The organism is Cellulophaga sp. BC115SP (genome assembly GCF_009905545.1).
Taxonomy (GTDB): domain Bacteria; phylum Bacteroidota; class Bacteroidia; order Cytophagales; family Spirosomataceae; genus Flectobacillus; species Flectobacillus rivi.
In genome coordinates, this window is the sequence record NZ_JAAALB010000031.1 from 1 (window position 1) to 57,671 (window position 57,671).

The 57,671-nt window shown below is 37.6% G+C and carries 43 protein-coding genes and 1 tRNA gene (1 of these 44 running past the window's edge); 23 read left to right on the forward strand and 21 right to left on the reverse strand.

Annotated elements, in window-relative coordinates; all coding sequences use genetic code 11:
• Positions 1 to 412 precede the first annotated feature (412 nt).
• Together GVN22_RS18940 and GVN22_RS18945 are read right to left on the reverse strand one after the other, a co-directional pair.
• Entirely contained in the window at positions 413 to 949 is a 537-nt protein-coding gene (locus GVN22_RS18940) for a DUF255 domain-containing protein (RefSeq protein WP_166552582.1), read from the reverse strand.
• Positions 950 to 1,021: 72 nt separating this feature from the next.
• Positions 1,022 to 1,978 (reverse strand): TIM barrel protein, encoded by a 957-nt coding sequence (locus tag GVN22_RS18945; protein WP_166552583.1) that lies wholly within the window; start codon positions 1,976 to 1,978, stop codon positions 1,022 to 1,024.
• A gap of 203 nt (positions 1,979 to 2,181) precedes the next feature.
• Between GVN22_RS18945 and GVN22_RS18950 the strand changes: the two genes are divergently transcribed.
• The 3 genes from GVN22_RS18950 to GVN22_RS18960 all read left to right on the forward strand — a co-directional run bounded on the left by GVN22_RS18950 (position 2,182) and on the right by GVN22_RS18960 (position 6,076).
• Positions 2,182 to 3,174 carry an ion channel gene (locus tag GVN22_RS18950; RefSeq protein WP_166552584.1) on the forward strand — a complete coding sequence of 331 codons (993 nt, stop codon included), beginning with the start codon at positions 2,182 to 2,184 and terminating at the stop codon, positions 3,172 to 3,174.
• Between the two features lie 72 nt (positions 3,175 to 3,246).
• Positions 3,247 to 4,158, forward strand: coding sequence for an LD-carboxypeptidase (locus GVN22_RS18955; protein ID WP_166552585.1), 912 nt, complete (start codon positions 3,247 to 3,249; stop codon positions 4,156 to 4,158).
• Positions 4,159 to 4,537: 379 nt separating this feature from the next.
• Positions 4,538 to 6,076, forward strand: a complete 1,539-nt coding sequence (locus GVN22_RS18960; RefSeq protein ID WP_166552586.1) for a YifB family Mg chelatase-like AAA ATPase — start codon at positions 4,538 to 4,540, stop codon at positions 6,074 to 6,076.
• A gap of 238 nt (positions 6,077 to 6,314) precedes the next feature.
• Here the strand turns inward: GVN22_RS18960 and GVN22_RS18965 are convergent, their stop codons facing one another.
• Positions 6,315 to 7,181, reverse strand: a complete 867-nt coding sequence (locus GVN22_RS18965) for an AraC family transcriptional regulator (protein WP_166552587.1) — start codon at positions 7,179 to 7,181, stop codon at positions 6,315 to 6,317.
• A 286-nt stretch (positions 7,182 to 7,467) separates the two neighbouring features.
• Here GVN22_RS18965 and GVN22_RS18970 point away from each other — a divergent pair, with 286 nt between their 5' ends.
• Together GVN22_RS18970 and prmA are read left to right on the forward strand one after the other, a co-directional pair.
• On the forward strand, positions 7,468 to 8,031 hold the full coding sequence (locus GVN22_RS18970) for an RNA polymerase sigma factor (RefSeq protein WP_166552588.1): 564 nt from the start codon (positions 7,468 to 7,470) through the stop codon (positions 8,029 to 8,031).
• A gap of 142 nt (positions 8,032 to 8,173) precedes the next feature.
• Positions 8,174 to 9,010: a 50S ribosomal protein L11 methyltransferase gene (prmA, locus tag GVN22_RS18975; RefSeq protein ID WP_166552589.1), complete on the forward strand. Its 837-nt coding sequence runs from the start codon at positions 8,174 to 8,176 to the stop codon at positions 9,008 to 9,010.
• A gap of 506 nt (positions 9,011 to 9,516) precedes the next feature.
• Here the strand turns inward: prmA and GVN22_RS18980 are convergent.
• The gene (locus GVN22_RS18980; protein WP_166552590.1) at positions 9,517 to 10,359 is read right to left on the reverse strand and encodes a patatin family protein; all 843 of its coding nucleotides are present in this window, start codon (positions 10,357 to 10,359) and stop codon (positions 9,517 to 9,519) included.
• Between the two features lie 187 nt (positions 10,360 to 10,546).
• Positions 10,547 to 11,782, reverse strand: a complete 1,236-nt coding sequence (locus tag GVN22_RS18985; protein ID WP_166552591.1) for an ectonucleotide pyrophosphatase/phosphodiesterase — start codon at positions 11,780 to 11,782, stop codon at positions 10,547 to 10,549.
• 348 nt (positions 11,783 to 12,130) lie between these two features.
• Here GVN22_RS18985 and GVN22_RS18990 point away from each other — a divergent pair, with 348 nt between their 5' ends.
• From GVN22_RS18990 to GVN22_RS19000, 3 genes are all read left to right on the forward strand, one after another.
• Positions 12,131 to 16,843: a hypothetical protein gene (locus tag GVN22_RS18990; protein ID WP_166552592.1), complete on the forward strand. Its 4,713-nt coding sequence runs from the start codon at positions 12,131 to 12,133 to the stop codon at positions 16,841 to 16,843.
• Positions 16,844 to 17,041: 198 nt separating this feature from the next.
• Complete coding sequence (locus tag GVN22_RS18995) at positions 17,042 to 18,295, forward strand: amidohydrolase family protein (protein ID WP_166552593.1); 1,254 nt, start codon at positions 17,042 to 17,044, stop codon at positions 18,293 to 18,295.
• Positions 18,296 to 18,774: 479 nt separating this feature from the next.
• Positions 18,775 to 20,247, forward strand: coding sequence for a DUF4301 family protein (locus GVN22_RS19000; protein ID WP_166552594.1), 1,473 nt, complete (start codon positions 18,775 to 18,777; stop codon positions 20,245 to 20,247).
• Between the two features lie 95 nt (positions 20,248 to 20,342).
• Here the strand turns inward: GVN22_RS19000 and GVN22_RS19005 are convergent, their stop codons facing one another.
• Positions 20,343 to 21,224 (reverse strand): AAA family ATPase, encoded by an 882-nt coding sequence (locus GVN22_RS19005; RefSeq protein WP_166552595.1) that lies wholly within the window; start codon positions 21,222 to 21,224, stop codon positions 20,343 to 20,345.
• Positions 21,225 to 21,331: 107 nt separating this feature from the next.
• On the reverse strand, positions 21,332 to 23,818 hold the full coding sequence (lon, locus tag GVN22_RS19010; RefSeq protein ID WP_166552596.1) for an endopeptidase La: 2,487 nt from the start codon (positions 23,816 to 23,818) through the stop codon (positions 21,332 to 21,334).
• Positions 23,819 to 24,351: 533 nt separating this feature from the next.
• Between lon and GVN22_RS19015 the strand changes: the two genes are divergently transcribed.
• Together GVN22_RS19015 and GVN22_RS19020 are read left to right on the forward strand one after the other, a co-directional pair.
• Positions 24,352 to 25,662 carry an NCS2 family permease gene (locus tag GVN22_RS19015; protein ID WP_166552597.1) on the forward strand — a complete coding sequence of 437 codons (1,311 nt, stop codon included), beginning with the start codon at positions 24,352 to 24,354 and terminating at the stop codon, positions 25,660 to 25,662.
• A gap of 167 nt (positions 25,663 to 25,829) precedes the next feature.
• Positions 25,830 to 26,681 (forward strand): 5'-methylthioadenosine/adenosylhomocysteine nucleosidase, encoded by an 852-nt coding sequence (locus tag GVN22_RS19020; RefSeq protein ID WP_166552598.1) that lies wholly within the window; start codon positions 25,830 to 25,832, stop codon positions 26,679 to 26,681.
• A gap of 103 nt (positions 26,682 to 26,784) precedes the next feature.
• Here GVN22_RS19020 and cobA read toward each other — a convergent pair whose 3' ends face one another.
• Positions 26,785 to 27,573, reverse strand: a complete 789-nt coding sequence (gene cobA / locus GVN22_RS19025; RefSeq protein WP_166552599.1) for a uroporphyrinogen-III C-methyltransferase — start codon at positions 27,571 to 27,573, stop codon at positions 26,785 to 26,787.
• Positions 27,574 to 27,778: 205 nt separating this feature from the next.
• Complete coding sequence (locus GVN22_RS19030; RefSeq protein ID WP_166552600.1) at positions 27,779 to 29,881, reverse strand: nitrite reductase; 2,103 nt, start codon at positions 29,879 to 29,881, stop codon at positions 27,779 to 27,781.
• A gap of 335 nt (positions 29,882 to 30,216) precedes the next feature.
• On the opposite strand from GVN22_RS19030, the gene GVN22_RS19035 reads away from it, so the two are divergent.
• From GVN22_RS19035 to pnuC, 5 genes are all read left to right on the forward strand, one after another.
• Positions 30,217 to 30,630, forward strand: a complete 414-nt coding sequence (locus GVN22_RS19035) for a hypothetical protein (protein ID WP_166552601.1) — start codon at positions 30,217 to 30,219, stop codon at positions 30,628 to 30,630.
• A 641-nt stretch (positions 30,631 to 31,271) separates the two neighbouring features.
• Positions 31,272 to 31,874, forward strand: a complete 603-nt coding sequence (locus tag GVN22_RS19040) for an RNA polymerase sigma factor (RefSeq protein WP_095161052.1) — start codon at positions 31,272 to 31,274, stop codon at positions 31,872 to 31,874.
• Positions 31,849 to 32,091 carry a hypothetical protein gene (locus GVN22_RS19045; RefSeq protein WP_166552602.1) on the forward strand — a complete coding sequence of 81 codons (243 nt, stop codon included), beginning with the start codon at positions 31,849 to 31,851 and terminating at the stop codon, positions 32,089 to 32,091. Before GVN22_RS19040 ends, GVN22_RS19045 begins: the two co-directional genes overlap by 26 nt.
• 218 nt (positions 32,092 to 32,309) lie before the next feature.
• On the forward strand, positions 32,310 to 32,978 hold the full coding sequence (nth, locus tag GVN22_RS19050) for an endonuclease III (protein WP_166552603.1): 669 nt from the start codon (positions 32,310 to 32,312) through the stop codon (positions 32,976 to 32,978).
• A gap of 172 nt (positions 32,979 to 33,150) precedes the next feature.
• Positions 33,151 to 33,729 carry a nicotinamide riboside transporter PnuC gene (pnuC, locus tag GVN22_RS19055; protein WP_166552604.1) on the forward strand — a complete coding sequence of 193 codons (579 nt, stop codon included), beginning with the start codon at positions 33,151 to 33,153 and terminating at the stop codon, positions 33,727 to 33,729.
• Between the two features lie 363 nt (positions 33,730 to 34,092).
• On the opposite strand, the gene GVN22_RS28445 is transcribed toward pnuC, so the two are convergent.
• From GVN22_RS28445 to GVN22_RS19075, 4 genes are all read right to left on the reverse strand, one after another.
• Positions 34,093 to 34,272 (reverse strand): helix-turn-helix domain-containing protein, encoded by a 180-nt coding sequence (locus GVN22_RS28445; RefSeq protein ID WP_370520448.1) that lies wholly within the window; start codon positions 34,270 to 34,272, stop codon positions 34,093 to 34,095.
• A gap of 164 nt (positions 34,273 to 34,436) precedes the next feature.
• Positions 34,437 to 34,513 (reverse strand) — tRNA-Asn (locus tag GVN22_RS19065).
• A gap of 166 nt (positions 34,514 to 34,679) precedes the next feature.
• Complete coding sequence (gene rsmG / locus GVN22_RS19070; protein ID WP_166552606.1) at positions 34,680 to 35,312, reverse strand: 16S rRNA (guanine(527)-N(7))-methyltransferase RsmG; 633 nt, start codon at positions 35,310 to 35,312, stop codon at positions 34,680 to 34,682.
• A 36-nt stretch (positions 35,313 to 35,348) separates the two neighbouring features.
• On the reverse strand, positions 35,349 to 36,410 hold the full coding sequence (locus GVN22_RS19075) for a glycosyltransferase (RefSeq protein ID WP_205690962.1): 1,062 nt from the start codon (positions 36,408 to 36,410) through the stop codon (positions 35,349 to 35,351).
• 226 nt (positions 36,411 to 36,636) lie between these two features.
• Between GVN22_RS19075 and tgt the strand changes: the two genes are divergently transcribed.
• The gene (gene tgt, locus GVN22_RS19080) at positions 36,637 to 37,770 is read left to right on the forward strand and encodes a tRNA guanosine(34) transglycosylase Tgt (RefSeq protein ID WP_166552608.1); all 1,134 of its coding nucleotides are present in this window, start codon (positions 36,637 to 36,639) and stop codon (positions 37,768 to 37,770) included.
• A 308-nt stretch (positions 37,771 to 38,078) separates the two neighbouring features.
• On the opposite strand, the gene GVN22_RS19085 is transcribed toward tgt, so the two are convergent.
• The 6 genes from GVN22_RS19085 to GVN22_RS19110 form a co-directional block, all read right to left on the reverse strand.
• Entirely contained in the window at positions 38,079 to 41,282 is a 3,204-nt protein-coding gene (locus tag GVN22_RS19085) for a S41 family peptidase (protein ID WP_166552609.1), read from the reverse strand.
• Positions 41,283 to 41,513: 231 nt separating this feature from the next.
• On the reverse strand, positions 41,514 to 45,122 hold the full coding sequence (locus tag GVN22_RS19090; protein WP_166552610.1) for a M4 family metallopeptidase: 3,609 nt from the start codon (positions 45,120 to 45,122) through the stop codon (positions 41,514 to 41,516).
• A 303-nt stretch (positions 45,123 to 45,425) separates the two neighbouring features.
• Positions 45,426 to 46,178 carry a class I SAM-dependent methyltransferase gene (locus tag GVN22_RS19095; RefSeq protein ID WP_166552611.1) on the reverse strand — a complete coding sequence of 251 codons (753 nt, stop codon included), beginning with the start codon at positions 46,176 to 46,178 and terminating at the stop codon, positions 45,426 to 45,428.
• Positions 46,179 to 46,221: 43 nt separating this feature from the next.
• Complete coding sequence (locus tag GVN22_RS19100) at positions 46,222 to 46,623, reverse strand: hypothetical protein (RefSeq protein ID WP_166552612.1); 402 nt, start codon at positions 46,621 to 46,623, stop codon at positions 46,222 to 46,224.
• 271 nt (positions 46,624 to 46,894) lie between these two features.
• Entirely contained in the window at positions 46,895 to 48,079 is a 1,185-nt protein-coding gene (locus tag GVN22_RS19105; RefSeq protein WP_166552613.1) for a M20 family metallopeptidase, read from the reverse strand.
• A gap of 75 nt (positions 48,080 to 48,154) precedes the next feature.
• Positions 48,155 to 49,606 (reverse strand): M61 family metallopeptidase, encoded by a 1,452-nt coding sequence (locus GVN22_RS19110; RefSeq protein WP_166552614.1) that lies wholly within the window; start codon positions 49,604 to 49,606, stop codon positions 48,155 to 48,157.
• A gap of 272 nt (positions 49,607 to 49,878) precedes the next feature.
• Between GVN22_RS19110 and rpmH the strand changes: the two genes are divergently transcribed.
• The 5 genes from rpmH (at position 49,879) to GVN22_RS19135 (ending at position 53,714) form a co-directional block, all read left to right on the forward strand.
• Positions 49,879 to 50,034 carry a 50S ribosomal protein L34 gene (gene rpmH / locus GVN22_RS19115; protein WP_095161102.1) on the forward strand — a complete coding sequence of 52 codons (156 nt, stop codon included), beginning with the start codon at positions 49,879 to 49,881 and terminating at the stop codon, positions 50,032 to 50,034.
• An 84-nt stretch (positions 50,035 to 50,118) separates the two neighbouring features.
• Positions 50,119 to 50,505 (forward strand): ribonuclease P protein component, encoded by a 387-nt coding sequence (gene rnpA / locus GVN22_RS19120; RefSeq protein WP_166552615.1) that lies wholly within the window; start codon positions 50,119 to 50,121, stop codon positions 50,503 to 50,505.
• Between the two features lie 163 nt (positions 50,506 to 50,668).
• Positions 50,669 to 52,333: a S41 family peptidase gene (locus GVN22_RS19125; protein WP_166552616.1), complete on the forward strand. Its 1,665-nt coding sequence runs from the start codon at positions 50,669 to 50,671 to the stop codon at positions 52,331 to 52,333.
• Between the two features lie 138 nt (positions 52,334 to 52,471).
• Positions 52,472 to 53,167, forward strand: a complete 696-nt coding sequence (tsaB, locus tag GVN22_RS19130; protein ID WP_166552617.1) for a tRNA (adenosine(37)-N6)-threonylcarbamoyltransferase complex dimerization subunit type 1 TsaB — start codon at positions 52,472 to 52,474, stop codon at positions 53,165 to 53,167.
• A 34-nt stretch (positions 53,168 to 53,201) separates the two neighbouring features.
• Positions 53,202 to 53,714 (forward strand): DUF2480 family protein, encoded by a 513-nt coding sequence (locus tag GVN22_RS19135; RefSeq protein ID WP_166552618.1) that lies wholly within the window; start codon positions 53,202 to 53,204, stop codon positions 53,712 to 53,714.
• 161 nt (positions 53,715 to 53,875) lie between these two features.
• Here the strand turns inward: GVN22_RS19135 and GVN22_RS19140 are convergent, their stop codons facing one another.
• Both GVN22_RS19140 and GVN22_RS19145 read right to left on the reverse strand, forming a co-directional pair.
• Positions 53,876 to 54,391 (reverse strand): HNH endonuclease, encoded by a 516-nt coding sequence (locus GVN22_RS19140; protein ID WP_166552619.1) that lies wholly within the window; start codon positions 54,389 to 54,391, stop codon positions 53,876 to 53,878.
• Between the two features lie 434 nt (positions 54,392 to 54,825).
• Complete coding sequence (locus GVN22_RS19145; protein WP_166552620.1) at positions 54,826 to 55,044, reverse strand: hypothetical protein; 219 nt, start codon at positions 55,042 to 55,044, stop codon at positions 54,826 to 54,828.
• Between the two features lie 250 nt (positions 55,045 to 55,294).
• On the opposite strand from GVN22_RS19145, the gene GVN22_RS19150 reads away from it, so the two are divergent.
• Both GVN22_RS19150 and aroC read left to right on the forward strand, forming a co-directional pair.
• Complete coding sequence (locus tag GVN22_RS19150; protein WP_166552621.1) at positions 55,295 to 56,743, forward strand: BatD family protein; 1,449 nt, start codon at positions 55,295 to 55,297, stop codon at positions 56,741 to 56,743.
• Positions 56,744 to 56,799: 56 nt separating this feature from the next.
• A protein-coding gene (aroC, locus tag GVN22_RS19155) for a chorismate synthase (protein WP_166552622.1) crosses the window boundary here: on the forward strand, positions 56,800 to 57,671 show its 5' portion. Its footprint extends 238 nt past the window's final position; 872 of the gene's 1,110 nt are visible here — the first part of the coding sequence; its start codon is at positions 56,800 to 56,802; the stop codon falls past the right edge of the window.

Consider the following 57,671-nt stretch of genomic DNA (forward strand, 5'->3'; position numbering starts at 1 on the left):
AGCTTGGTAACTACAAAACTCTTGCTTCCCTTTCTTTTTACCTAATTTGTCCCATTTTTTAGTAGGGTAGAGTAGCTATATGCCATAAGCTAAAAGTATTTCTAACAAAATCATGAATACATTTTCTGTCTAAGACCTACGGCTTATAGCCTAGAGCATTTCAATGTAATTCTATTTTGTAGTAATACTTAAGTTCGAAAGTAAAATTCAACAATTGGGCTTTCGACTTTCAGCAATGGGCTTTTTGGAAAAACATACCTTTAGTTACTAAAAAACATGTTAACACTCTTTGCCTTGTGCCTGTTGCCTAGACACACAACTACGATTATTTAAAGCTAGATTCTTATTTAAAAAGGCAAAAAACTTCAAAAATCTACTGAAGCTTTTTGCCCAATCAAATGATTATACTGATTTATTTTGTGCTACCGTATTGCTTAGGGTAAACATCTTTTTGAAATTTATCCCATTCTCCTTTTTTGTAGTGGTCGTCACCAAAGTAAGTAATAATTTGGTGAAACTGTTTTGCATCCTGATAGCCTGGCACTGGCTGAATCATATTGAATTTCTCGTCCAGATACACAATCGTAGGAAACGACATTTTTCCTTGTAACAATTGCACGCCTGCTTGGTTATAACCGTTTTGCCAAATATACTTTTGCGTTCCAATCGTAATATCGTCTTTCTGCTCGGCGTCGAGTTTTACGGCGTAATATTTTTGATTGATATACTCAATAACTTTGGGGTCAGTAAAGGTTTTTTGATCCATTACTTTACACCATCCACACCAGCCTGTGTACACATCGACAACGATTTTGCGAGGCTCTTTCTGAATAGCCTGAAAAGCTTGCTCAAGGGTCATCCACTTGATTTTGGGCTTTGTAGCCGTATCTTGAGCATTGGTATATTGGACAAAGAGTAAGCAAAGTATTGCTAACAAGAACTTTTTCATATCCTAAGTAAAATGTAGTTTATAGTTGATAAAACTGCTGGTATCCAGTTTGCTAACTACAAAGTTACAGGCTTAACTCAAGATTCCTCCCACTTTTTGGAGTAATTTTAATGTAGCCTTAATTCCTTCGTCTTCGCTCAGCTCTTCACCTTCAAATTCGATACCTACGATACCTTTAAAACCAGCTTCTTTAACAATTTTCATCAAGCGCATGTAATCCATATTGCGTTCATTGCCATCGGCATCAAAAACATTACTTTTGGCGCTTACTCCTTTGGCAAAAGGCATCAATTCTTTTACACCTTTATAACGGTCGTATTCTTCTATGCAAGTTCTCCAGTTGGCAGCATCACGCTTGATACAGAAATTACCAAAGTCTGGCAATGTACCGCAGTTTTTCATGTTTACGGCCTTCATAACGCCAGTAAGCCATTCGCCATTTGACGAATATCCACCGTGATTTTCTACAATAACATTTATCTTCATTGTAGCGGCGAACTCACTAAGTTTAGCCAAGCCGTCGGCTGCATTTTTTGCTACTTCTTCGGCAGAGCCTTTACCTCCTGCATTTACACGAATGGTTTTACAACCCAAAAATTTAGCAGCTTCTACCCACTTTTTATGATTATCTACCGTTTGCAATCTTTTCTTTTCATCCGAATCTCCCATGTCGCCTTCGGCATCGCACATGATTAGGTGATTTTTGACACCATTATCGTTGCAACGCATCAACAATTCTTTCAAGTAAGCGCTATCTTTCCCGTTTTCTTTAAAATCTTTGGTAGATGACTTAAAGCAAGTATTTACGTATTCTACAATACCAATACCAAAATCTTTACGAGCTTTTACAGGAAAATCGAGGTTTGTCATTTGTCCACCAAAAATCGCTTTGTGCAAAGACCACTCGGCCAAAGAAATTTCGAAGAAAAGTTTTTTGCTAGCTTCAGAAGCAGCTAACATATCTGGCGCAAGAGCCATTACACCGCTGGCAGCAGCAAACGTTTTGAGAAAGTCACGACGTGAGTTCATTGGATAATATTTGTTAAATTGTTTATTGGTAAATATTTATGATGCTCTGAGGTAGGAACCTATTCGGAAGTTATTGAAATTCGTTGAAGAAAAAAAAAGTATTATAGGGTTTTGAAGGTTACAAGGGTCTTCTCTTAAATTACGAAACGATTTGGACTTCAAAATATGTTAGCTATAAAAATCCCTTTCCAACATACACATATATGGCTTTATTACGCTATAAAAACGATAAATACCTCAAACAGGAAGAAAGTAGACAAGAACTTGGTTTTGGCAAACAAGTAGGCGAAGCCCAACGATTGGTCAATCGAGATGGAAGTTTTAATGTCAAAAGGGTTGGCTCTTCTATTCTCGACCGTATCAATATATATCATGAACTGATTACATGTACATGGTCTCAATTTTTTATGATAGTGGTTGTGTATTTTATGGTGGTCAATCTGCTATTCGCAGGGCTGTACAATCTTATAGGAATGGAGCACCTTCAAGGAGCTGACATGAGCACGCCTACTATGCGATTTATGGATGCTTTTTTCTTTTCAGCCCAAACTCTTACCACGGTTGGTTACGGACGTATTGCCCCAACGGGCTTATTGATGAGTACCGTCGCATCGTTAGAGTCGCTGTTGGGTCTAATGGGCTTTGCGATTGCTACGGGGTTGTTGTATGGACGTTTTTCTCGTCCTATTGCTCATATTTTATACTCTGATAAAGCTGTTGTAGCACCCTATTTGGATATGACAGGTTTGATGTTCCGTATCGTAAACGCTCGAGATAACCAAATAATCGATTTGTCAGTAGAAGTTAATTTGTCGATGCTTCAAAAAGATGAACATGGTAGAAAAACACGCTCCTATAATCGCTTGCATTTGGAGCGCAGCCAAGTAAATTTCTTTCCTGGCAGTTGGACAATCGTTCATCCTATTACTGATGAAAGCCCGTTGTTTGGTATGAGTCAAGAAGAGCTTCTTGAAAAACATGCGGAATTTTTGATTTTGATAAAAGGAACCGAAGATACCTTCAACCAGACGGTTCATTCTCGTAGCTCATATCATGCCGAGGAGGTAATATTTGGACAAAAGTTTGTTTCAATGTTTGGCGAAATAGATAGTAGTGGTCACGTAGTCTTGGATTTGAGTAAATTATCAGAGACAAATCCAGTGCCATTGGCCAGCGAATTGTTTCCTGAAGAGTAAATATTTGTATCTCTTTAGAATTTTGTAAATTTACATCTTGTGTAAACGGTAAAATTTAGATTGAATAATTAGATGCAAAAACCTCCATTTTTGAAAAAAGGCGATACCGTAGGAGTATTGGCATTGGCGTGGAAAGTCGCTTTTGAAGATTTAGAAGCAGCAATTGCTTATATGGAAACAGAATGGGAACTCAAGGTTGTTTTGGGGGAGTCATTGAAAACAAGCTATAATCAATATGCAGCAACCGATGAAGTTCGTGCGAGAGATTTTCAACAAATGTTAGATAAGCCATCCATCAAAGCGATTTTTTCGGCAAGAGGAGGTTATGGAAGTGCTAGAATTTTAGACCAAATCAATTTTGATGCTTTTTTAGAAAACCCAAAATGGTTGATTGGGTTCTCTGATATTACGGCAGTGCTTTGTCATGCTTTTTGTTTGGGTGTCGAAAGTATCCATGGCGTAATGCCTAAATTGTTTTTGCAAGAAGGTGGAGCACAAAGTCTGGCATCACTCAAAGACGTGTTATTTGGGAAACCTGTATCTTATCAAGTACCAAGCCATCCCATGAATCATAAAGGAAAAGCACAAGGGCAGTTAGTTGGGGGTAATTTGGCGTTGATGGTGCATTTGATAGGTTCTAGGTCGGAGGTGAACTTAAGCGGTAAAATTCTATTTATAGAAGATGTTGGGGAATATCATTACGCACTCGACCGCATGATGATTCAGCTTAAGCGTACTGGGCAGTTGGCCGAACTAGCAGGTTTGATAGTAGGACATTTTTCTAATCTATCCGACGACCCTTCTATCTATGGAAAAACAGCTTATGAAATCGTCGAAGAAGCCGTTGCTGAATATGAATATCCTCGCTCCTATGGTTTTCCAGTTGGGCACGAACCCGAAAACTGGGCTATGCCTGTAGGCCGAGAAATGGAATTAACCGTACTCGAAAATCATTGTACATTGGTCGAAAGAATAATTGAGTGATCGAATGAATGAGTGATTTTTATTAATTTTTATCTGTAAAAAGATATAGTTTCCTCTGTATTGTGGTCTTTTAGAAATAATCACTCAATCACAATCCACTCAATAACTAAATGAACAAGTAATCGTGTGAAATTAAGTTTGATGAATTAATGATATGAAATTTAGTGGGCAAAATTAACTTAGTTTTACCCGCATTAAGCTACAGGCTTTATGCCATAGGCTAAAAGTTAAAAGGTATTTTTCAGGAAATAAGTAAAGCTTTTTGCTTAAAGCGTATTAATGTAATTTTATTTAGGCAAGGACAAGGACATACTCAAAACTCATCACTCAGAACTCAACACTCATATATACATCTATCACTTTACCTAACATTTTAATCATGCTTGCTAAAACTTATGGAAGCGCCGTTCATGGCGTAGATGCTACTATTATTACCGTTGAGGTAAGTGAAGGTCAAGGACAAGGATTTTTTATCGTGGGTCTACCTGATGGAGCCGTGAAAGAATCTGCTCACCGAGTCGAATCTGCTATTAAACAAACAGGCTATTTTTTTCCACGGACCAAGGTGGTGGTAAATTTGGCACCTGCTGATATTCGAAAAGAAGGCTCTGCGTACGATTTACCGATTGCTTTAGGCGTAATTCATGCCTCCGAACAGGCACATTTACCTGTCTTGGAAGATTATGTTATTATGGGTGAATTGGCATTGGATGGCGCTTTACGACCGATTAAAGGTGTTTTGCCAATTGCTATTGAAGCACGTAAGCAAGGATATAAAGGTTTTATTTTACCTGTCGAAAATGCCTCAGAAGCCTCGATTGTAAATAATCTGGATATTATAGGGGTTAAAAATATCGGTGAAGCTATCGGTTTTTTGAAAGGAAGCCTTGAAATAAAACCTACTATAACAGATACGAGAGACATATTTTTTCATTCTCAAAATGATTACGATGTCGATTTCTCGCATGTACAAGGGCAAGAAAATATCAAACGTGCGCTTGAGATAGCCGCTGCTGGTGGTCATAATGCCATTATGATTGGACCTCCTGGAGCAGGGAAAACTATGCTAGCCAAACGTCTGCCAACGATTTTGCCTCCACTCACTTTACAAGAAGCCCTCGAAACGACCAAGATTCATTCGGTGGCTGGTAAGCTAGGTACAAAAGCTACCCTGATTTCTACCCGACCGTATCGTTCGCCTCATCATACCATTTCGGATGCTGCCTTGGTAGGTGGAGGCTCAAATCCCCAGCCCGGTGAAATATCCCTAGCGCATAATGGCGTTTTGTTTTTGGATGAATTACCTGAATTCAAAAAGTCTGCATTAGAGGTAATGCGTCAACCTTTGGAAGAAAGAAAGGTAAGTATTTCGAGAGCAAGATGGGCGGTGGAGTTTCCGTCTAATTTTATGTTGATTGCAAGTATGAATCCTTGTCCCTGTGGCTACTATAATCATCCCGAAAAAGAATGTAGTTGTCCTCCGGGAACAGTACAAAAATATTTGAATAAAATCTCTGGTCCACTCCTCGACCGCATCGATTTACATGTGGAGGTAACGCCTGTCAATTTTGACCAACTATCGTCTACTCGCAAAACTGAAACTAGCGAAGAGATAAGAGCAAGAGTAATCAAGGCCAGAACGATACAAACCGAGCGTTTTAAAGATTATCCTGCGATACATTCTAATGCGATGATGCCATCGCAAATGGTAAAGGAGGTTTGTGTGCTTGAACCTGTAGGTGTTTTGTTGCTCAAGCGAGCTATGGAAAAACTCCAACTTTCTGCGCGTGCCTACGACCGTATTTTGCGTGTAGCACGCACTATCGCCGATTTGGCAGGTACCGAAAACATCCAAACCGAACACATCGCCGAAGCTATCCAATACCGAAGCCTAGACAGAGAAAATTGGGCGGGATAACTATTAATTGTGAATTTTGAATGAGTGAATTGTGAATTAGTACTGTACGAAGGATTATAAAAACTGTTTATTTCGGATATCGGATGTTGGATTTCGGAAGTATAATCTTCTATATTTTGCAAAAAATAAAGGTATTTTACTTTATTTCCGAAATCAGAAATCCCAAATCTGCAATAGTTTGAAATTATTCGTACAGCCCTCATTCACCAATTCACTCATTCTCAATTCGTCATTCCTCCTACACCTTATACAACTGCTGGTATTCATTAGGGCGCATTTTCATGATGCTTTTGAAAGTACGATTAAAGTGCGATAGATTATTGAACCCACTTTCGTAGGCGATTTGGGATATACTTAGTTTTTCTTCTGCCAATAGTTTACAGGCGTGCCCGATGCGCAGTTCTAGCAAAAACTGGAAATAGGTTTTGCGAGTATGCGTTTTGAAATATCTACAAAAAGAATTGACACTAATATTGGCTACTTCTGCCACTTCCTGCAAAGTAATATCTCTCGTAAAATTATTCAGAGAAAAAGAAAAAATCTGGTCAATACGTTTGGTATTCTGTTCGTCCAAGCTGGCCGTGCCTTCAGTTTGAGAAACGTAAGTGTAATCAGTAGCCCCAGCAAATATTTTAAGGACTTTTAGCAGTAAAATTACACGGTCGATACCCGACGACTGTCGCATTTGGTCAATCAGTACACCCGCTTGGTCACGAGCTTCGCCCCGAATCATCATTCCTTTTCGAATTCTCGAAAATAAATCACTCAAACTTACCGCCTCAGGTAATTTCATGAAAGTTTCGCCCAAAAAATTGGGATCAAAGTGAATCACATTCGATTTGGAAAGTAAATCCATACTTTGCTCAAAATATTGAGGGTCGCTTCTAAAAAAATGCGGTGCATTAGCGCCAACAATAATCAAATCATCTTCACGATAATTACTCACACCATCGCCAACCAATAACATTCCTGTACCATTTAGAATATGTACAATTTCGATTTCGGGGTGATAATGCCAGTGACTATAGAAATAAGGCACTGCATCTTGGCGTATGCTAAAAGATTGCTCTGGCCCTACCTGAACTTTACGAAAAAGAGGCTTCATTGTGAGTAAATTATTGATATATTTTATAAAAATACTATATATATGCCAATATAGTATCAGAAACTACTAATTAACGAAAAGTTTTATTCATTTTTTTTTAGTCATTTTGTAAAGAAATCTTACCAAAATATCTTCGTTTTATTCTATTTAAAATTATTTAGTAAAAAGTCGGAATTATAATACTGGTTTTGGGTATATACGACAAAATAGTATAATCGAAAATTTTTACATGTGATATATTACTAAACTAGAACTTGTTGTGTCCCTTGTGTAAAATTATTGTCCTATGAAAAAATTAACTGCTCACGAAAACCTTACCTTATGGCAACAGTTTAAGTCTGGTGATGCCCATGCGTTTCAGTTGGTGTATTTGAAGTACTACAAGGTTTTGATTCGCTATGGCAACAAAATCTCGATGGATACCGAGCAGGTAATGGATGCAGTTCATGATTTATTCCTTAACCTTTGGAATCGTAGGACGTTCCTTTCGGACACTGACAATATAGAACCTTACCTTAAAACCTCTCTTAGGCATGAGCTAGTACGTCGTGTGGCCGAATCACGCAATAGTTATTCTTTTGATGATTCGCCAGAGTTGACCTATGAGTTCGAAAAGGATGCCTTTTACTATCAGCACGATAGCGATGAGCGTGAAGCAACTTTCCAACGTTTGGAAAAAGCTGTACAAGACTTGTCACCACGTGTTTGGGAAACACTCAAAATGCGTTACTTCGATAAAATGGGGAATCAGGAAATTGCCGAAAAGATGGGTATTAACTATCAATCGGTGAATAACAATATTCACCGTGGTGTTGAAACTCTTCGCCTCAAGCTTGACCAAGTAGCGTAATAGCGAGCATGAAATTTGAGAATGGCCTCCTTCGGGAGGCTTTTTTGTTGTAATAGGCTTTGGAGCATCTACGATTTTCTAAAAACCACTACCTTTGTAAAAAATTGAAACGTCAAATCAGACGTATTTTCATCATATCGTAATGAACTATATAGAACTGAAACTCACTGTAAATCCAGAATTTGCAGATATTTTTATGGCCGAGCTTGGCGAAATCGGCTTCGAAACTTTTACCGAAGAAAGCTATGGCTTGAATGCCTATGTTACTGAAGATTTGTTTTCGGAAGAAGCTGTAGACGAAATCATGGAAAGATACTTAGCCATGACTCCTATTAGTTATAGCTACAGCACTCTCGAAAAGAAAAACTGGAATGAGGAGTGGGAAAAAAGCTACGAACCTATCAGTGTAAATGGTTTGGTACGTGTGCGTGCGAGTTTCCACGAACCAGACGACCAACATCGTTTTGATATTGTCATTAATCCTAAAATGTCATTTGGTACGGGTCACCACGAAACTACTTCGATGGTTTTGGGTATTCAAGGCTCACAATTGGCAGATGAGCACCAAGGCAAAAAAGTACTTGATGTTGGTTGTGGAACGGGTATTTTGGCAATTATGGCAGCCAAACTAGGTGCTAGCTATGTGTCAGCATTTGATATTGAAGAATGGGCTGCCGAAAATTCACGTGAGAATGTGGAGTTGAACCATTGTGAAGGTGTAGTGGTAAGACAAGGAACAATCGACGACGAACCTGCGGATTTGTATGACATCGTGTTGGCAAATATCAATCGTAATATTTTAATGCGTGATATTCCGAAATATGTGACGTTTATGTTACCAAAAGCTTATTTGGTAGTAAGTGGTTTTTATGAGCATGACATCGCAGATATTGAGCAAGTAGCTAACGAAGCGGGTTTGAAAAAGACCTTTTTTGATACCAAGAATAACTGGGCATCAGTTGTTTTTGAAAGAGAGTAATTGGTTATTTCGGATTGCAGATGTTGGATTTCGGAAGTACTATTTTATTTTTTCCAAGAGAAGGTTTTTCTATATTTCCGTAATCCGTTATTCCAAGTTCAATACCTTTTGTTTGTTGCTAGTTAAGTGCTGATAATCAGTAGTTTTATAATAAATATGGGTTGCCCTGAATTTAGTAATTGAGTGACTATTTTTAGCTAGTAGAGACGCAATGCTTTGCGTCTAAAAAGTGTCATTTTGAAATAGATTATATATTAAAAAGGCGTTCGAAATTAGTTTTTCGAACGCCTTTTTTGATAAAACTTTGCTAGATATGACTTGGCCTAAGACGTAATCATTGCGTCTCTACAGCTAGAATACAAATGTTAAAATAATCACTCATGCGCTCAATCACTAAATTCGGGAATGACTCATGTTAATGTATAAATTGGTAGAAATGCAATGCTTTACGTCTCCAAGTCGGTTACCCAAATAAAAATATGATTTTATAATACAACGTATGATAATTATATAGCTTTTTGCTCTAGTAAATACTTCATTCCGTCGTTGATACCTTGTTGATAAGTATATTCAATTAAAGATTTATCCTTTGTCAGCCCGCCCATTTTTAAGTCTTTCGGACAAATTTCATGTATTTTAATATTCTGATAGTTGGCTCTTAATGCTTCAACTTGGGCATTGTAAACAGTAGGGTGACTTAACATTAATTCCTTGAGGGCTTTATGCTTTGCAAAGAACTTACTGCCAATAATGGTTTTAAAACTTTGTTTTTTTACATAAGAAAACTCTTGACTACGTATGACCAAAATTTCGGTTGAGCCCATTTCAATAGCTTTTTTAATCGGAAGTGGGTCTGTAAGTCCTCCATCTACATATTGGATTCCATCTATCAAAATCTTATTTTTATAAAAGACAGGAATGGCACAAGAGGCCTTCAGCACTTCCATCCAATTGCCTAATGTTGGTTGAACATAGTCTGGTAAACCAATTTCTAAATTAGAAACTACCGCAAGAAACTTCTTACTATTTTGACTCAAATAAGAAAATGCACCTTCAACATCAATTGGATTGTATTTCTGATTAACCTCCCATAACCAGTCCAGATTCATAAAGCTTTTGCCTTGTAATACATTTTTGAAAGAAATGAATTTTTTGCTACTCATCAGCCAAGAGTATGACCTATAATCTCGATGTTGTTGTTGAGCCAGAAAGGAAGAAATATTACAGGAGCCCGCAGAAATGCCGATGTACAGACTATATGGATTATAACCCTGCTCTTGAAATGCTTGAAGAACGCCTGCAGAGTACACGCCTCTCATGCCTCCTCCTTCAACAATAAGTGTTTTCATAAACTATTTTTGTGAATGTATAGAATACAATGATTTGAATTCGAACGAACGTTAGCGCCTTTTATTATCAAAGAATATTAGTGGTCTGAAAATAAAAAGGCTCTGCATTAGTAGAAAACGGAATCTACCAATACAGAACCTTAATAAAGAGAAAGACACCATCACCTCTCTACAAAAATTGCAACACTTATTTCTTAATTATTCCTTGTAAAACTTTAGGATCTCCGTCGATTGGAGGGGTGCTAATGCCTAAAAGCTGTGCAATAAATGGATATACATGAATATTTTGGAAGGTAGGAATTTTTACTCCTTTCTTGATATTTGGACCGTTAGCATAGAAAATCGCTCCCATTTCTGGACAAGCTGTTGGGTCGAATCCATGTACGCCCCAAACTTTACGTTTTTCTGGTTTTTTAGCGAGAGATTCTTTGTTATAAAAACCATAACCAGGCTCTACTACCAATAGCATATCACCAATACGAGCGTTGGTATTGAAATGTAGTTTTTCTGGAATATCTGCTTTTTTATAAATCTTGAAATGCTTCTCTTTTGCTGCTATTGCATTGAATATTTCGTCAGCTTTGTCTTTATTTTTCAAGAAAATATTACCGTGTGTGCTATTATTTACAAAAAGGAAATCTTGTTTATTTAATCCTTCCAAGAAATCATCGGCAATGATAAACGTCTCTGGACGATTTTGCATTTCGTACATACCGTGGTCTGCGGTAAGGATAACGTTTACAGGTAATTTGATTTGTTTCAAACCATTCATCAACATACCCACCAAGCTGTCTGCTTCCATTACAGCAGCTTCGGTTTCAGGGGCATTAGGACCATATTCATGTCCTTGTGTATCGACCATTGAAAAATAAATTGTAATCAGGTGTGGACGCTCAGCTTCGGGTAGATTCAACCAATCAAATACCGCCTGAACACGCTTAGGGTGCGGTACTTTGTCGTCGAAACGATGATAATAGCTTGGGTATTGACCACCAATTGGAGCTTCTGAACCTACCCAGAAATATGAGGCTGCCTTCATCCCATTTTGTTGAACTAATTGCCAAATAGGCAAACCTCCATAGTAATAAGGGTCTTCTACTTTATCACGCTGACGAATTGAATAAAAGGTATCGCGACCCGCATCATAAAAAGTATTATCAATCAAACCGTGATGGTCTGGATACAAGCCCGTCACTAAAGTATAATGATTGGGAAAGGTTTTGCTCGGATACGAAGGAAGCATCACTTCGGCGGCAGCACCTTTTTTGATAAAATTTTTGATGTGTTTTACAGGATATTTCTGAACATAGTCATGACGGAATCCGTCAAATGAAACCATAACTACATAGGGTTTATCGCTGTTTTGACCAAGGCTCACCAATGCCCAGCAAAGAAAGCACACAAGGCTTACTAATTTTTTCATGAAGTGTAATATTAAAATGAATGATAAATTATGTTTTGGTTTCGGGCTTTCGATACAACCGAAAGTATCTGTTTTTTGTCTTTGATAAAAGAAGGTTTTGCAACTCACAAGCTGAGCTACCTCAGTTTGAGCTAAAAAACTTTACCAAAATTAGCTTTTTCAGAAGAGAAGGTAATTAAAATTCGACGAAAAGTCCCTTTTTCATCACAAGACAAAGTCCTTTAGCGAAAAGCTGTGTAATCCTCGGACTTGGCAATACCTTTGCGAAAAAGTCGTTATTTTTACCAGAACAACCTATGGTTTCGGAGAAATTCCTCCAAATCACTCTAACACTAAAAAATACTATCCATGAAACTCAAAATTTACTTTTTGTTAGTTCTGGGCTTACTTTTTACCATAAAATCCTATGGTCAAGGTCTAAAACTATCAGATAAGCCAGAGGAATTTTTGGCTGATGCCCAAAATGTGCTGAGTGTATCGGGTAATCCGCAAGCCGAAAATATAGCCAAGGGCTTTGAAAAACTATGGAACTCCGAAAAACTGGGTAGCCCACAAAAGACCAAGATAGCGAGCCTTTCTAATTTCATGTTCAAAAAAGGATATAAACCTCCCCATTTTTCGAACCTATTTGATGTTTTTGTGACAGGCTCAAATACTAGTCAACTTTCAGGTACTACGCTAGATGCTTTTCTCGAAACGCTACGCAAATCTGTAGAGAGCAATGACACTAAAACAACACTTCGCTTGATAGAAATTACGAAATTGTTGTTTGGTAATAAGGCTGTGTATTATACCAATTACAATCGCTTGTATGTGTTGGATGGTAGTATTAGTTTTCAGTTTAATGACCAAAAAGTAGAGCTTTCAAATACAACTACCACGCCAACCAACAATAATACTGCTTCTGTTGCTCCTTCAAATAACGATGGCTGGGACGATGCCCCTCCTACACCAAGTAACAATGGCACAACCCCTGCGACTGTAGAAGAAACAGCTCCATTGTTTATCAACCCTGGTCCAGCGATTGTTTTCAAGACTATCAATCTTTCTATTGTTACAGCCAGCGATTCGGCAACTTTGATAGGGACTAATGCTACATTGGGTATCAAAGATGGAGTATTGCTTGGTACAGGTGGAAAATTTACTTGGGAGACAGTTGGTTTGCCACAGGCTTTTGCCGTGCTGGACAATTTCAGTATGGATATTCGTAATCCAAAGCTCAAAGCAGAGTCGTCGACTTTGACTTATGCTGATAAATTAATCAATCCTATCAAGGGTGTCTTTGAGTTTCAGAGCAAAAAACGTCCTAAAAATGTAGTATCAACCTTTCCTCGTTTTATGTCTTTCAAAAATGAGGCAACCCTAAAAAAATCTGCTGATTTTGAGTACAAAGGAGGTTTTGCTTTATCAGGAAGTACTATTTTGAGTTCTTCTTTACAAGATAAATATACAACCATTGTTGTGAAGAAAGATGGCAAAATAGCCTTCAAAATATCAGGAAGAAGATTCATTGTAGGGGACTCTTTGATAACATCCCCCGCAGCAACTTTTACAGGATATTTTGCCGAAAATGACTCTATTTATCATCCTTTAGGGAAATTAGTATATGACCGTCTGCAACAAAATCTGCGATTGAGTAAAGTAGACGAAGGAGGCTTTAAAGAAGCGAGTTATGTTGATAGTTATCATAAATTAGAAATTACCGCCGACGCTATGCGTTGGAGCTTGCGTGATCACAAAGTAGATTTTTATATTTTGGTGGCCAAAAATGTCGTTCCTGCTCTATTTGAGTCATTTGATTATTTTAATCCTGAGCGCTTCAACAAAATTTCAGAAACGTTTAGTTTTAATCCATTAGTGGTAGTAAATAATTATGCCAAAAAGAATAATCTAACTACTGTCAAGCTTTCTGAATTGGCAAAAGCATACAACAAAGACCTAGTTACGCTAAAACCTGTGTTTTTGGCCATGATGCAAAAGGGATACTTTGAATATGACCCAGAGGTGGAAACGATTAAACTTTCAAGAAAAGGAAGCCATTATTTGTCTGTTCAAACTACCAAGCGAGATTATGATAACTTACTAATCCCTTCGCTTTATGCGACAAGTAGTAAAGATACTACTGCAAATGCTACCTTGAGTTTAAAAGATAATCAATTGATTATTAGAGGTGTAAAGCAGTTTTATTTGTCCGATTCGCTCAATGTATTCATGGCGCCTTACGATAATCTCATTAAGGTAAACAAAGACCGAAACTTCGGGATTAGTGGAGAGTTGAAGACTGGTAATTTTAGATTTAGAGGAAAAGATTTATCCTTTAATTATGGGGAGTTTAGCGTCAAATTGAATAAAATCGACTCTATTACCTTTATTCCTCAAAAAGAACTTGCTAAACGTGGCAGAACCGAAATTGGTGGTGATTTGAAATACGAATCAGGGACGATTTATATCAACAAACCTGACAACAAATCGGGTCGTCAGCGATTGGTTGAATATCCTCGCTTGGTGGTTCCTACTGGCGTTACGGCCTATTTCGACCATGTTTATCGTGGACAAATGGCATACAACAAAAAGGTATATTTTAAAGTGCCAAGTATCGATTTTGACAGTTTAAATATCAAGGATATCGACTTTGTTGGAACCTTCTACTCGGATGGAATCTTCCCTCCTTTTAAAGAAACCTTGATTTCGATGCCAGACAATACCCTTGGGTTTAGCCACAAAGTAGCGGAGGGTAAATACGTGCTTTACAATAGCAAAAGCTTTATCAAGTTTGAAGAACCATTGATTATGGACAAACGAGGCTTGCATACCGCTGGTGAAATCAACCACCTGACGGCGCAGATTCAAGCTAAAGAAGCTGTATTTACGCAAGATTCTGTCAACGCTACAGGTACTATCGGTAAAATCAATGAAGGTGCTGTAGGTCAAGCCTATTTTACTAAAGTAGATATTAAAAACTACTCTTTAAAATGGCAGCCCAAAGTGGATAGTATGTTGATTGAAACTAAAGGTAATTCATTTGAATTTTATGCAGCTTCTTCAAAACTAGAAGGGAAACTATTGGTTCGTCAGTCGGGTATGTTTGGTTTTGGTAAAGTACACCGCCAAGATTCAGAGACGGAGTCTGATAATTTCAAATTTGGAAAAGATGGGTTCTCCGCAGAGCCAGCCAACTTGATGGTAGGTAGTAACCTAAAAGCGGCTAAACCAGCTTTGTTTGGCAAGCACATGAATGTGTATTTTAATTTGACTACGGGTAAAGTAAATATCAAAACTCCTGCCGTACTCAAGCTCGAGGATTCTACCAGTATGTATTTCCCTTATACGGCTTACCGCACGTCTATCAATAGTGCAGAATGGGATATTAATAAGAAAAATATTACGATGAAAGGTGATATAAAAACATCAACCTTTACTTCAATCGAGCCGTCGCAAGAAGGTTTGACATTCAACGCTTCGGGAGCTCTTTATGAGATAGAAAAGCAATCACTCAATATCAGCGGAGTGCCATTTATTAAGTCTGCTGATGCCAAAATTATTCCTGATCAAGGACAGGTATCGATTCGTCGCGACGCCGAAATGAAGACTTTTTATAATGCCAAACTCGAAATTGATACGCTTACAAGTTATCATAAACTCGTTGGAGGGAATATTCGAATTTTGTCAAGAAATGCTTTCGAAGGCGACGCTATCTATCGCTTTCCGAACTTGGTTGGCGATACTCTGAATCTTAAGATAGGAAACTTTACTTTTAAAGAAATTGGTGCTGATGACCGTAAAAATAAAAAAGTAAAAGCTATTACGACTACGGCTAAAGCGACAGTAGATGAGAAAGACAAATTCCATCTTTCGTCAAAAATTCTTTACAAAGGCGACGTAATTTTAACAGCTTCTGAAAAGAACCTGAAAATGGAAGGTTTTATCAAACCCGAAACCAAAGGTCGTTCAGATGTAATTAGTTGGATTCCATACAAAGGCAATAGCACCAACAATCTGACACTAGACGTACAACCTGAATTAAAAAGCGATATAAATACACAATTGCTAGCAGGTTTGCACTTCCGTACAGCTTCTACAGGGCTATACACGACCTTTTTATCAGAGAAAACGGATGCGAAAGACGAAAATATTTTTGTAGTAAATGGTAAGTTTAGAGACATTCCAAAATCATCGAGATTTGAGATCGGTCCTGAAGAAACCGAAAAGTCTTATGAAGCTACCCGATATATTTATGACGATACGAAAAAGACCCTAAACCTAGAAGGAGCGTTCAATTTCTTTACGCCAAATAATTATATTCAAGGAGCAGGTTTTGCTGATATTCGAATAGATAGTAGTAAATACAAATTTGATCAAATGCTATTAATCAACTTCCCTATGCCTTCGGAAGTATTAAAAGCATTATCAGATAAAATTGTCAAAATCAATCTAGATTCGAGAGATAATGGCAGCGCCGATGAACCTGAAGATAAAGAGCGCTTGATGTCAAAATTGGCGAATTTGGTAGGTCATAAAGCTGTAGAGTCCATCGAACGTCGCTTGAAAAATGAACACGTGCCTGTACATACTATCAACTCTAAATTGAATACTTCGTTGGTATTTTCTAAGGTTAATCTACGCTATTCTGACCAACAATCGGCTTTCTATTCAACAGGTAAACTGAGCTTGGCAAGTATTGGTGGAACGGATATTAACTCGGAAGTTGATGGGTATTTAGAAATGCGCAAAACCAATGAAGGAGATGAGTTCTATTTGTATTTAGCTCCAAACGAAGACACATGGTACTTTTTGGGTTATATCAAAGGCGAAATGGGCGTAATTTCATCCGATGCAGAATTCAATAATGCAGTAGCCGCCAAAGCCAAAGGTGTGAAGAAAGGAAGTGGTAAAAACTCCTATATTTTCTTAGGTGTTGGAGCCGAAGAAAAACTTGCATTCGTGGAGCGATTTATGGAAGCTTACAGAGTCAAGGATACTAAGCAGAAAAAAGTTGCACAAGGTGACGACAAGACCAAAAAAGTAGAGAAGAAAAAAGAGGAAGCCAAAGACGGCTTCTAGCAAATGAAAGCCACTTCGCAAGAGGTGGCTTTTTTGTTGTAGATCTTTCCAGAAAGATGCCTGTAGAAGGATGAAGTTTTAAGGAAGAATTTTTACATTTACGATTATGGTGTTTTACAAAACATTCCTAACTCATTCATCAAACTAAAAGCGCTGATTGACAAGACTTTTTGTGCTATTAGAGCTCTATTTCAAGAAATGTTAAAAAAGGTTTTACTCTCTGGATTCATGCTTGTTGCAGGCCTACAAGCATCAGCTCAAGAAAAATGGCTCTTATTGAAGCCACAGCAGGTTTTTGATGGCGAAAACTTACAATCTAATTGGCAAGTATTGGTACATAACCAACGAATAGAAGCAGTTGGAGTAGCTTTAAAAATACCAGCTAATACTGAAATAATTGATTTGCCTAACTGTACCTTGCTCCCAGGACTCATAGAAGGGCATTCTCATTTGCTGCTACACCCTTACAACGAGGTTACATGGGATGACCAAGTCTTACGTGAATCTCGTGCTGAGCGTATTTTAAGAGCAGGAAATCATGCTCGCAAAACGTTGTTGGCTGGCTTTACTACGGTAAGAGATTTAGGTTCAGAAGGAGGAGATTATGATGACGTAGGATTGAAACAATCTATCGAAAAAGGTGTAATCCAAGGTCCTCGTATGCTTGTTGCGGGTCGAGCACTTGTAGCTACAGGAAGCTACGGTCCCAAAGGATTTCAGTCGGATGTATCAGTCATACAAGGTGCTGAGGAGGCAGATGGTGTAGATAATTTGGCAAAAGCTGTGCGTACCCAAATCGGCAAAGGAGCTGATGTAGTGAAGGTATATGCGGATTATCGATGGGGTTTATTCAAAGATGCTCAGCCTACTTTTTTGGAGTCAGAACTCAAAATGGTGGTAGATATAGCACGCAGTTCAGGACGAGACGTCGTGGCTCATGCTTCCACAGCGGAAGGTATTCGAAGAGCCGTAATGGCAGGTGTAAAAACCATTGAGCATGGCGATAATGCTACGCCAGAAGTTTTTGCTTTGATGAAACAATATGATGTATGCTTTTGCCCAACGCTGGCTGCTGGCGACGCTATTTCACAATATAGAGGTTGGAAAAAAGGACAAGATCCCGAACCTGAGCGTATAGTGACTAAACGTAAAGCCTTCAAACAAGCGTTAGAATCAGGGGTAAAAATTTGTATGGGTGGCGATGTTGGCGTATTTAACCATGGCGATAATGCACGAGAATTAGAATTGATGGTGGAGTATGGAATGAAACCTCTGGAGGTATTACGTTCGAGTACCTCGATCAATGCTGATGTTTTTAAATTGAAAGAACTTGGCAGAATCAAAGTAGGAAATTTGGCTGATATTCTCGTGGTAGAAGGCAATCCTTTGCAAGATATTAAAGCCATTAGAAAGGTGAAAATGGTATTCAAAGGTGGAATTAAAGTCGATTAATAAATTATTGAGGAAAAAAAAGTAAAAGTAGATGTAGGCTTCCCAAACAAATGAGTATATTTAAAATCTATTGGCCTTCTAAGCATGACATTAATGCTTGTGTGGTCTCCATTTCTAAACCCAAAGTTGCTCAAAAGCTTGGTGAATAAATCAAAGTAGGTACACTATATCTTTGACCTAGTTATGACTATGAAAAGAATATGAATCTCTACTTTTACAAGAATAAAAAGCATTTGGTCAGGATAAATTTAGATTTATGATAATAGCTACCGCTCACTAACTTTTATGCTGAATCCTACTAGAAAAAAGTATATTTGTTGATGGAAAGAAGAGTTTTTTACCATAGAAGTAAAGGTTTAAAAACCCTAAAAATGCCTGTTTTGGAGCTTTGCACCAACCACAACTCAGCAATTCAGTACCAATTAAATAAGTAATATAGATTTTATCCCATTAAAAAATACTCTTACTCCAAAGCGACTATGTTTTCAGAAAAAGACCTTTTACAAATTCAATCCAAAAACATTGCGATAGAGACGGTAGAGCAGCAAATTGAAGACTTTAGAACGGGATTCCCATTCATGAGTCTAGAAAAAGCAGCAACTGTCAACGACGGTGTGATTCGCTTATCGGATGAAGAAGTGAAGCAGTATGCCGATAGCTACGCTCAAAATTCAGCGGGTCTCAACTTATTAAAGTTTGTGCCTGCATCAGGAGCCGCTACTCGTATGTTTAAGTCCCTTTTTACTTTCTTGACAGAAAACAAAGCAGATAAATCGGTAGATCAGTTTTTTGAAAAACTCCCTTTATTTGCCTTCTACAAAGACTTATTGGAATTAATTCCAGAAGATGCAGATAAGCAAACTATCGCAGAGTATTTCTTGACAGAAAAAGGTCTAAACTACGGTTATTTGCCAAAAGGCTTATTGAAATTCCATACCTATCCAGAGGGCTGTCGTACTCCACTTGAGGAGCATATCATTGAAGCGGCTAATTACGGCGCTTCGGAAGGTGTTGCCAACTTGCATTTTACGGTATCACCAGAATACAATGCTGGTTTCCAAGGCTTAACGAAAAGTATCTTGCCATACTATCAAAGAGCATTGAATACGAAGTTTAACGTTTCTTTCTCTGAACAAAAAGGCTCAACAGATACCATCGCGGTAAATATGGACAATTCTCCATTCCGTGAAAAAGATGATACTCTGTTGTTCCGTCCTGCAGGTCATGGCGCCTTGATTGAAAACTTGAATGATATTGATGCTGACATCGTATTTATCAAGAATATCGACAACGTTGTTCCTGATCGTTTGAAAGGCACTACTTATGATTATAAGAAAGCGCTTGCTGGTATTTTGTTGAATTATCAATCAAAAATCTTTGCTTTTGAAGCCGCTCTTGAAGCTGGTGCAACACCAGAGTTGTTGGCTGAATTGGCTGAGTTTTACGAAAAAGAAATTTGTGTATTACCTCCAACAGGCTTTGAAACTTACTCTGACGAACAAAAAGTAGCGTATTTCAAAACAAAATTGAATCGTCCAATTCGTGTATGTGGTGTAGTGAAAAACACGGGCGAACCGGGCGGTGGTCCTTTCTGGTGTAAAAATTCAGATGGAACAGCTTCATTGCAAATTGTAGAGTCTGCACAAATCGATGTGGATAGTGCTGAGCAAAAAGCAATTTTCAATAACTCAACGCACTTCAACCCTGTTGATTTGATTTGTGGTTTGAAGAATGGTAAAGGAGAAAAATTCAATTTGTTGCAATTTAGAGATCCCAAAACTGGTTTTGTAACCGTGAAATCTCGTGACGGAAAAGACGTAAAAGCCCAAGAACTTCCAGGTTTGTGGAATGGTGCAATGTCTGATTGGAATACCGTTTTCGTAGAAGTTCCATTGATTACATTCAACCCAGTAAAAACGGTGAACGACCTTTTAAGAGACGAACACCAATAATAGTGTATATTATAAGTTTAAAAACCCTCAAATGAGTATGACTTGTTTGAGGGTTTTTTTTATCTAGTATTAATGAAAAACAATTGCATTAATACTTAGTACAAATCTCCATATCCCACCTGCAAACACGGAATTTGAAGTTCTAATCTCCATAAATCCACAGCCTCTTGTTGTGTTTCCAATGCTAATTTTACTTGATACTTAAGAGCTATTTCTTCTTCATAAAACTCTTTTTTATGCCTAACTCCTTTAATACCTGAAGGATACATCAATAATTCATCAAACTCGACTCGATTATAATAAAGCCAATTTTGTGTTTGTCGGCGGTAGGTTTCTGGACGTTGAGTTAGCAGAATGATTTTATAATCCTTAGCTCGGTAAATATCTAGTAACTCTTTGATGGGTTGATGTACCAAATCATTTTCACATAAAAAAACATCTTGTAGATTTCGCTGGTGAGCTATTGCCAATACATTATCCAATTCACAAACAAGAGCTGAAGGTAATGACTCATCGACATTTGAATAGGTATATAGTTTCTCCTTGGATACAATATGCTGACGATACAACTTCGAAACTACCGTAGCACCTACACTACTGTCTCGCTGACTATCACGCTCTATACAGGTACCTAATTCTACGTCGAAAGGTTTGATTTCTATTTCTACCTTGGTACGATGTGCTTTCTGAAATTGCTCCACGACCTTTTTCACTCGCTCGATAGGTCTTTCCCAAAGATTGGTATCATCGATAACTACATTCTTGCCAGCCTTGAGCGCTTCAAACAACATCATATCACGGAGTTGTTCGACAAAGCTTTCATTCTCTTTGGAATGCTCACTGTTATCAAGCATCGCACGCATATCGTCCTTATTGAGACGCTTCCACAAACCTCGGCTATTAGCGACCAAGCCCTTGGCAAATGTAGATTTCCCACTGGCAGGAATTCCTTGTAGAATAAGTACTTTTTGAGACATTAGTTCAAAAATAAAAAAGGCACAGAGTCAAGAGCTCTGTGCCTAAGTTGGAAACTTTTAATTTTGTAAACGTTAAGCAATTGAACCCAAAAATGATTCTCAATTACTTACGCTAATACATTTTCTTTTTTCTCTTCTGGAAAAACAAAATCAATTGGCTTACTAACTTTTTCAGGTAATAAAGCTATTTTCAGCACCTCATCCACATGATCTACATAGTGGAAGGTAAGGTCTGCAATATAAGCTGGCGTGATTTCTTCGATGTCTTTTTTGTTTTTGTTACAAAGAATAATCTCTTTAATTCCTGCACGTTTGGCTGCCAAAATCTTTTCTTTGATACCACCTACTGGTAACACTTTACCACGTAAAGTTACTTCACCAGTCATAGCCAAGTGTGGTTTTACTTTACGTTGAGTCAATACCGAAGCAATGGAAGTGGTCATCGTAATACCTGCCGAAGGTCCATCTTTTGGCACAGCTCCAGCTGGTACGTGAATATGCAAATGGTAGTTATCAAAAATGCGATAATCAATACCGTATTCATCCGAATGAGCACGCAAATATGATAGTGCTGTCAAAGCGGACTCTTTCATTACATCACCCAATTGTCCTGATAAGGTCACTCCACCTTTTCCACGGCTTAATAGTGATTCGATAAATAGAATATCGCCACCGACAGGAGTCCAAGCTAAACCCGTAACCACACCTGCCAAATCGTTGGTTTCGTATAAATCTTTATCAAAAATCTCAGTTCCCAACAATTTCACTACATCATCAGGCTTAATTACTTTAGGGTAATCATCACCCATTGCAATTGCCTTGGTAATTTTACGAATCAACTTGCCAATTTCTTGCTCCAATTTACGTACACCCGACTCACGAGTATATCCTTCAACTATTTTTTGGAGTGCACCATCGGTTACATTAATCGTTTTGTTTTCGAGACCGTGTTCTTCTTTTTGTTTTGGAAGTAGGTGTTTTTTACCGATTTGTACCTTTTCTTCCATTGTATAGCCACTAATATCAATAATCTCCATACGGTCGCGTAACGCAGGGTGAATCGTGTCTAGCGAGTTGGCGGTAGCAATAAAAAGAACTTTCGACAAGTCGAATTCTACTTCTAAGTAGTTATCTAAGAAAGCACTATTTTGTTCTGGATCAAGTACCTCCAACAAAGCAGAAGAAGGATCGCCACGGTGGTCAGAACCAACTTTATCGATTTCGTCAAGAATAAATACAGGGTTTGAAGAACCAGCCTTTTTGATATTTTGCATCAATTTGCCTGGCATTGCACCAATATAAGTTTTGCGGTGCCCACGAATTTCTGATTCATCATGCAAGCCACCCAAAGCCATACGTACATACTTACGACCTAATGCTTTGGCAATCGAGCGCCCCAAAGAAGTTTTTCCTACTCCTGGAGGTCCATAGAGACAAAGAATTGGCGCTTTCATATTGCCTTTCATTTTCAGAACGGCCAAATATTCGATGATACGCTCTTTTACTTTTTCAAGCCCAAAATGATCTGCATCTAAAACTTTTTGTGCCTTTTTTAGGTCAAAATTATCCTTCGAGTACTCATTCCAAGGCAAGTCAGCTAATAACTCTACGTAATTCATGAGCATCGGGTACTCTGCCGACATGGAGTTGGTACGCTGTAACTTCCCTAATTCTTTTTGGAAATGGTCTGAGATTTCTTTTGACCATTTTTTATTAGCACCTTTGGCACGTAATTTATCAATTTCAGCCTCAGGGCTATCAACGCCTAATTCTTCTTGAAGAACCTTAATTTGTTGACGTAGATAATAATCTCTTTGTTGTTGGTCGATGTCGCTACTGGCTTTACTTTGAATCTCTCGCTTGAGTTCAAGTAAATCAATATCCTTCATCATGTACTCCAACAAGTTTTGGGCTTGCTCAATACCACTCAAAGTTTCGAGCAATTGCTGTTTTTCAGCTAATTCTGCATTGATATTAGCCGAAAGGAAGTGCACCAAGAAGTTTGGTGACTCGATATTGTCTAATGCTATTTGCGCCTCACGTGGAATATCAGGATTTAGTAACAAGATTTTTCCAGCTGCCTCACGCAACGACTGAACCAAAGCTTTGTTTTCACGATTCAACTTCGTTGGGAAGGTATCCTCGATATAGCTTACTTTAGCCAGTAAATGAGGCTCAGTTTTAACATATTCTGTTACTTCAAAACGCTTACGTCCTTGAACGATAATCGTAATATTTCCTCCTGGCAACACAATCATTTTGAGAATATGTGCCACTGTTCCTACTTTGTACAAGTCGTCACCTACAGGCTCTTCTTTGCTAGGATTGGCCTGTGCAATAACACCAATGGTACGGTCACCTTTGTATGCTTTTTTGACAAGGCGCACAGATTTTTGTCTTCCTACTGTAATAGGAATCACCATTCCTGGGAATAATATGATGTTGCGAATTGGAAGTATTGGTAATTCATCTGAGAGTTTGCCCAACTTCTCGTCATCAACTTGTTCTGTACCTAAAGGTATCAACTCAATCCCATCGAAATCCGAAATTTCGGCAAGTCTGAGTGTATCAAAAAATTTTTTATTGTAGCTCATAATCTCCCTCTAAAAAAATTTGGATAAGCGGTAAGGTATTATAATTAAGTAACATTCAGCATGGTGCTTTTGGCTATGAGCTTATAAGCAAATTAGAAGCAATAGTTTAACAATATTTCCGTAAGCAAGCTGCTGTTGATGAATTTTACTCATAATTTGAAGAAGTTGTAGAAAAAATTAATGGTTTTAAAATAGATTTTATTCTGCGCTTAATTCCAAATTAGTAAGTAGCTCAACTGACAAAGTGTCAGAATGATAATAAAGTTATAGTAAAATCTGAATACTTTTTAAGTGAATTATTAAATGGTCAAAAGCTGTGCCAATGAACAAGTTGTCAGTATTCTTGTAAGTGACTGACTCAAAATAGCTTTCATAATCGATAGGTTTAAATTTGTATAACGGTTTCATGCAAAAAAAAGTGTCACATTAGTATTGAAACTAAATTAATAAGAAATTGGATTAAAGTCATGAGAATCTGCCCCTTATTTGGGATTGTCTAATTTGGACTGTATTTTTAGAAAAATCCCTTATTCATGACAACTAAAATTACCTCCAATCGCACAGAAATTCTCGCTGGTGTAAGTTCCTTTCTGGCTACTATGTACATCATCGTCGTCAACCCTTCTATTTTAAGTCAGGCGGGTATGCCCTTCAATGCTGTATTGACAGCGACGGTTATTTTAAGCTTTTTTTGTAGTCTAATGATGGGGCTTTATGCCAAAAATCCCATTGTGGTAGCGCCTGGTATGGGCATGAACGCCTTTTTTACTTTTACAGCTGTAAAAGGCATGGGCATTAGCTATCAGGTAGCATTAGGCGCTGTGTTTTGGGCAGGTGTTTTATTTGTCATTCTTTCAGCATTTAATGTTAGAACCTATATCGTAAAAGCGATTCCTACACAGCTTAGGTTTGCTATTTCGGCTGGAATAGGCCTTTTTATTAGCTTAATAGGTTTTGAAAACGCCAAATTTATTGTAGATAACCCAGCGACATTGGTTGGTATTGCTTCGTTTAAAGACCCTATCGTTATCACTTTTCTGATAGGTTTATTTGTAACGGCAGTTTTAATCGTTCGCCAAACGACAGGAGGAATTATCATAGGAATTGTATTGACAACTCTTTTAGCTATTCCGATTGGACGCTGGTGGGGCGATGCTTCGGCTGTCAACTTTGGAAACGCCCAACTAGTTACTTGGCAAGGTGTTTTTTCCTCTCCTGATTTTAGTCTATTGTTTCAATTAGACTTGGTAAACTCGCTGAAAGTCTCCTTATTCCCTGTAATTTTTGCTTTTGTTTTTACAGATATGTTCGACAGTATTTCAACCTTCGTTGGAATAGCCGAAGCTGCAGATTTATATGACGAAAATGGCGAGCCGCAAAACGTCAAAAAATCACTTATGACTGATGCTGTAGCTACACTTTTAGGGGGGATTTTAGGTACAAGTCCGGGCACTGCCTATATTGAATCAGCAGTTGGAATTGAGCAAGGAGGTCGAAGAGGGCTCACTGCCATTACGGCAGGTCTTTTATTCTTGCCATTTATGTTTTTATCTCCTTTGTTGAGTATTGTCCCTGCTATTGCTACAGCTCCTGCTTTGATTATTGTAGGCGTTTTTATGATGAAACCTATTGCCAAAATCAATTGGTCTGAACTTGACGATGCCGTTCCTACTTTTTTAGCCCTTGTGCTAATTCCATTTTCTTATTCGATTACGCAAGGTATTATTTGGGGTTTTCTAAGCTGGACTATTATCAAAGTAGCCGTTGGAAAGTCAAAAGAAGTATCTATTGCGTTGTGGATTATTGACGCTTTCGCACTGGTGGCTCTTTTCTGGGGACATTAGATCAACGTATTTATCGGCTTTCAGTGCCATTTATAAATTTTTACGATTTCAAATTAGACTATTCATTAATTCAAATACAAAGTAATGTTTTAGGCTTTAGTTATCAGCTTTGTATTGCTGAATGTTAATAACACAAAGAAAAAACATTACTATCTATCTCAACAAACATGTTCAATTTTAGCTTAAAACTATCTTTTCGTGCATCTATTCGCACGATTTTCATCAATACACTCATATTGCTTTGCCTCTTTGGTCCAAAGGTTTTTTCTCAAAAAACTAAAACGATTACAGCAATCGTAGGGGCATTCAATGCGGAAATCCAGTTATTGGAGGATTCTCTCAAAAACAAAGAAGAACATCGAGTAAAAGGAGTTTGTTTTTTGACAGGAGAACTCTCAGGCAAATCGGTAGTAATCGCACTGACTGGCGTAGGCAAAGTCAATGCCGCCATGACGACAACCTTATTACTGATGAATTGGCAACCCGAAAGACTGATCTTCACAGGTATTGCAGGGGGAATTGCCAATGGCATTGCCCCTGGAGATATTGTAATAGCCAAATCTTGCGTACATCATGATTTTGGTAGACTTCAAAACGAAGGTATCACATTGCGTCCCACCAGAAACCCTGCTACCTTACAGTTGAATCCGATTTATATTCCTTCAGATAGTATTTTGATAAGTATAGCTCAAAAGATAGCACCAAAATGTCCTTATCAAGCTGTTGGAAAAAATAATAGAATGCCTCAAATTTTGACAGGAATCATAGCTACAGGAGACGTTTTTGTTAATTCTCAATCAAAAGTAGAAGAATTAAGAAAAAATCTCAAAGCCGATGCCATAGAAATGGAAGGAGCTGCTGTAGCGCAGGTGTGCTACCAAATGCAATTACCATGTTTGGGACTTAGAAGTATTAGCGACAATGCCAATGGCGATGCTCATCAAGATATGCCCAATTTTGAAAAAATTGCTGCTTACAATTCTGCTAGTTTGGTCTTAGGTTTATTGAAAGCGTTATAAAACAAAAAAAGCTCATAGTAATAACTATTGAGCTTTTCTAAATACCTAACCACTAATAATCTTTAAACATGCCTTGGGGGCTTGTTAATATGTCGAATGTGTACTAGACACTAAACTTCTTTTGTACAATAGACTGTAATGTCGTTGTTGAAGCAAACTTTACCACTTCTCCAAGCACAATAACGGCAGGATTAGATAGCTTATTGTGCTCAACGACGAATTTAATATTTTTAGCAGTGCCAATTCCAACTTTTTGATGAACGGTTGTTCCTTGCTGTACAACGGCAATAGGCAAATCTGCTTTACCTTGTTGAATACATAGTTCTGCGATTTGTTCTATTTTACTCATTCCCATCAAAACAACAATAGTTGCTGATGATTGTAAAGCTAGTGCCAAATCTTTGGATAAAGAACCATCTGATTTAGTCCCAGTAATCACCCAAAAACTTTCGCTAACCCCTCTCGTTGTCAACGGAATACCAGCATAGCCAGCAGCAGCTACCGACGAAGATATACCAGGAATATAGGCTGTTTCTAACCCAAATTGCTGAGCGTACTCGATTTCTTCCATACCACGACCAAAAATAAATGGATCGCCACCCTTCAATCTCACCACATGACCATACATATAGGCTTTTTCGACTATCAAAAAATTAATAGCATCTTGAGAATGGCTTTCTCCTGGGCGTTTGCCTACGTAAATTTTTTCGGCTTCGGGTTTACAATAATCCAACAATTCAGGAGCAATTAGGGCATCATAAAGCACCACATCTGCCGAAGCTAATGCTTTAGTGGCCTTTACGGTAATTAAATCTGGGTCACCGGGTCCAGCACCGACTACCGTCAGGCGTGGTTTAGGTTCCATTGTATGAAAAGCTTCTAAATTGTTCATAACTAAAAAGTAGTTGGTCATTGAGTAATGGCAAGCGAATCTGACTAACCAAGTCAATTTTTACAAGAATACTATAAAAATCGCTCACTAATAAATCACTCAATAAAATGAAAAGAGGTGTACCCAATTGGACAAGCCTTTTGAATTACACCCCTTCAAATGTTGTATGCGACTATACTAAATAATCAAACAAAACTCGGAACGCTTACGCCTCTACTGTTTGCTCACGATATGCTCTGGCCAATGCTAAGAAAGCTTTTGCTTCGGCGATATATGAAGTAGCGAAGTCAACGCTAGGCTCATTTTGGTTGATTTGAAGTACTAATTCTTTGAAAGAGCTTTGAGCAATTGTGATTTCGCCTTTTGCAACAAAATGTTCATCAAATTTCTCGATAACAGCATTTTGAGTAGAAACGTTAACACTCTTATCCAAAAGCAAGGCTTTAGCTGCACTTACAAAAACACTGTAAGCATGATAAATTGAATCAGCTACGCGGTTTTCGTTAAAGGCATTCAAAGTCCACTCTAATTTTTCTTCTGACTCAAACAACAAAGTTGCAACTAAGTCAATCATTACACCAGCACATTCACCTACACCAATTTCTGTAGCAAATTGCTCTGAAGCGCCCCAGTCAATGAAATCATCATCCTTCAAAGTGGTAAGGTCAGCTACAGGCTTCAATAAGCTATAGAAATATTTTTCACCCTGACGGTCATAATAATCATTGAAGTATTCACCTTCTGTTGCGTTTTCTTCATAATTATTCAACAATACTCTCAATACTTCAGGTCCACGTTTTGATGGTACTTTTATTACTTTATCTGCTACACGACCCACACCATTACCAACTGTTCCACCGCCCAATAGTACTTGAAGCGCAGGTAATACACGTTTATCTGCCGACTTCAAAGACGAACCGTGGAAACCGATATTTGCCATACCATGCTGACCACAAGAGTTCATACAACCTGAAATTTTGATTTTAATATCGTTATTATAAATCAAATCAGGGAAGTCTTCAGAAATAACTGCTTCTAATTTGGAAGTAATATTCGTACTATCCGAAATCGCCAAGTTACAAGTATCTGTACCCGGACAAGCTGTGATATTGGCAATTGAATTTGCACCAGGAGATGCCAAATCATGTGCTTTTAACACCTCGTAGATATATGGGATATTGGCTTCTGGCACGAAACGTAACATCAAACCTTGGTTGATACTTACACGTACATCATTTGCCACATATCCATCCAACTGTTCGATTAAAGAACGAGACGTGTTAGAAGAAATATTGCCATTTAAGATACGTACATATACGCCAAAATATCCTTCCTGCTTTTGAGCAAAAACGTTAGATTGCAACCAAGTTTTATACTCTTCAGTCTCAGGGGCAATTGTTGATGCTGTTTGAGTAGGCAAATATCCTTCGATTTCCGTTTCGCTGAACCCAGTAGTTGGAATCTCAAATGTTTTGTTTTTGATGGCAATGGTTTCTGCATTTACCAATTCTACAAACTTATCGAAACCGATTTTTTGAATCAAAAACTTCAAACGAGCTTTGTGACGAGAATTACGCTCGCCATGACGGTCGAACACTCGCAAAGCTGCCTCCATATATGGAATTACTTGATTTTCTTCCAAAAACTCAAATGCTGTGTAAGCCAACATAGGTTGAGCGCCCAAACCTCCACCAACAACTACTTTAAAGCCACGTTTGCCATCCAATACTTTTGGAATCAAACCAAAATCGTGCATATAAGTCAATGCTGTATCGGCATCAGAGTTAGAAATGGCAATTTTGATTTTACGACCCATTTCTTGACAAATAGGATTTCTCAAGAAATAACGGAAAATAGCATCAGCATAAGGAGTTACATCAAAAGGCTCTTGAGTATCGATACCCGAAGTGATAGAAGCAGTAACGTTACGAACAGTGTTACCACAAGCCTCACGAAGTGTAATATCATCTTGTTCCAATTGTGCCCACAATTCAGGAGTGCGGTCCAAAGAAACAAAGTGAATTTGAACATCTTGACGCGTAGTCAAGTGTAAATTTCCTATCGAATACTCATCCGAAATATCAGCGATACGTTTCCACTGCTTAAAGGTCATTTTACCATAAGGCAATTTGATACGTACCATTTGTACCCCTTGCTGACGTTGTCCATACACACCACGCGCTAAACGTAAACTACGGAATTTTTCTTCGTGGATTTTACCCTCTCTAAATAATTCAATTTTACGAGCTAAATCTAATATGTCTTTTTCAACAAGTGGATTTTCGAGTTCAGTTCTGAAACTTTGCATTGCTTTTCTGTTTAAAAAATCAAACAAAACACCCTAAGCTGGTCAAAGTAGCACAAGGTTCTTGTGTAATGAGTAATCCACCTACATTATTTACTCTATAAAATAAGTAGATTTTTATGCAAAACTAAGGAAGAAATTCTATCTATCAAGGCTTTTTCTAAAAAAAGTTTGATATATATTTTAAACATTCAAAAAATCCAAGTAAGTTTGCCCAGATGGTCTAGTGGCTGAGTAATAATCAATTATATTCATTCGTCCTACAAGTAGTTATTAAAAGTCGAACATTACAACAATTGTTTAGTCAATCAAATCGACCAATTAATCCCATTATACCCATGAAGAGAAATCTATCTTTATTTGTTGCTTTATTAGCATTATTATTGTCAAGTTGTACAGATAGCAAGAAAATTGCTGAGTATCAAGACCAAGTGAGAAGACTTGAAAGTCAAATTTTGAAAGAGCGTCAAGAAAACGCTGAGTTAAGTAGCTTCCGTTTTAGCCTTGAAAGTCAGTTCAAGAAAAAGAATGAAGACTACATGAAATGTCAAGAAGATAGTAAGGATACCTTCGAAACCCTTACTATTAAATATAATCGTTTGTTAGACGACTATAACAAGATTCAAGCTTCTTACAAGTCATTGAACGAAACTTACGAATTAAATAAAGAAAATTCATCTAAAGTGATTGCCGAGTTGGAAGAGCGTGTTCGCAATAGCAAAACAGGCAAAGTGAAAAGACGTCGTAGATAATTTTCCTAATAGTACTCTTGAAGGAACTGCTTTGTAAAAGGCAGTTCTTTTTTTATTACTGTACGATTCTTATTCGTTGACTCTGCAATCAATTTTATTTGATTAGAACCTATCCCGCAAAAAATATTTATATAACACCTAAAGTTGTTTTTTGAAAGCAACTGCATCTATTTACCATATAATCAATCGCACTTTTCAAGTTTGGTCTATTTATTGCATTTTCTGCTATATATTTTCTCATTTTGAGACCATTTAATCAATTCTGTGTACATATTTCTTGCATTTGCCTGAGTTTTGAGTATTTTTGAAACCAAAGACAGTAAAAGTCCAAATCGTATTGTTATCCGTATATAAAGAAGATTAACAATATATTTGGTAATTTCAGGAAAACACTAGGTATTTATTAGGTATAAACAGCCATTTCGAGTAGGTACATTCTCTTATAACGAAGAAAACGCTGTTAATATTTGTTAACGAAAGTTAAAATTGCTTGTAATTTTTTTGGAATTAATATAACAACTACTATCTTTGAATCAACCAATCAAGCATACTTCATTTTTTACTAGAGTAGTCACTAAAAAAACAATATAGGAGAAGCAATATGATATAAAGCTTTACGTTAACCAAATAGATTTATCAAGATGGAAAGAATCCATGTTAACGACAGTGAGCTAGTATCACGCTATATTCAAAATGGTGACGAACATGCCTTCGAAACACTTGTTCGCCGATACAAATCAAAAGTTTATACAACGATTTATTTAATCGTAAAAGACACTTACGTTGCAGAAGACTTATTACAAGATACTTTTGTAAAAGCAGTGGATGTACTCCGTTCTGGAAAGTACAACGATGAAGGTAAATTTTTGCCATGGGTGCTTAGAATTGCCCATAACATGGCTATAGACAATTTCCGTCGAGAAAAACGCTATCCCAATATCGTATTCGAAGATGGTAGTAGTGTATTCAACACCCTTGATTTTGCAGAAGATTCTATCGAGGAAATGCAAATCAAAAATGAAACACACAATCATCTTAGAGATTTGATTAAACGTCTTCCAGATTCGCAACGCGAAGTGCTCGTTATGCGTCATTATGAAGATATGAGTTTTCAAGAAATTGCCGACGCCACTGGCGTTAGTATCAATACGGCATTGGGGAGAATGCGTTATGCGTTGATAAATCTACGCAAAATGATGAGTAAAAATTCTCCGAGCTATGATACAAACCTTTACGCAGAATGACGTAATTCGTTACGTTTATGAGGAAACTTCAGAAGAAGAAAACCTATTAATCCAAGATGCATTGGTACATGATACCGAAATGCTCGAATTTTATTTGGATTTAGTAGATCTTAAAATTGGTTTAGATACTAGTTATCGTGAACCATCCTCTAGAACGGTCGACAACATATTAGCGTATTCTCGTAATTTTGCCTCAAAACATCAAACCTCCGCCTAGTTTTAGGCTCAGGTTTGATGTTTTTTTGTTTTACTCAAGTCTTCCTTAAGGCTTGAGTAAGTTTTTATTTGCTTTATTTTTTAGAAGTTATCTACAAACTTCTGATTATATCTTATTGTGTCTCTGCAACTAAAAAATCTGGCTATTTATCCTTATTTTTGATTTTTGGAACTTGTCACACAGGTCTCCTGTATAATCTCGTTAATCCAGATTTTGTTATGCTCAAAAAAGAACGTTATCGTTTATTGATAGATTACTTCCTTCACAATTTTCCTGTAGCCGAAACCGAATTGCATTATACGACTCCTTATGAATTATTGGTGGCAGTGGTGTTATCGGCACAATGTACCGACAAAAGAGTTAATATGGTGACACCTGCTTTATTCGAGCGTTTTCCAACACCCGAGTCTCTGGCTAGTGCATCCTTCGAAGAGGTATTTTTTTATATTCGTTCTATTTCATACCCAAACAATAAAGCTAAGCATTTGATTGGTTTAGGACAAAAGCTTGTTGATAACTTCAACTCAGAAGTTCCCTCTACCATCGAAGAGCTCCAAACGCTTCCAGGCGTTGGGCGTAAGACGGCCAATGTGATTGTTTCGGTGATTTATAATCAGCCTGCAATGGCGGTCGATACCCACGTTTTTAGGGTATCACATCGATTAGGGTTGGTAGCTAAAACTGCTACAACGCCTTTGGCTGTAGAAAAAGAACTCATCAAACATATTCCAGAAGAATTAGTTCCTAAAGCTCATCATTGGTTGATTTTACATGGACGTTATGTTTGTATTGCACGATCACCCAAATGCGGAGAGTGCAAGCTAACACATCTGTGTAAATATTTCAGCAAACCTCCTCATTTACGCAAAGACAGCCCTAAGCTGTAAAGGAGGAGTTGTGAATTGATTTTCAACCATTTCAGATTTGGGATTTCTGATTTCGGAAGTAAAGTGAAATACCTTTATTTTTTACAAAAATTAGAAGATTATACTTCTGAAATCCAACATCCGAAATAAACAGTTTTATAAACCCTATTCCCAAATCCACAATCGATACCTTATGTTTGATTTTCTTGTTGACTATGTCCAAACTAATTGGATAGAAGTTTTTGGTATTGTGACCTCCTTAATTTATGTCTGGTTGAATATCCGACAAAATATTTGGAGTTGGTTTTGGGCTATTATAAGCTCATCTGTATATGGAGTAGTCTATTTTCAGAGCAAACTTTACTCTGATATGGAATTGCAAATAGTGTTTATTATTCTGGGAGTTTATGGGTGGTATCAATGGCTTTATGGAGGCGCTAACAAAACGGAGTTGCCTGTAAGCAAAATGCCTAAAAAATACATTCTTATTTGTCTGGCAGCAGGTATGGCTTTTACAGGTTTGTCGGGATATTTACACGCCCAAACCGATGCTAGTTTACCCTATTTAGATTCGAGTTTGACAGCTATTAGTTTGATAGCCTCATGGATGATTGCCAAAAAATATCTGGAAAATTGGATTTTATGGATTGTAGCCAACTTAGTGTATATAGGCATGTACTACGTCAAAGACTTACACGGAACGAGTATTTTGTATGCGCTATTACTCGTCATGGCCATAAAAGGGTATTTTGATTGGAGGAAGGGGATGTAGGGGGAAGAGATTTATATTTGCGAGAATGAATAAAGAATTTTTCAAAGAATATTAAAAAGCCTTGAATCGAAATAATTAAGGCTTTAGATTCCTCTTTTCAACGCAAAATGTAGTCATAATGCGATGATTGAGTTTGTGAAAATCCGAAAAATCAAAAGTTTTAGTTATTGTTCCACCCATCAATTACTCCTGATTTAATATCAGTGTAATTTGTGATAAGCCAAATAACTAAAACAATAAAAGATATTGTTTTCCAATGGTTTTTTATCAAGACTTTTAAGTCATTTAAGAAGCGATTCATATCTGTAATTTTAATTGAAAAATAAAATTTATGAGGTTTGGTAAATTCAAAAACATCGGTTGTTAAGTCATCCCAATCACTTTTAATGAATAAAAGCTTGGTTTTAGCTCATTATTCTCAATTCTTTGAATTGTCCTGAGCATTAATCCCAGTTTTTCAGAAAGTTCTTTTTGAGAACAGTTCAATCGTGTTCTAAGCTCATTTAATCTATTACTAGATATGATATGGGCAAATGAATAAATAGTTGACCAATAGGTGTCATTTGGCCGAAGTTTTGCCTCTCATTGAGCAATAATATAAACAGGAGATTAAAACAGAAGCTGGATGATGGTGTTTATCTAAAAATGCAACTACTTTAATTCGCTAATACATAAAAAAAGCCATCATTTCTGATGGCTTTTTATTTTGGCTCCCTCTCCTGGGCTCGAACCAGGGACCCCATGATTAACAGTCATGTGCTCTAACCGACTGAGCTAAGAAGGAATCTCTTTACAATTTTGTGTTTCTTTGTTCCTGAATTGTGATGCAAAATTATGCGCTTTTTTGTTACTATGCAAGTGTTTTAAGCAAAAAAAATACAAAAAAACGCACACTTTTGTATTATTCCCTGATTTTCAAAAACTTATCTTGTAAACTTTTTTTTAAATTTTTATACCATCGGAACGTGAATGACCTTTTTAGTCTCAAAAAACTCTTCTGTGAAGTATTCGTGTAGTTCGAATGTTCTTGTCTTTTTTCCTAATTCTTTTAATTCTTCACCCAAATCGCCTCCTTTCAAATACAAAATCCCGTTTTTGAGCTTATTGTAGCAGTTGATGTTCACTTTGCCTTTTACCCATCCGTAAAATGGAGTGATACGTGTTACGGCACGACTCACGATAAAATCGTATTCGCCATCTACTTGCTCAGCGCGAATTTGTTCGGCACGTACGTTTTCTAAACCTAAGGCGTTTGCTACCTCTGTTACGACCTTAATCTTTTTACCAATGCTATCAATTAAATGAAACTGGCAATGTGGAAACATAATCGCCAAAGGAATACCTGGGAATCCACCGCCTGTACCTACGTCCAAAATTTCAGAGAAATCTTTGAAGTTGACCACCTTGGCAATACCCAATGAATGAAGAATATGTTTTTCGTAGATATTCTCGATGTCTTGGCGAGATACCACATTGATGCGCTCGTTCCACTCACGATATAATTCGCCCAATTGAGCAAATTGTGCTTTCTGCTTTTCGGTGAGCTGTGGAAAGTATTTTTCTATCAGTTTTGAATCGTTCATAATCGAAAAAATGGATAAATAAATTGGTAGGATAGACTAACGCCAACGCATTTTCTTGCGCTTAGGCAGGGTATTGACCACGCCCATCACTACATAGTAAACTGTCATTAAAAAATCCCAATAGGGAATACTGTAAGATGATATAGTTCGGTCGAGACGTGTATTGATTTTGCCTAAAACTACCCATTGAACAATCAATCGAAGTAGCCAAAGGCCTAATACACAATACACTAACTGACTAAACACTACCAAAGGTATTAATATGATAAAACTTAACCAAAATAATATCTGAGAGCTCGCTATTATACCAAGTGTAAGTTTATGATTTGCTTTATAGTATTTACTGACCGAAATATGTCGAGTTTTTTGACGATACCAATCTTGCCAACTGTGTTTTGGAATAGAATACACAAATGAGGCTTCATCCAAGCAAATAGCCGTACTCTGCTCATTGGCTACGTCATTCATAAATAGATCGTCATCGCCACCCAAAATATTGGTATGTTTAGCAAACCCTCTATTTTTGAAGAATAAGGACTTACGATACATCAAATTACGTCCTACGCCCATGTAAGGCATGCCATAAAGTGCCAAACCAAAATACTGAACCGCTGTCAGAAGGGTTTCGTAGCGAATAAACTTATTCAGTGTAGTCTTTTCTGGAAAATAGGGCGAAAATCCTAAAACAATTTCTTTGCCTTTAGTCAAGCATGAAGCCATCGATTGAATCCAAGTGTTCGACTGTGGGCGACAATCGGCATCTGTTAATAGAATTACATCATATTTAGCAGATTTAATGCCTAGTGTCAAAGCATATTTTTTAGGAGATAAATGCTCAGGTGTTTCTTCGATTCGAATAAAACGGAGATGCTTGAAATTGTGAGCTTCGGTCAATAAAAAATCGTAAGTGCCATCATACGAACGGTCATCTACCACGATAATCTCAAATTTTGAGTACTCTTGGGCATCGAGCATGGGCAGTAGCTCTTCGAGATTACGTATTTCGTTCCAACTACATACTATCACCGATACAGGAGGCAATGCCACCAAATCGCTGACAGGTGCTTCATATTGATTGATTTTATTGAAAACATTCAATATAAAATACAATTGAATCCCAAGGGATAAAAGGAACAAAATGAGTAAAAAAGGAACCAAAGCGAACTGACTATTAAGTTTTAAAACGCAAAGATAGTGAATCCTTATCACTGCAATGCTGATAAGTGCGTAGATTTTGGTAACTTTGCAGGCTTTTCGAAAAAGTAGAGTTGCTTAATTATGACCTACTTGTAAGATAGAGTTCATTTTATTTTAGTACGAAAATATGACTTTTGACATACATAGCACCGACCCCAACAGCAAGGCTAGAGCAGGGGTAATTCATACCGACCACGGAGATATTCAAACGCCTATCTTTATGCCTGTGGGAACAGCAGGCTCGGTAAAGGCAGTTCATCAACGTGAATTAAAAGAAGATATCAAAGCCCAAATTATTTTGGGAAATACCTACCATTTATACCTACGCCCAGGACTAGACGTGTTGGAGCGTGCAGGTGGTTTACATAAATTCAATGGTTGGGATAGACCCATTTTGACCGATTCGGGCGGATATCAGGTATATTCATTGGCGGGTACAGGTCGCAAAATCAAGGAAGAGGGTGTTACTTTCAAATCACATATCGATGGTTCGATACATCATTTTACGCCTGAGCGAGTGATGGATATTCAGCGAAGCATTGGTGCTGATATTATTATGGCATTTGACGAGTGTACGCCGTATCCATGTGATTACAAGTATGCACGTGAGTCGATGGAAATGACCCATCGTTGGCTCAAGCGCTGTTGTGATCATTTTGATGCTACCGAACCAAAATACGGTTACAGCCAAACGCTCTTTCCTATTGTTCAAGGTAGTGTGTACAAAGATTTACGTGTAAAATCTGCCGAGGTAATTGCTAGTTTTGAACGTGAAGGTAATGCAATTGGAGGCTTGTCGGTAGGAGAACCTGCCGAAATGATGTACGAAACGACCGACATCGTAACTGATATTTTACCAAAAGACAAACCTCGTTATCTGATGGGAGTGGGTACACCTGCCAATATTTTGGAAGGTATTGGATTAGGTATTGATATGTTCGACTGCGTTATGCCTACACGCAATGCTCGTAACGGAATGTTGTTTACAACTGAAGGAATCATCAATATCAAAAACGAGAAGTGGAAGGAAGATTACTCACCGATTGATGCTGGTTTGGATAGCTATGTGAGTAACTCTTATACAAAAGCGTATTTACGTCACTTGGTAAAAGCAGAAGAAATTTTGGGTGCAATGATTGCCAGTGTTCATAACCTTACGTTCTATCTATGGTTAGTTGGTCAAGCACGTGAGCATATTTTGGCAGGAACTTTCCGTGCATGGAAAGACCAAATGGTCGTAAAATTGATGCAAAGACTTTAGGAGTGTAGAGCTTTGAGTTCTATTTAGTGGATTGTGGTTGAGCGATTTAGTGATTATTTTTAATAGAAATTTTATTAGTAGAGACACAATGCTTTGCGTATTACAATAGGAATATTGTTTCAGGTATCTAATTTTATAGAGAGGCATGAGTATTACATCTCTACTTTCTAAATAAAGATTGAGCGAGTTGTGAATATTTTAAAAACTATAGGTTATGTGTTCACAACTCACTCATTCACTCAATCTCCATTCACTAAATTGGTATTGAGTGAATGAGTGATTATTTTCATAAAACTTCTACTACTCCTCTATTTCAAAGATTTCAAAATCTCTTCAATCGCTTTATCTAATTGTGGATCTTTGTTTTCAAGACGGTCAGTGAACGTTTGAGGAATCGAAATATCTGGACTTACGCCTTCTTTTTCCAAATCTTTACCATCTAAAGTATAACAACCCCAAGATGGTAAACGATAAAACGAACCATCCACCAGACCTTTGCCCGAAGTAAAGATAATCCAACGATAGGTTTCTGTACCGATAATCTTACCAAGTTTCAATTGTTTGAAGCCCTGTGCTGTCATTTCGGCATCACTCAAAGATTGTTCGTTGATTAATAACACAATTGGTTTGTCAGCTGGATTGAAGTTGGGCTGAATAGTAAACTGTCCTTCACGATATTTCCACTTCAAATAGGCACGTTGTGATAGGAAATTCAAGACCAAATCGTGTACATTTCCTCCTCTGTTGTTACGAATATCGAAAATCAAACCTTCACGGTTATAGGCTTCTGAGGTAACATCAATCATAAACTTCTCAAACTCGCTACGTCCCATATCGCTCATGTGTACATAGGCAATGCGCTTATTAGACTTGGTATCTACATATTCTTGATTTTGATCAATCCATTCGTCATACAAACTACGGATTTGTGCATAACTACGTTGTGGGTGAACTTTGGTCGTAAATGTTTTGCCACTACGCTCAAATGTCAAACTAATTTCGTCATCCAACGATGGCTTTGAGAAATAGAAATCACGGTTGATATTGGTCTCAACGCTATCGGTATTTACTTTCACTAATTTATCTCCTGGACGAATATCCTTATCTGCTTTATCAGAAATAGAGTTTTTGATTACATATTTTACCACATAAGGATTTTCGTTTTCAAATACAATCCCTACGTTTTGAGAAACAGCTTTGTAGAAAGTAGCATCTTCCTCACCATCAGTCGAAAAGCCTAGGTGTGAGGCATTCAGCTCGCCTAGCATATCCATCAATAAAGTACGCAAATCTGCTCTATTGTTGATAGCAGGTAAAAACTTTGCATATTTTTCTCGTGTTTTTACCCAATCTAAACCATTGAATTTTTCATCATAAAAATTCTCTTGTACACCTGCCCAAGCTTCATAGAACATTTGTTGGAATTCATTGGCTAAATTTTTACGGAAAGTAAAATTCAAGTCAATTTTGTCAAGCTTGTTTCCATCAAGGTTGAGTTTATAGATGTTTCCGCCAACCAGTGCAAAGTATTTGCCATCTGCAACAGCAACTTCATAATCAGATACGGAAGCCCCTTCTACTTTTTCAGTTTTGTTTTTAGTAAAAGGAGCTATGGTTGTTTTGTATAATGCGCCATTTCCTCCTTCATGATTTGAAACAAAAAGTACCGATGTTTTATCTTCTTTCTGGAACACAACAGGGCTATCTGCTGAGCCAAAATCAGGACTAATTTGCTCGAATCTCTGTATCAATCCTTCCATATTAATCACAATAGGCACGATTTTAGGCGCTGGAGCTGGTTCTGGTTTTTTCTCTGGTTCTTTTTTGCCTTTAGCCTTTGCGTCTTTAGGCTCTTCTTTTTTCTCGTCCTTTTTCTCTTCTTTCTTTTCTTCTTTAAATAAGTCATTGAACTTATCAGATTTGAAAGGAGTATCTATTTTGCTCAAGGCAATACGGTAAATACGTCCGTTGGTCAAGCCAAAAGGGTAGCTAGCTTTAGTACGGTCAGACTCGAAATAGATATACTTGCCATCGGGCGACCAATAGGGATTGGTTTCGGTAATACCTGTATTGGTTAAATTAATGAGCTTCTTATCGGCCAAATGATACAAGAAAATATCTTGTTCAAAATTGCGATACGCCGAAAACATGACATATTCACCATTAGGCGAAAAATAGGGTTTGGGATTGTATAGCGCCCAAAGCTCTTCTTTTACGACTGTATTCGAGACAAGTGTTTTGAGGTCTAGTACACGAATTTCATTTTTACCACTGATATATACCGCCTGAGTTTTCTCCTTATTGAAGGTGATATTACGGTTATTTTGCTCGTCAGAAGTAAGCTGTTTAGCCTTACCTTTTCCATCTGCTGCAATCGTGAAAAGGTTATAGTAACCTTTTTCGGTAGTTTGTGTAAAAAGTAGGGTTTTATTGTCTGAAAGCCATTTTACTTCTACCACACGACCATGAGCATCTGTTGGAATTTGCGCAATGTATTTACCTTCTACATCAGAAACAAATAAGGCTCCTCTTGAGGAATAAGCCAACTTTTTGCCATCTGTCGACACATCAAACCCAGCGATATTACCACTTACCTTAAAGTCTTGTTCGTGTGGTAAAACATAGTTGCGTAGTGGATTAGGATTGATTTTTTGAGAAGTCTTACTTGCAACGTCATACACATATAATTGGTATTCTTTTTCAAAAACGACCTTTTGTCCGTTAGCACTCACTTGTGGACGTTTGATTGCCTCTGGAAATTGCGTCAAAGCGACCTTTTGTCCATTCTGGAAAGTGTACAAATTGTATTGACCATTGGCTTCGTCTGAGGCGAAATAGACATTGCCACTACGGTCGATGCTTGCCCAAAGGTCTTTACCGATGTAATTGGTATAACGCTTATAAGCTTTGGTTTTAGGATTGTAAGATTGAATATCTGGGTTAAACGCCCCTTTATAGCCTTTACGGGTACTTTGGTTATCACTTTCCCAAGTATCATTGAAGAATATTTCACCGGTAGTTGGGTGTTCAGCTACGTTGTGAATACGATTGAAAAAATGTGAGAATAAGCGAACAGGAGTACCACCACTAAGATCGAGCTTATAGGCAGTTCCATCATTTTGTGCACCCGAACTCAGATATATACTTTTTGAATCCCATGACCAAGATTCCACGTAGTCTTGGGTATCATGGAATGTTAATTGACGAATGGCACCGCCTTCGAGCGGCATTACATATACATCTGGATTGCCGTATTGAGAACCTGTAAAGGCCAGCCATTTACCATCAGGAGAGATTTTCGGACGACTTTCTGTACCTCGCATAGCTGTGAGGCGAGTTGAGACTTTGGTATTGAGGTCTGTTTTCCAAATATCTCCTTCAAAACAATACACAAGGGTTTGCGCATCAGGGCTGATTGAAGGGAAAGAAGCAAAATAGGTTTCGCTATTTTGTGCTACAATCGCCTGAGATACTAATCCCGCCGCAAGCGAGAATAAAGTAGTTTTTAACATAATTTCAGGTTTGAAATAAGATGATGAAATGAGTTTTTGAGGGGTCAGGCATCAGGCAAGGAGGCAATAGTATGAATTACTACGAAAAACACTCTTGCCTTTTTGCCTAGTGCCTGTTCCCTTTTTTGTAAAACTAACCTAGTCTTTCTAAAAAACAAAAGGCGTTAGGATGAATGTATCCTAACGCCTTTGTACGGTAATGTTATTTCGCAAAATAGAGGTGTTAAGAACCTACAATTTGATTACTTTTTGTCTTCCATCACCCTCTTTAGTTTTTACATCTAAGATATAATTACCAGCTGGAAGCGATTGAAGATTAATCAATTGCTCGTTTTGTCGGTTACCTTCTATCATTTGTAAAATATTTCCTTTGGTATTAATGACATGGATAGACTCGATTCTGTTTTGAGTACCAACTTGCACTTTTGTCATATCCTGTATTGGATTCGGAGAAACTATAACGCCTTTGCTATCCAGTGGTTCAAAACCTAAAACTTTGCCAATTGGAGCGTCTTGACGAGCATCCGACATCACGCTTTTACAACCATCAGTTGTTACGACCTGTACCGTAAAACTAGAACCCGAAGTCACTGCAATTGAGCGGAGACCTATTTGGTCACTCAAAACTGTACCATTTCTGTACCATACGTTTCCAGTGGTAGCACTTGAAGTATATTCCCAATAATCACCGTTGGCATCAGTCTTTTTCACCACTGAAATGGTAGGTTTTGCAGGATTGACACAGAATGAGTCTATCTGAGAAACGGCATAATACTGCGTATTCCCATCCTGATAAGCTCCATAGCGTACACGTCCCGCTGTTCCGTTTAACGTAATTCTATTACTAGAAATAGAAGCAGGTCCTCCCAGTACAGACGTTATCACACTTAATCCTGAATTGGAACTTGCTGTAATAGTAAAGGCTGCGTCGCCAACCGTTTTATCTGGAACTTTGGTAATAGTTAAAGCCTGAGATTTCTTTTGCGGCAAAGTACGAGCTACGTTTGTGTACCAAACAGCAAAAGAGGATTCTTGCGTTAATGTCTTTTGCGTAGAAGCAATACCCACACGTTTGTCGTTTTTGTCTAGTTGAATAATATCCGTATTCTCTTGTCCCGTTTTAGCATCTAGGGCATTAAAAATCACATAATCATCGCTTCTTGAGAATTCTGGATAACCAATGGTATTGTTGATGGCTGTAATTTGTAAGTCGGAAGGACGAGATAAGTTGACTCCCAAAACGGCATAATCATCCCCTTGACTATCTGAATAGAAATAATCAAAGGCTAACATATTGGTAGAGTTTTTAGAAAAAGCAGGACTACCAACGTTTTCTCCCTCGACCAAATCATTGATGAGTTTATTGACAACACCTGTTCCGAAGGTATTTTTTTGATTATTCCAAACATTAATGAAGCCTACATCCCAATATTCAATTTTAGAATTAGTAGCAGTTTTGTACTGGTTAAAGGCATCATAAACTAAGTTTTCGCCATCATAATCCCATTCAAATGAATCTGCATATAGCACTTGACCTGTTTTTACACCTGAGTAGGTTGGATTATACAATCTAAACTTACGCCCAGGAATAGAACTTCCTGAAGCACTTAGGTCATAAACATAAATACTGGTATCGACTTTGGTCGTGATAGCGGCTAAGCGCTTACCATCTTTCGAAACCGCCACATTATCCCAACCCGCGGCAGAAATAAGTTCTTGCTTGATGGTTGAGCTTTGGTCGTTAGGAGAGAAAGTCTTTACAGTACTTAAATCAATGCGATAGATACCATTATCTTGTTTTACGAAATAGGCATATTTGCCATCATCGGTAACACTTGGTTTGTTTTTCAGCACAATATTTTTAGCAATCAAAACATACGTGCTAGTATTTACAACCGTATCCAACACATACAATGATTTGTCTTTAGGGTCATAACTCAAGATAAAAGAAGAACCTTTTTTAGTCGGAACATCATTGGATGGCGCTGGAACTGGCGTGGTAGTTCCTGTATTTGGCGTTGTATTTGGTGGATTCGAGTCGGTAATACCAACTGCATCGAAAGCACTTTTGGCAGCATTTACTTCGGTACTATTTGTCCCATACAAATCTGTGGCCGACTGAATCACAGCACGACGCAAATCAAGAAACTTTGAGCTACTGGTCAAGTATTTCGTCAAGGTACGATAATATACAGCTTCTGCTTTTTCCTTTGAGTTAATAGATGTTGCAAAGCGATAATACGCATAATTGACAATACCAGAGTTGATATGCACTCCATAATTATCTTCTGAACCTGTATAATATTGATTCATGCTGGCAGGCTGAAAACCATCATCTCGAAGGCTCGAACCGCCTTGGTTTGGATTTGATAAATCTCTTAATGGTTTAGAACCTTTTACTACATCTTCGCCCATAAACCAATCATCACGGTCAATCATGGCTCCAAAAATATCTGCCATCGATTCATTAATCGCACCTGATTGTCCACGATATACCAAGTTGGCTGTATTTTCGACCACCCCGTGAGTCATTTCATGTCCAGCTACGTCAAGTCCTCCTGCTAAGGGTTTAAACATGGTTGCTCCTCTACCATAGCCCATAAATTCACCATTCCAAAAAGCATTGTCCATCGCTTTGCCATCTTCATCAGTCAAGTTGATTAGGGAGATAATACTACCTCCTTTTCCATTTAAAGATTTTCTACCAAAGGTTTTTTCATAATAATCATACGCCAAGCTGGCATTATAATGTGCCGAAACGGACTCTGTATTTGTCCAAGTATTGTTGGTAGAAGATACCTGACGTACTGTTACATCATTTACAGATGAACCAGCCGCATTGAGCGTCCATAAAACACCTTGCGGATTTTCGACATTGATTGTTCCGCCTTTGTACATACTTTTTGAGGCATCAATCATGTAGTAGCTTGAGCCAACCAAATAGGTATTGATAGAACGTGTTTTACCATTCAAATCTACAGCATTGGCTTTTTGTGGTCCATCGAGCGTACAGGTATAGCTATACTTATCTAAAATTTCGCCCGAATTGGCATCTATCATATAAATCCATCTTTCCAAAAAGTTAGGACGAACCACTACTTCGTAAGCCAAGTGTTGATCGTTTACTGATTCGTTTTTATGATAAACAAAAAGCTTTGACTGAGGCTTTTCATATTTCAGCATAGCTTTTTCGGCAAAACTCAAAGTACGAAATTTGGTTTGTTGCTGAACATCCTGAAGAGCCACCGAAGCAATCTGCTCAGTTCCCATACTAGGTTCAGTTGAAGCCAAGCTCGGTGTTGGGTAAAGCTTACCATTCAGAACCTCTACGGCATCGTCCTTGGTATGCAACATAATTTGAGCCCCATACACAGGAATGCCCTTATACATCTGTTGTACACGGATATGAGTTTGATTAAGGTTATCATTCTCAATCTGATTCACATCAAATTCCTCTTCTACATTTTTGAAATGTAAATACTTCTGAACAGCCGACAAATAGCTGTAAGCTGCCGAGGCTTCAGAAGATCGCCCTGCTTTGGTTGTAGTATTAGAAGAAAGATTTTTGGGCTTACCCACGATAAACGATGGCATACCATTTTCATCTCTCGAAATACTCAAACCATCTTTTTTAGCCATCAAATTTTCTCGAAAAACACTATTCGAATACTGAAAATTATAGCGAGAAAAAGAAGAAGGTTCTACACTCTTCGAAAAATCAACCATGGGCAAACTTGGACTTGTGCCTTGCCCTGATTTAGATTTTTGCTTGAAAGTTTTTTGCGCCTGTGCTGTAGATATGCATCCTAGCAAGGCCATGAAAAGTAAAGTTTTTTTCATAAGACAAAAGAATTAACGGACCTAATTTATAGTGCAGAATTGAGTTATGAATTAGGGTTATAAAAACTGTTTATTTCGGATATCGGATGTTGGATTTCGGAAGTATAATCTTCTATATTTTGTAAGAAATAAAGGTATTTTACTTTATCTCCGAAATCAGAAATCCCAAATTTGAAATTGTTTGAAATCCTTCGTACACTACTAGTTATGAATTATTATTAATACGCAATAGGCTTACTGTTTGGCGTATAAGGCTGTATTTATAGAAATACAGACAAACATGAAAAGCAAGCACTTTTTATATTATTGCTCAATTTTTCCTGCTTTCAAGAATATCGGAAAGCTTACTTGAAACGTCAAATTCTCCGTGTATTTCTCTCTACATCGCTGTATAAACTCCGTAACAGGATTACTGCCATTTTGCTGTATGTATCTTTGGACGCTCGACCATGTGTTTAGATACCCTTCCAACTGGTCAAAGTTCCAAAAATATTGCATCGAAAACTCAGGTGTTGGAATAGACTCAAAAGGAAAAGGAATCGTAGTGTATTTTTGGTCGATATGACCACGTTCGCCATCCCAATACGAACCAATTTGTTCTTGATAAAAATGTTGAAAATCTTGATTCAAAGTTGGGTATTCTTCAATCAATAAAGTGCCATATCCCCAGAAAGCTAATAGCGCATTAGGCTTTGCAATTCGTCTGATTTCTTGGTAAAAAGCTTCAAAATTAAACCAGTGAATAGCCTGTCCTACTGTGATTAAATCAAATGTAGCATCTGCAAAAGGCGTTTTTTCAGCCTGCGAGATTTGATAATGGATATTGCTCGCCTGAAAAGCATTATCTAACTGCTTTTGACTAATATCAGTAGCCTCGACTTTCTGAAACTTTTGGGCTAAAATTCTTGCTACTTGACCATTACCTGTGGCACAATCCCAAGCATTTTCAAACTTATCCACATATTGAAAGATAAAATCATAAAGCTCCTGTGGATAAGTCGGGCGAAACTGGGCGTATAAATTGGCTTGTGTTGAAAATCTGTCTTTGGGAAGCATAAATACATTGAGATTGCTTAAATGTTTTTATTTATTTTCAATCCTAATTTTTGATTTTATCCATCAGTGACTGATAAAATGTTTTGATAGAATCATTCACATTCTTAGGATTGGTCCATTGGGTTTTGTAAGAGAATTTTTTACCCTCCGAAAAAACGAGATAATGGTTCATATTACCCGTTTCATTCTGTGACAAGCTATCCAGATGAAGCCCTTGTACAGCCTTGAATATTTTTTGGGTTTGAGCTTTTGTCAGCTTCTGAATAACCTTTAAGGAGTCGCTTTTATTGGTTCGATAAAGAATTTCTCCAGAAGGTTTAATGGTATAAGATTGCCATAAATTAGCAAATCCACCACCCGAACCAACGGTAATTTCTTGTTCTTTCGGAATACTTTTGCAGGCAAACACGCCAAAAATGAAGCTAAAGAGTATAAGTTTTTTCATAGAATCCATGTTTAGGACTTAGTACTGTACGAAGGATTATAAAAACTGTTTATTTCGGATATGGGATATTGGATTTCGGAAGTGTAAGTTCCTATATTTTGAAAAAAATAAAGACATACCTCTCATATTTCCGAAATCAGAAATCCCAAATCTGAAATAGTTTGAAATCCTTCGTACATTCTTATTTAGGAATCGGGTATCTAAAAAAATATCGGGTAAAGTTATACACTCTACCCGATATTCATATAGTTGTATTTGAGAAAAATAAAGTTTATAGCGTCTGTAACTCTTGAACGGTCAACCAGCTCATTAAACCAGCACCAATTTCTAGCGCATTTTCATCAATATCAAATGTTGGCGTATGTACTCCCGAAATAATGCCACGCTCTTCGTTGCGAGTTCCTAAACGGTAGAAACAAGCATCTACATGATGTGTATAGAAGGCAAAATCCTCAGCAGCCAACCAAATATCCAAATCAATCACATTTTCCTGCCCCATATAATCAATCGCTGCACCTTTCATACGGCGTGTTAATTCTGGTTCGTTTTGCAAGAAAGGATACCCTTTTTGGATAAATACCTCACATGTTCCACCCATAGCTTCGGCAGTTAGTTCGGCAATTTTTCTGATTTTTTCCAAGCCTTCAGCACGCCATTGCTCGTCCATCGCTCTAAAAGTACCTTCGATATATACCTCATTTGGAATAACATTGGTTGCTCCGTTGGCAATTACTTTTCCGAAAGTCAATACTGAAGGATAACGAGGGTTACGGTTACGAGAAATAATTTGTTGCATCGACACAATGATATGCGAAGCTATCAATACAGGGTCGATACAGTTTTCAGGCATTGCTCCGTGTCCACCTTTTCCTTTTACAGTTAAATATAACTCATCTGCTGAAGCCATATACATTCCTTCGCGGAAACCGATTTTTCCAACAGGAATATTAGGAGCCACGTGCTGTCCCAACATTTTGTGAGGGGCAGGGTTTTGTAATGCTCCTTGCTCAATCATAATACTGGCACCACCTGGGGCTTTTTCTTCAGCGGGTTGAAATACCAACTTTACCGTTCCTTCAAAATCATTTTTGAGTTGACTCAAAATTCTTGAAGTACCCAATAAAGAAGCCGTATGCACATCGTGCCCACAAGCGTGCATTACACCAGGATTTTGTGATTTATAAGGTACATCATTGGCTTCGACAATCGGTAAAGCATCCATATCGGCACGCAAAGCCACCACTTTTTTATCAGGATTACGACCTTCGATGGTTGCAACTAAGCCTGTGTTAGCAATTTCGGTAGGAGTAATCCCCATCGATTTTAGCTGTTCGGCTACGTATTTTTGTGTATTAAATTCTTGGAACGAAAGCTCTGGGTTTGTGTGCAAATAACGACGATTGGCCACAAACTCACCCGCCATGGATGCAGCTAATTGTTTAATTTTATCTTTCATTTTTCTAAATATTTCGAGTAGCAATGGGTCTTTATTCAACCAAACTAGATAGCAAAGTTACATCACAACTAGCCTTTAGCCCAACCAATTACGTAAATTCTCATTATCATTATCTACTTGTCCTACCGTGAGGCGTAGGTTTTCGTCGAAACTAGCCTCAATTCCGTACCATGCCAAGCGTACTTGTACTTGTTCTTGCAAAGGAATATTTCCAGTAATACATTCTGCAAAATAGGTATCCAAACTACCTCCAAATACTTGCTCAGCTAATTGTTTATAATCGAATAAAGAATACCCTAATCCAGAATCTCCAAATTTTTCCCACATCAATCGTATGACATCATGAATAGATTTTTGATGTTGCGTTGCTTCACGAATCAAACCATCCAATAAAAAGGCAACAACCGCTCCTTTGTTATAAATTGATACACGACGATTAGGAATCGAAGCGCTATAACCATCAAGCCACAAGTCCATCGAAGCCTCAACCAATGACATTGGCGAACGTCCATCTTGTTCAAAATGGCGGCGAATGGTCGTAGTAAACTCATTCAAATAGGCATCTAACGAAAATACACCTGACTGTTTTAAGAAAACATCCCCCAAATACGTCGTAACACCTTCTGCTACAAAACCAGTGGGAAAATAATTTTCTTTAGTAAAATCGTAAGGCATCATCTCCACAGGACGAATCTTACAAATATTCCAAGCATGATATAGCTCATGCGAACTTACTCCTAATAAATCTGTATATAAACCATCTCCCTCAGTATCTGGACCCAGTACAATCATGGTTGAATTACGATGCTCAACGCCATGATAGAAGGCTACAGGCAATATCCAGTTGATAAAATGGTAGTCTTTTTCGGGGAAATCTCCCATGATATCAATTTGTTTTTCAGAAAAACGAGCAAAATCTGAAAGAATTTTCTCCCAGTTTGGCTGATAATTTCCCAAAAACCAAACATAAAATTGAATACCCGCTGCCTTATACGTTTGACACTGTAAATATGGACTTGCCAATACTGGAGAATCTACCAACTGATAGTAATCTTGTGCTAACAAAGTTTTTCCTTCTATTGGCATCCCACAAGCGATTTTATACTCATCGGTTATACCAAGCTCAACGGTACAAGGCTCGTGCATACGCCCACTTACATAAGGCAAACAGTTTACGAAGTTGACATACATCGTATTTTCATCTACGTATGAGCTGCCCGCATTAGCAAAAACGCCATTAGGATGCTGAATATAAGCGTAATAACGAAGTCTGATAGTTAATTTTGAGATATTTTTGGTATAGACTTTCCAGCGGTCTTTGTTTACTTTATGAAACTCCACGGGGTTTTGCTGTTCGTCAAAAATTTCGAACTGTTGAATATTTTTAGCAAAATTCTGTAGCTCATAACGTCCCGGGCGCCAAGCAGGTAATTGAATTTTTATACGGTCAGATGTAATGTTCTCCACCGCCAATTCTACAGTCAAGAAATGGTTTTGTGGATTTTCTGCATAAATTTTGTATCTCATATTTTATTGATATAGCTAAAGCCGCAAGGTACTATTATTCACAAAGAATCCAAAGTAACTCATAATCAACCTCCAAGCATTTAGAATCTTTTGTAAAAGTAGTTTGCAATTAAAAAATAATTAAGTACCTTTGCACTCCTAATTTCGGGGCAAAAGATTTTTGTATTTTGAAAATTTTCACTGATACTTCAGACATCCTTTGATAATTTTCCAAAATATCTCTGAAAATCAGTCAGTTCATATTGTAAAAGGCATTTCAATTTTCAATAGCAATGAAAAGAACGTTTCAACCATCGGTAAGAAAGAGAAAAAACAAGCACGGATTCCGTGAAAGAATGTCAACTGCAAATGGTCGCCGTGTATTGGCAGCTCGCCGTGCAAGAGGAAGACACAAATTGACAGTTTCAGACGAGAAGAGAGGTAAATAATACAAAGTTTCTGCGTTTCGTGTTTCAAGTATCGTGTGAACAGTTGCTCAACGCGATTCCAGAGACACTTACATGAGACTTTGCATGAAAGCAACTTTAAAGAAATCTGAACGACTTTCCAGTAAGAAGGTAATTGGTTCCCTCTTTGACAAGGGTAGTGAAAACACCAAATCGGTTTTTCTCTACCCTTTTCGTGTTTCTTATTTTCTACAAGAATTACCTAACGAAAATACAGAACCCGCACTTCCTCAGATGCTTATCTCTGTATCTAAGCGCTATTTCAAACACGCCGTTGACCGTAATCTAGTCAAACGTCGCACCAGAGAAGCTTATCGTCTCAACAAATCTATCCTGCTTCAAAAAAAGGACAACCCTCTACCAGCATCCATCGCTTTTGTGTATATTGGTAAAAAAATCGAAGATTTTGCTAAAATCGAAAAGTCGATGAAGAGTATTTTGCATAAAATGTAATTTTACCCGCAATATGCTTTAAGCAATATGCCTTAAGCTAAAAGCTGTACTTCCCTAATGACTAAGCTTACAGCCTAAAGTTTTTTGTCCTACAAAATAACACAATCGCTTTGGCTTCGTTATATTCTTATTGGTGTAGAAAGAAAGCTGAATTAATCCTATTATGAAATTAAAACGACCTTACCGAGCCCTTTTGGCGACTTCTGCTCTTGTTGGAAGTTTATCTCTTGCTTCATTTACCGACCAAGGAGAGCGTTTTTTTGAAATTGCCAAAAACCTTGATATCTATGCTACGCTTTTCAAGGAGCTAAATCGCTATTATGTCGACGAAATAAATCCAAATCGTACTATCAAAATGTCTATCGACGCCATGTTGAAGTCATTTGACCCATATACCGTATTCTATGCCGAAGACGATATTGAGGACTACATGACTATGACCACTGGCAAGTATAATGGCATTGGCATTGTAACGGGCAATCGTTCGGGACGTATTACCGTGATGGCTATCGACGAAGGAACTCCTGCTGAAAAATCAGGCTTGCGTATTGGCGACGAAATTATAAAAGTAGACGGTATTGAACTTAGTAAAAAAGGTATTGACCCTGGCAAGCTCATCAAAGGGCAAACGGGAACTGTCGTAAAACTTACCGTAAAACGCTACGGTAGCAATAAACTAGAAGAAATTAGTGTCACGCGCGATGTCGTTAAAATGAAAAATGTTACCTACTACGGTATGATTAACGACGAAGTAGGATATATAGACCTCAAGGATTTTAATACCACCGCTGCCAAGGAAGTTCGTCAGGCATTTGCTGAATTGAAGGAAAAAGGCATGAAAAAACTCATTCTTGACTTGAGAGAAAATCCTGGAGGTCTCTTGAATATGGCGGTAGATATTTGTAATATTTTCTTACCAAAAGATTCAGAAATTGTTTCAACCAAAGGAAAAGTCGAAGAGTGGAACAAAACCTATTCGGGGGTAAAAGCAGCTGTAGATGTAGATATGCCTATATCGGTGTTGACCAACTCGAGAAGTGCTTCGGCTGCTGAAATTGTCGCTGGTGTAATTCAAGACTACGATCGTGGAGTGTTGGTTGGACAAAGAAGTTATGGAAAAGGTCTGGTGCAAATCACTCGTGATTTACCTTACAATACCAAACTCAAAGTAACTACTGCCAAATACTATATCCCAAGTGGTCGTTGTATTCAAGCAATTGACTACAGTCACCGCAACCCCGATGGTAGTGTTGGTAAAGTGCCAGATTCGCTCATGACGGCTTTCAAAACCGTTCGTAGCGGTCGTACTGTTTATGATGGTGGTGGAATTTTACCTGATGTTGAAGTCGAAAAACCAACTCCTGCGGTAGTAACCCAATCATTGTCAGGAAGATTGATTTTGTTTGATTATGCTATCAAATACCATTTTGAGCATCCAACGATTAAGCCTGCCAAAGAATTTTCTTTGAGTGATGCCGAATATCAAGATTTTGTCAAATGGGCCGCTACACAAACTTTTGATTATACCACTCAGGCTGAAAAAGACTTGAATGAACTTGAGGCTTCTGCTAAAAAAGAAAGATATTATGACGCTGTAGCCGACCAGTTGAAAGCTTTGCGTACAAAGCTTTCACACAACAAAGAAGCTGATATGATGAAGTTTAAGGATGAAATCAAAACAGCTTTGGAGCAAGAAATTGTGGTACATTATTATTTGCAGAAAGGTACTCGTGAGCAGTCATTTGCTAAAGACCCAGAAATACAAGCAGCCCTTAAGTTATTTGGCGATATGAATCGCTATAACAATATCTTGAAAGGAAAGAAATAGTATTCTGGCTATAAATATTTCGTAAATTTGTGTGCTTGGGGAGCAATTCTCAAGCACATTTTTGTTTAGATAGAGTGAGATATTGATTTTAACCCACTCACCAATAAAAACATTCGCAAAGCGAAATCTCAAATCATTATGTCTCTGATAGTTAGTATCGATACTTCGACCAAAGTTTGTTCTGTAGCATTACACAAAGAAGGCAAACTATTAGGTCTGTCTGAATTATTTACTGAAAAATCGCATTCAGGTATGTTGACTACATTGGTTGAAAATGTAGTTAAACAAGCTGGCTATGAGCTTTCACAACTCGATGCCATTGCTGTTGCCAAAGGACCAGGTTCTTATACAGGCTTGCGCATTGGCGTATCTACGGCAAAAGGGCTTTCATTTGCTTTAGACAAGCCTTTATTATCAGTAAATACCCTCGAAGCCATGGCCGCACAGTTCAAAGATATGTACGGTGCTGATACGCTACTTTGCCCGATGATTGATGCGCGTCGCATGGAAGTTTACTGTGGTGTTTGGAATACCGAAATGGGAACAATTAGTGAAATTGAGGCCAAAATTATTGACGAAACAGCTTTTATCTCATTGTTAGAAAAACAGCCTATTGTATTTTTTGGAGATGGTGCTGCCAAGTGCAAAAGCCAAATTGCTCATCCTAATGCCCATTTCCCAAATACAGAGTTATATCCGTCAGCTCGCACAGTAGGTGTATTAGCTCACAAGGCTTTTCAAGAACAAGCATTTGAAAATGTGGTGAGTTTTGAGCCTTTCTATTTAAAAGACTTTGTTGGAACAACGCCCAAAGCTGCCCAAAACAAAGCCTAACATTTGTTAGGCATGAATCTTAAGTTTTATTATCATGGAACTAGACGACCCAATTATCAATAAAGTAGCCAGCAGTGGATTGGTTACACTCGACCTTGAGGATTATTATCATCAAGGCGAAAGAGTGATTTATGACCTGAAAGACAATCTATTCATGGGAATGATTTTGAAAGAAAAAGATTTTCGTGAGTTTCTCAAAAATCATGATTGGTCGATTTATGAAGGCAAAAATGTAGCTGTTATTTGTTCAGAAGACGCTATTATTCCGACATGGGCTTATATGCTTTTGGCACTTAAACTAAGTCCGTTTGCCAATGCTGTAGTATATGGCAATTTGGAGCAACTAGAAGATAAATTATACTATGACGCTATTGCCAAAATCAATCCTTTGGATTATGTAGACGCAAGAGTAGTGGTAAAAGGCTGTTCAAAAGTACCTGTTCCTACATCAGCGTATGTAGAAATCACTCAAAAGCTCATGCCTCACGTCAAAAGCCTCATGTTTGGCGAGCCATGTAGTACTGTGCCTCTTTACAAGAAAAAATAAAGAGATTTGAAAATATGGAAATTTGAAGATTTGAAAATGATTTTATAAGACAACGCAACACTTTATGCGATTGCTACTTGTTTATGGTATTTTTGTACTTGTATTCAACTACAAATACTATTTTTCAAATCTTCAAATCATCACCTCTTCAAATTTTCAAATTAAAATACTGCCTTTTCTCTTTTTCCCAAAAATGGAATCCAACTTGATTCTAGGCTTCCGCCCAAATCTCGAAGAAACATAATAAATGAGGGCTTAAATGGCTTACTTCTGAGTGGCATATTAGCCTCTTCGGGTGTTAAATCTCCTTTTTTTGAATTACATCTTCGACAGGCTGTCGTGAGATTATCCCATGTAGTACGTCCACCACGTGACTTTGGCATAACATGGTCGAGAGTAAGGTCATCTTTGGAGCCACAGTACTGACATACATTGTGGTCACGACGGAAGATATTTTGACGAGACAAAATGACACCTTTATAAGGCATATAAATATACTTGTGAAGGCGAATAACCGAAGGCATAGGAAAAGCCTGAGAAATACTATGTAATTGCTCGTTTTCGGATTCAGCCACCAAATCGGCCTTATTTAGGTACACTAACAAAAATGCTTTGGGAATAGAACAAACGGCTAATGCAGTGTAATCTTGATTCAATACTAAGACTTTCCGACCCATAACTAATTCAATTTTTAGTGAACAATATGGTCATCAGCCGAAGGTATTTTGTCAGTTACCTCTACTAATGACCTCAACGCTTGAGATGTTGGAATATATAGTTGTTATGAAACATGCTTATTTTAGTAAAATTCAATCGCACAAGGCTAACAGAAGGATGAAAACAAAACGGAAGCAGCTATTCAGAAATAGTAGTTTTCTTAAACCATTGAGTTTTCCAGATATTTGCAAATTAATGATAAATCTCAATAATACAACTCGTATATTCAAAAAATAGTTTTACCGTAATCATTTGCTAATGAATTGATTATATACGTAACAAAAGTGCTATCCTAAATTTATTAAAAGCCTATAGCTTCAAATAAAAAGGTCTGTATCGAAGTTGTTACACTGGGATACAGACCTATTTATTGTGTCATAAGATTGTATAGAAACTACGTTAGCCTCAGAGGTATCCTCCTTTTCAAACGATTAAAGCATTTAGTGATTAACTTCTCGTAAGTCTTGCCATATCTTTCAAAACACCATTCATGCAAGAACTTAATTTCATCGATGGCTAAGTTTTTAATTGCCTTTCTTAGCTCTTTTTCAAATAACTTTGCATCAAAACTTACTTTCTCAAGTATCATTTTGACATAGTCTAAAGCTGTCATAGTTTAAATTAGATTTAATAATCTTGGTTTTTAAGTTATTAGGTTAAACGGTTATTTAGGATTGAATAGTGTCTTCTTGAGCTAAAAGTCGTAAATTGCTTAACAATTAGCACTTCAGACACATAGGCATTTCTTCATCCCAAACTCAAAGTTTTCATTTTAGTGTGTCATATTCGCCAACGAATAAATCTAGAATTGAAAACAGTAAATCATTCAAAACCCATAAAATAGTATCTATTGACGAAAAACGGTGAAATTTACAAATAAATATATCAATATTCCAATATTATTTTGTTTTTTATTCAGCTATTCTCTAATAGCTCAGGAAAATACGCCTACGCTTGTTTTGGGTGAAAAGACGATCACGATGGATGGATTTTTTACCATAACAGCTGTGGTAAAAACAAATCCTGACCAGCCTTTTCCTGAATGTAAATTTCCTGAATTGATAGAATTTACCAAACGAGGATATTCTAAGTCTATTGCCCGTTCGGTCATTAATGGACAACCTACTGTAACTTATAATATTACCCAAAATTACCAGCCTAAAAAAGAAGGTACGTTAAAAATCAAACCATTTAAAGTACTGGTTAATGGCACCGAAATCAAAAATGAGGGAGTAGTTGTGATTGTCAATAAAGCTGTGGCCAACCCTAATCCTGAAACGGAGAATGAGGAAGCCTTGACATCTGTAGCTGAAGGCAATCAAAAAGACTTAGTGAATGTAAAAGAAAATGCTTTTTTGGCAATAAGTACCAATAAATTAGCGCCTTATGTAGGAGAAAACTTCACTTTAACACTGGCCTTTTACGTTGCAGAGAACAATACTGCCGATATTCAATTTGATCAAAATAACATTCAGATTCCTGAAATTATAAAAAAAATAAAACCTGAAAGTTGTTGGGAAGAGAGCTTTGGACTTACGGAAACGCAGACTTCAACTGTAAAATTGAATGGTAAAACCTACACACAATACAAGTTTTATCAGGCAACTTTTTATCCGCTTAATAACAAGAAAATTAGTATTCCTTCTGCAAGCCTTCGTTTGTTAAAAGACTTTGACGAAAAAGAATCTAAAAAACGTAATTATGTTACTTTTTCGAGTAAGGCTTTTACTATACAACCTAAAGATTTACCTTCTCATCCACTCAAACAGCAAGTATCCGTTGGTAACTTTTCTTTAAAAGAAAATATCAGTAATAATAAAGCCCAAACAGGGCAATCTATCGACTATCAAATTCAAATTATTGGTGATGGAAACATCTCTGTAATTCGTTTGCCTGAAGTTAAAAATGATAGCACCTTTGACTTTTTCCAACCTGATATTAACTCGATTGTATCGCCACAAGGCAGTAAAATTATTGGCACAAAATCTTTTACTTTTCATATTATTCCCAAACAGGCTGGTAACTTTGCAATGTCAAAGTATTTCAACTGGATATTTTTCAATCCAACTACAGCTCAATATGATACGCTAAAGCCCAAGGTGGTAATCCATACGAAGGGTCGAACTATTAGTACAGTAGATACTCCTAATGCTGAAAATTCGACGATTTATGATGGACTAGAGAATATCTCGACACCCGAAGGAACAAGCAACTTGGTGAGACTTCTCAAAAACGAAGCAAATATCATCATTATCATTATGCTGGCAGGATTAATTTATCTGTTTTTACCAGGCAAGAGAACCAGACAATAACATCGACTCATGGGCAATTTGAAGTACCCCTTGCCACGAGTCAAATCATTCAAAAAATGAGCAGTACATACGGTAAATTATTTAAAATTAGCACTTTTGGTGAATCGCACGGACAAGCAGTTGGGGTAGTGGTAGATGGGTGTCCAGCAGGAATTCCTTTTGATGCTGAATTTATTCAAAGTGAGTTAGACCGCCGTAAGCCAGGGCAGTCACGTATTACAACGCAACGTCGCGAGGCCGATGAGTTTCAGGTAGTTTCAGGTGTATTTGAAGGAAAAACCACAGGTACGCCAATCGCTATGTTGGTTTGGAATGGCGACCAACGTTCGAAAGACTATTCACATATTGCTCAACAATTCAGACCTTCGCACGCTGACTTTACCTATCAAGCCAAATATGGCGTCCGTGATTATCGTGGTGGTGGTCGTAGCTCAGCTCGTGAAACGGTTGCCCGTGTTGCAGCAGGTGCTTTGGCAAAGTTGGTATTAAAAAATATTGGTATAGATATCAAAGCTTACGTTTCGCAAGTTGGTAAGTTAAAATTAGAAAAATCTTATCAGGAGCTCAACTTGGCATTGGCAGAAGAAAATGCTGTTCGTTGTCCAGACCCAGCCTTGGCGCAAGAAATGTTCGATTATATTGATGAAACTCGTAAAAAAGGAGATTCAATTGGAGGAATTGTGGACTGCGTGGTAACAGGAACACCAGTTGGATTAGGCGAACCAGTATTTGATAAACTTCATGCCGAACTTGGTAAAGCCATGTTAAGTATCAATGCTGTAAAAGGCTTTGAATATGGCAGTGGTTTTGCTGGCGTAGAAATGTACGGCTCTGAGCACAACGACGAGTTTTTTATCGAAGATGAACAAGTAAAAACCAAATCCAATCATTCTGGAGGTATCCAAGGTGGTATTTCAAATGGTGCTGA

What these genes read in the sequence shown, in the direction of transcription:
- GVN22_RS18980 (WP_166552590.1), bottom strand. Translation starts at nt 10,359, where the DNA reads ATGAAAACACTTATTGTTGAAGGAGGAGGCATGAGAGGCGTGTACTCT.
- GVN22_RS19090 (WP_166552610.1), bottom strand. Translation starts at nt 45,122, where the DNA reads ATGAAAAAAACTTTACTTTTCATGGCCTTGCTAGGATGCATATCTACA.
- GVN22_RS19040 (WP_095161052.1), top strand. Translation starts at nt 31,272, where the DNA reads ATGGAAAGAATCCATGTTAACGACAGTGAGCTAGTATCACGCTATATT.
- GVN22_RS18965 (WP_166552587.1), bottom strand. Translation starts at nt 7,181, where the DNA reads ATGAAGCCTCTTTTTCGTAAAGTTCAGGTAGGGCCAGAGCAATCTTTT.
- GVN22_RS18955 (WP_166552585.1), top strand. Translation starts at nt 3,247, where the DNA reads ATGCAAAAACCTCCATTTTTGAAAAAAGGCGATACCGTAGGAGTATTG.
- prmA (WP_166552589.1), top strand. Translation starts at nt 8,174, where the DNA reads ATGAACTATATAGAACTGAAACTCACTGTAAATCCAGAATTTGCAGAT.
- GVN22_RS18960 (WP_166552586.1), top strand. Translation starts at nt 4,538, where the DNA reads ATGCTTGCTAAAACTTATGGAAGCGCCGTTCATGGCGTAGATGCTACT.
- GVN22_RS19005 (WP_166552595.1), bottom strand. Translation starts at nt 21,224, where the DNA reads ATGTCTCAAAAAGTACTTATTCTACAAGGAATTCCTGCCAGTGGGAAA.
- tsaB (WP_166552617.1), top strand. Translation starts at nt 52,472, where the DNA reads ATGTCTCTGATAGTTAGTATCGATACTTCGACCAAAGTTTGTTCTGTA.
- GVN22_RS19135 (WP_166552618.1), top strand. Translation starts at nt 53,202, where the DNA reads ATGGAACTAGACGACCCAATTATCAATAAAGTAGCCAGCAGTGGATTG.
- GVN22_RS19085 (WP_166552609.1), bottom strand. Translation starts at nt 41,282, where the DNA reads ATGTTAAAAACTACTTTATTCTCGCTTGCGGCGGGATTAGTATCTCAG.
- GVN22_RS19105 (WP_166552613.1), bottom strand. Translation starts at nt 48,079, where the DNA reads ATGAAAGATAAAATTAAACAATTAGCTGCATCCATGGCGGGTGAGTTT.
- GVN22_RS19125 (WP_166552616.1), top strand. Translation starts at nt 50,669, where the DNA reads ATGAAATTAAAACGACCTTACCGAGCCCTTTTGGCGACTTCTGCTCTT.
- pnuC (WP_166552604.1), top strand. Translation starts at nt 33,151, where the DNA reads ATGTTTGATTTTCTTGTTGACTATGTCCAAACTAATTGGATAGAAGTT.
- lon (WP_166552596.1), bottom strand. Translation starts at nt 23,818, where the DNA reads ATGAGCTACAATAAAAAATTTTTTGATACACTCAGACTTGCCGAAATT.
- GVN22_RS18985 (WP_166552591.1), bottom strand. Translation starts at nt 11,782, where the DNA reads ATGAAAAAATTAGTAAGCCTTGTGTGCTTTCTTTGCTGGGCATTGGTG.
- GVN22_RS19035 (WP_166552601.1), top strand. Translation starts at nt 30,217, where the DNA reads ATGAAGAGAAATCTATCTTTATTTGTTGCTTTATTAGCATTATTATTG.
- rsmG (WP_166552606.1), bottom strand. Translation starts at nt 35,312, where the DNA reads ATGAACGATTCAAAACTGATAGAAAAATACTTTCCACAGCTCACCGAA.
- GVN22_RS19020 (WP_166552598.1), top strand. Translation starts at nt 25,830, where the DNA reads ATGTTCAATTTTAGCTTAAAACTATCTTTTCGTGCATCTATTCGCACG.
- cobA (WP_166552599.1), bottom strand. Translation starts at nt 27,573, where the DNA reads ATGAACAATTTAGAAGCTTTTCATACAATGGAACCTAAACCACGCCTG.
- rnpA (WP_166552615.1), top strand. Translation starts at nt 50,119, where the DNA reads ATGAAAGCAACTTTAAAGAAATCTGAACGACTTTCCAGTAAGAAGGTA.
- nth (WP_166552603.1), top strand. Translation starts at nt 32,310, where the DNA reads ATGCTCAAAAAAGAACGTTATCGTTTATTGATAGATTACTTCCTTCAC.
- GVN22_RS18940 (WP_166552582.1), bottom strand. Translation starts at nt 949, where the DNA reads ATGAAAAAGTTCTTGTTAGCAATACTTTGCTTACTCTTTGTCCAATAT.
- GVN22_RS18995 (WP_166552593.1), top strand. Translation starts at nt 17,042, where the DNA reads ATGTTAAAAAAGGTTTTACTCTCTGGATTCATGCTTGTTGCAGGCCTA.
- rpmH (WP_095161102.1), top strand. Translation starts at nt 49,879, where the DNA reads ATGAAAAGAACGTTTCAACCATCGGTAAGAAAGAGAAAAAACAAGCAC.
- GVN22_RS19045 (WP_166552602.1), top strand. Translation starts at nt 31,849, where the DNA reads ATGATACAAACCTTTACGCAGAATGACGTAATTCGTTACGTTTATGAG.
- GVN22_RS19145 (WP_166552620.1), bottom strand. Translation starts at nt 55,044, where the DNA reads ATGACAGCTTTAGACTATGTCAAAATGATACTTGAGAAAGTAAGTTTT.
- GVN22_RS18945 (WP_166552583.1), bottom strand. Translation starts at nt 1,978, where the DNA reads ATGAACTCACGTCGTGACTTTCTCAAAACGTTTGCTGCTGCCAGCGGT.
- GVN22_RS19000 (WP_166552594.1), top strand. Translation starts at nt 18,775, where the DNA reads ATGTTTTCAGAAAAAGACCTTTTACAAATTCAATCCAAAAACATTGCG.
- GVN22_RS19100 (WP_166552612.1), bottom strand. Translation starts at nt 46,623, where the DNA reads ATGAAAAAACTTATACTCTTTAGCTTCATTTTTGGCGTGTTTGCCTGC.
- GVN22_RS19015 (WP_166552597.1), top strand. Translation starts at nt 24,352, where the DNA reads ATGACAACTAAAATTACCTCCAATCGCACAGAAATTCTCGCTGGTGTA.
- GVN22_RS19030 (WP_166552600.1), bottom strand. Translation starts at nt 29,881, where the DNA reads ATGCAAAGTTTCAGAACTGAACTCGAAAATCCACTTGTTGAAAAAGAC.
- GVN22_RS19095 (WP_166552611.1), bottom strand. Translation starts at nt 46,178, where the DNA reads ATGCTTCCCAAAGACAGATTTTCAACACAAGCCAATTTATACGCCCAG.
- GVN22_RS18990 (WP_166552592.1), top strand. Translation starts at nt 12,131, where the DNA reads ATGAAACTCAAAATTTACTTTTTGTTAGTTCTGGGCTTACTTTTTACC.
- GVN22_RS19110 (WP_166552614.1), bottom strand. Translation starts at nt 49,606, where the DNA reads ATGAGATACAAAATTTATGCAGAAAATCCACAAAACCATTTCTTGACT.
- tgt (WP_166552608.1), top strand. Translation starts at nt 36,637, where the DNA reads ATGACTTTTGACATACATAGCACCGACCCCAACAGCAAGGCTAGAGCA.
- GVN22_RS19140 (WP_166552619.1), bottom strand. Translation starts at nt 54,391, where the DNA reads ATGGGTCGGAAAGTCTTAGTATTGAATCAAGATTACACTGCATTAGCC.
- GVN22_RS18970 (WP_166552588.1), top strand. Translation starts at nt 7,468, where the DNA reads ATGAAAAAATTAACTGCTCACGAAAACCTTACCTTATGGCAACAGTTT.
- GVN22_RS18950 (WP_166552584.1), top strand. Translation starts at nt 2,182, where the DNA reads ATGGCTTTATTACGCTATAAAAACGATAAATACCTCAAACAGGAAGAA.